Raw genomic sequence first — 57,671 nt, 5'->3', positions numbered from 1 at the left:
AGCTTCCCCCGGTCGTACGGTGGGCCCGGAGGCTCCCCTGCCAGGCAGCGCCAGGCCAGCGCCCCCAGCTGGTAGACGTCCGACTCCGGCGTCGGGGCGAAACCCTCCACCACCTCGGGCGCGACCATGCCCTCGGCCGCCCCGGTGCCGTGGTGCTGGCCCGGCTCCTCGCCCGTGATCCGGGCCGCGCCAAGGTCGCCCAGGACGGGCATCCCGTCCCGCAGGAACAGGACGTTGCCCGTGGACAGGTCTCCGTGGACCACCCCGGTGCCGTGCAGGTCGGCCAGCGCCCCCGCCACCGGCTGCAGGGCGGTGACCAGCTCACCCGCGGAGAGGATCCTGCGGCGGGCCAGCACCTGGGCCAGCGACCCGCCTCCGGCCAGCTGGGTCGCCAGGGCCACGGCGGCCGGGCGTCCGGTCAGCGGGTCCGGCAGCGGCAGGACGTCGTAGAGGTGCACCACGTGCCGGTGCCGTACCCGCGCCAGCAACCCCGCCTCGTGCAACCCGGCCGTCACGTCACCTCCGGCAGGACGCAGCACCTTCACCGCCACGACGAGACCGTCCACCCGCCGGCGTGCCCGCCACACCGACGAGGTGGCCCCGGCGCCCAGGGGCGCGAGCACCTCATACCCCGGCAGGGTCGGCGGGAGCGCGGGGTCCGCGCCGGCACCCTCCCGGCTGCTCACCTCCCCCGGTGGTCGACCTCCACCGACGTCCTCGGGCTGCTCCCAGCTGTCCTCTCCCACGCCGCCACCGTGCCAGAACCTGTCGGACCGCCGTCGCGTTCGTCCACAGGCCGACCCGGCTACAGTGGCGACCATGCGCTTCGAGCACCTCGGGTTCGCTCCGGACCTCGTCGACTACCAGCAGGCGTGGGACCACCAGCGGGACGTCCACCGCCGCGTGGTCGTCGGCGAGCTGCCCGACACGGTGCTGCTGCTGGAGCACGCTGCGGTCTACACGGCCGGAAAGCGGACGGAGGCCCACGAGCGGCCGCTGGACGGCACGCCGGTCATCGACGTCGACCGCGGCGGCAAGATCACCTGGCACGGGCCGGGGCAGCTCGTCGGGTACCCGATCGTGCACCTGCCGGGCCCGGTCGACGTCGTCGCCCACGTGCGCCGGCTCGAGGACGTCATGATCGCCGTCTGCGCCGAGCTGGGGGTCGAGGTCGGGCGCGTCGAGGGCCGCTCGGGGGTGTGGCTGCCGGCCGACGGCACCCGCCCGGAGCGCAAGATCGGCCAGATCGGCATCCGGGTCAGCCAGGACGTGACGATGCACGGCTTCGCGCTCAACTGCGACTGCGACCTGCGGTGGGCCGACACGATCATCCCCTGCGGGATCGCGGACGCGGGCGTGACCTCCCTGACGCTGGAGCTGGGCCGTCCGGTGACCGTCGCCGAGGTCGTTCCGGTCGCCGAGCGGCACCTGGAGCGCGTCCTGGACCCGGTGCCCGCCCGGAACGGCTGAGCGGACACGCTGCAACACCCTGCCCCCTCCCGACACAGACGCGGTGTTGGATGGAAGACGCAGGGGTCGGACGTCCGGCCCGGAGGGGAGCCGGATGGGAACCGCGACCGTGGAGCACGCCGACGGCATGGCCGTCGTCACGCGTGGGCTGCGCAAGACCTACCCGGGGGTCCGCGGTCGTCGCGTCGCCGTCCAGGGGCTGGACCTGGACGTGCCCGCCGGCGGCGTGCACGGCTTCCTCGGGCCCAACGGCTCGGGCAAGACGACGACGATCCGGATGCTGCTGGGACTGGCCCGCGCCGACTCGGGCACCATGCATATCTTCGGGACACCGGTCCCTGACCAGCTGCCCGCGGTGGTCTCCCGGGTCGGGGCGATCGTCGAGTCGCCGACGTTCTTCCCCACCTTCAGCGGGGAGCGGAGCCTGACCCTGCTAGCCGACGCGATCGGCACCCCGCGCACGCGCGTCGGGGAGGTCCTGGAGCAGGTCGGGCTGGGCGGACGCGCCAAGGACCCCTTCCGCGCCTACAGCCTGGGTATGAAGCAGCGACTCGCCATTGCGGCCACCCTGCTGAAGTCCCCCGACCTGCTGATCTTCGACGAGCCGACGAACGGGCTCGACCCCGCCGGGATCTCCGACGTACGCGGCACCATGCGCTCGCTGGCCGATGAGGGCCGCACGGTGCTGGTGAGCAGCCACATCCTGTCCGAGATCGAGCAGATCGCCGACACCGTCTCGATCATCGGGCGCGGTCGGGTGCTGGCCCAGGGGTCGGTGGCCGGGCTGATCGGCGGGGGTGGCCAGACCGTCGAGGTGGGTGTGGCCTCCCCCGGCAACGCGATCCGTCTGCTGCGCGAGGCCGGGTTCAGCGTCGAGTGGGTGGCCCGGCGCCACGGGCACGACGCCGCCGAGGAGCTGCGCGACTACGACCCGACCACAGACGCCGGGACGATCCTCGTCACCGGGGCCGAGCCGGCCGAGATCTCCCGGCTGCTCGGCGAGCAGGGGCTGTGGGTCGAGCGGCTCGTGCCGAGCCGTCGGGGGCTGGAGCAGGTGTTCCTCGAGCTCACCCAGGACGAGGGCCTGCCCGCGCAGCCCGCCGCCGGGACCGGCGGGGACGGACCGCCCACGAACGAAGGGGAGGGGGCACGATGAGGCTCCTGGTCGTCGAGCTGCGGCGCCTGCTGGCCCGCAAGGTCGTCCTGCTGACGGTGCTGGGCGCGGTCGCCGTGGCCGTCGTCAGCCTCGTCGGCGTGGCCAACCAGGCCCGGCAGCTGGAGGCGGCCAGGGCCGGCGCGGACACCGAGTACCAACGGATGGTCGACGACAACGAGCGGATGCAGGAGGAGTGCCGCCTCGCGGAGGCCGACGAGCGGCGCCGGTCCGGCGATGCCTCGGTCGACTTCGGGTGCGACGACTTCCAGGTCCCCACGATCGAGGAGTTCTTCGGCCAGCTGCCCTCGATGTCCGAGCAGCTGCAGTTCCTGCTGCAGGGGGCGTCCTACCCGCTGATGTTCCTCGCGCTGGCGATCGGCTCCACCGCCGTCGCCGCGGAGTTCGCCCACCGGACGATGGCCACCTGGCTGACGTTCGTGCCGCGGCGCACCCCCGTGTTCGTCTCCAAGGTGGTCGCCCCCGCGCTCGCCGCGGCACCGGTGGTGCTCACCGGCCTGGTCCTCCTGCTCGTCGGGACCCCGCTCGTCTACGCCGTCTTCGGCCTGGACCGCTCCGTGCCGGACGGGTGGGGAGAGCCGGTGTGGATGTCGCTGCGGATCCTCCTCCTGGGCCTGGCCGCTGCCGCGCTCGGGGCCGGTGCCGCCTTCCTGGTGCGGCACACCGGGGTCGTGCTCGGGCTGGTCATCGGCTGGATGTTCATCGTCGAGGGCATCCTCGGGTCGTCGTTCGCGTGGGTGGCCCGGCTCGGCCTGGTCCGCAACGTCGCGGCGTTCGTGGAGAACGGGACCTCGTGGTCCACGTTCGTGGACTGCAACCGGGCCGAGGGATGCCGTGAGGTCGTGCAGACCCTGAGCTTCGCCCACGGCGCCACGGTGCTGGGCGTCGTCGTCCTCGGCGTGGTCCTCCTCGCCGCCTGGGCGCGCTTCCGTCGCGCCGACATCAGCTGAGGCCGGGCGGGTTCGGCATACCGACCTTTGGCGGCTTAGGCTGGACGGTGCACGCACGTGCCCGGCGGGCCCGTGCCGACCTCGACGCAAGGAGCACCTGTGACGATCGCACCGGAGGGACGCCGCCTGCTGCGGGTGGAGGCCCGCAACGCCGAGACGCCCATCGAGCGCAAGCCGTCGTGGATCCGCACCACCGCCAAGATGGGTCCGGAGTACCGCGAGCTGCAGTCGATGGTCAAGGGCGGGGGTCTGCACACGGTCTGCCAGGAGGCCGGCTGCCCCAACATCTTCGAGTGCTGGGAGGACCGCGAGGCCACCTTCCTCATCGGCGGCGACATCTGCACCCGGCGCTGCGACTTCTGCGACATCGCCACCGGCAAGCCGCGCGCCCTCGACCTGGAGGAGCCGCGCAAGGTCGCCGAGTCGATCCGGCAGATGGAGCTGCGCTACGCCACGATCACCGGCGTGGCCCGCGACGACCAGCCCGACGGGGCCGCCTGGCTCTACGCCGACGTGATCCGCAAGGTCCACGAGCTCAACCCCACGACCGGCGTGGAGATCCTGCCGCCCGACTTCGGCGCCGTGCCCGAGCTGGTCCAGCAGGTCTTCGACGCCCGCCCCGAGGTCTTCGCGCACAACCTGGAGACCGTGCCGCGGATCTTCAAGAAGATCCGCCCGGCGTTCACCTACGACAAGTCGCTGCGCGTGCTGTCGATGGCCCGCGAGAACGAGCTGGTCACCAAGTCCAACCTCATCCTGGGCATGGGCGAGGAGGACCACGAGATCGAGCAGGCGATGCGCGACCTGCACGAGGCGGGCTGCGACATCCTCACGATCACGCAGTACCTGCGCCCCTCCCCGCTGCACCACCCGATCGACCGGTGGGTCAAGCCCGAGGAGTTCGTGCACTGGTCCGAGCTGGCCGAGGAGATCGGCTTCAAGGGCGTCATGGCCGGACCGCTCGTGCGCAGCTCCTACCGCGCCGGCAAGCTCTACGCGCAGGCGATGCGCCGCTGGGGCCGGGACGTGCCGGAGAACCTCACGCACCTGGCAGAGCAGGCGATCAACGACGTCCCCGCCCGCCAGGAGGCCGCCTCCCTCGTGGCCAACGGCCTGCGTGGCGAGGACACGCCCGCCGCCCACGTATCCTGAACCGCATGTCCACGAGCACCACCGGCGGCGAGCCGACGAAGAAGCGACGGTTCGGTCGTCGGCCCAAGAAGGTCAAGGACCCGAACAAGCCCGGTCGGATCGCGCAGTTCCGCCAGGTCATGACCATGACCCGCAAGGCGGACCCGGCGGCGATCTGGTGGATGCTGCTGGCGGCCCTGGCCGTCATGCTCGTCGCGGTCCTCGTCGGCCTGTGGATCGACCAGGTCGTCTACATGATCATCATCGGGCTGCCGCTGGCCCTGCTCGCGGGGATCGTGGTCCTGGGCAAGAAGGCCGAACGGGCTGCGTTCACCCAGATCGAGGGGCAGCCCGGCGCCACCTCGGCCGTGCTCGGCCAGCTGCGCCGCGGCTGGTTCTACGACCAGGAGCCGGTGGCCGCCGCCGAGGCCGGCGGCAACGTCCGCGGGATGCGCGACCTGCACAACGCGGCGATGGTCTTCCGCGCCGTGGGCCGGCCCGGGGTCGTCCTGCTCGGTGAGGGTCCCCGCGGCGCCGCCCAGCGCCTGCTCGCCTCCGAGCGCCGTCGCGTGGCCCGCGTGGTCGGCGAGACGGTGCCGGTCCACACGATCATGGTGGGCAAGGGCGAGGACGACACCGCCCTGCGCAGCGTGGTCAAGAAGATGCGCTCGCTGCCCAAGCAGCTGACCAACGACGAGGCCATGGTCGTCCAGCAGCGGATGAAGGCCCTCGGCGGCAAGAACCGCCCGCCGATCCCCGGCGGCGTCGACCCCACCCGCACCCCCCGGATGAGCCGGCGCGCCCCTGCGCGGCCGCTGACCGGGCCCCGGCCCTCAGTCCTCCCCCACCTGCACCAGCCCGGTCCGGAACGCCAGCACGGCGATCTGCAGCCGGTCGCGCAGCTGCAGCTTGGTCAGCAGCCGCGACACGTAGGTCTTGACCGTCGCCTCGCTGAGGAACAGCCGGGCGCCGATCTCGGCGTTGGACAGCCCCTTGGCCACCAGCCGCGCCACCTCCAGCTCACGCTCGGTCAGCGAGGACAGCTGCTCCGGCGGGGCGCCGGAGGGCGGGCGGGCGGTGAACCGCTCCAGCAGCCGGGTGATGAGCGCCGGCGCCACCATCGACTCGCCCCGGGCGACCACCCGCACCGCGTGCGCCAGGTCCTCCGGCGTGACGTCCTTGAGGACGAAGCCACCGGCGCCGGCGCGCACGGCCTCGTAGACGTACTCGTCCAGGTCGAACGTCGTCAGGACCAGCACCCGGGGCACCGGCGGGGCCAGGTGGGTGATCCGGCGGGTGGCCTCCACCCCGTCCAGCCGCGGCATCCGGATGTCCATGAGCACCACGTCGGGCCGCAGCCTCCCCACGACCTCGACCGCCTCGACCCCGTCGCCGGCCTCCCCCACGACGTCGAACCCGGCCCGTTCCAGGATCAGCCGGAACCCCATCCGCACGAGCTCCTGGTCGTCGACGACCACGACCGTGGTCGGGGAGGCCCCCTCGGTGGGCGACCCGGGGCCGGCGGGCGACGTCATACCCGCTCCAGCGGCAGCACCGCACGCACGGTGAACCCGCGCTCCCCCGCGTCGGTCTCGACCTGGCCGCCGAAGAGGGCGGCACGCTCGCGCATCCCCAGCAGCCCGTGCCCCGGCTCACCCTCGCCGTCGCGACGGGGGCCGGCGTCGCTGACGCGGATCTCCAGCGCGCCCGGCCCGAAGTCCATCGCGACCTGCGCGCGGGTGGCCTCGGAGTGGCGGCGCACGTTGGTGAGGGCCTCCTGAACGATCCGGTATGCGGTGAGGTCCAGCCCCGCGGGCAGGCTCGGCGGGTCGCCGCTCACCTCCAGGTCGACCTGCAGCCCGGCACCGCGGGCGGCCTCCACGAGGTCGGGCAGCGCGGCGATCCCCGGCTGCGGCGACAGGTCGTGCTCGACCTCGGTGTCGCGCAGCATCGCGACCAGCCGGCGCATCTCGGTCAGCGCACCGGACCCGGTCGAGCGGATCGTGCCCAGCGCCCGCCGGGCGAACTCCGGGTCCTCCTCCACGACCTGCTCGGCCGCCCCGGCCTGGACGACGATGACGCCGACCGAGTGGGCCACGATGTCGTGCAGCTCGCGGGCGATCCGGGCGCGCTCCTCGGAGATCGCGCGCTGGGCGCGCTCGCGCGAGCGGCTCTCCGCCTCGTGCGCGCGCACCGCCTCGGCGGCGACCCGGTCGCTGGAGACGCGCAGGGCGTGGCCGAGCAGGTAGGACAGCGTGATGACGCCCCAGTGGAAGATGAGCTCGTTGGGGGTCTGCAGCAGGGGGACGAACAGGTCGGCGACGGAGACGAAGACGATGCCGCAGACCGCCGCGACCCAGCGCAGCCGGTTCGGCGCGTGCCGGGCCAGGGAGTAGACGAGCACGGCCACCGGCACCAGCTGGCCGAAGAAGAGCAGCTGCAGGCTCCCCTGGGCGAAACCCAGCACAGGCCAGACGAGGAAGGCCCCCAGCGCCACCCACGGACGCGCCCGCCGCAGCGACAGCAGCACGGCGAAGGCGAGCACCCCGACGGTGCTGACGACCGGTGAGCCCTCGCCCATGACCGACTCCATGGGCAGCCAGATCTCCAGCAGCCCGATCCCGGCGACGAGGGCGGCCAGGCCGACGTCGACGACCCAGCGGGCGCGCGTCATCGGAGCCATGAGGTCAATCTAGGACCGGGCCGGGCGCCGTGTCGTCATCCTGGAGTCGACCGCCGGCACGACCCGAGGGGTATGCCGCCGCGCCCCGGGGCGGGGTCGTCCACCTCGGGCGGGGGCCCGGGGTCGTCGGGGGCGACGACCCGCCGCCGATCCCGGACGACCCGCGCGGCTCCTAGCGTCGGAGCAGGCCGACCGGACGGGTCGGCCCCGCCCGAAGGAGATCGATCGCCATGGCCGCACCCGCACTCACCCCGTCCCGGGCCGAGGTCCCGGGCAGCCCGCCCCGACGCAGCGTGGCAGGGCTGGTCCGCCTCGTCGTGGCGGCCTGCCTGGCCGTCGGTGCCGTGCTGACCGTCGTCAGCATCTGGACCATGCCGGACTTCTCCGGCGACCAGGTCGACCGGCTGGAGGCGGTCGCGGCCGCCGGCCGGGCCGGTACGGTCTCGGCGCTCACCTGGGTGGGCGCCCAGCTCCTCGTCGGGACCGGCCTGGTCGGCGTGGCCCACCTGCTGCGCTCGCGTGCCCCGGTGCTGGGTGTCGTCGCGGGCCTGCTCCTCGGGCTGCAGGCCTTCGGCCACGCCGTCCACGGCGGGGTCAACCTGGTCATGCTGTCGATGTCTCGCGACCTCGAGGCCGTCGACGTCCACGCGGCGGTGCTGGCCGACGTGGAGAGCGGGGTCGGCATCCCGTTCATGGCGCTAGGCCTGCTGGGCACGGTCCTGGGGATGCTGGTGCTGGCGGTCGCGCTGTGGCGCGGCCGGCTCGGGCCGCGGTGGTTGGGCCCGGCGGTCGCCGTCTGGGTCGTGGTCGAGTTCGCCGGCGGAGCCGTCTCGAGCTGGTCGGGCTACGCCTCCGCGCTGCTCTACCTCGCCGTCCTCGGGACGCTCGCGCTCGTGGTGCACCGTTCCTCGGTCGGGCACTGGCAGACGGCGGTCGAGGCCTCGGCCTGATCAGGGCCGCAGGAACCAGTCGCCGGAGACGGCCAGGTCGGCGACCTCGTAGGCCTCCTGCAGCAGTGCGGCCCCGTCGGCCCCCGGCAGCACCTCGCCGTCAGGAGTGACGGCCGAGCCGGTGTGCTCCCCGAGCAGGCTGCGGCCCATCACCGACCCGGCCCACCGCTGCGCCGGGATCCCCAGGAGCTGCGCCAGCGTGGGCAGCACGTCGACCTGGCCGCCCGGGGTGGAGACGGTCCGTCCGCTCATCCCGGGCACGTGCACGAGGAACGGCACCCGGCCGTCGTTCCCGGTCAGCCACCGCTCGTCGACGGGCGCGTACTTCTGCGGCCCCTCGTGGTCCCCGACCACGACGAACGCCGACCGCTCCAGCAGCCCCCGGTCGGCGAGCGCCCGCTCGAAGTCGGCCAGCGCCCCGTCGGTGTAGTGCAGCGTCTGCAGGTAGGGGCTGGTCGCGTCCTCCCCCGGCAGGTCCAGCCCCCGCAGGTTCGCGGGCAGCTCCCAGGGGGTGTGCGAGGTGGTCGTGATCAGGTGCATGAACCGCGGCTGCGGCACCCGGTCGAGCTCGCGCAGCGCCTGGTCGAACAGGTCGGCGTCGGCCAGCCCCAGCCCCAGCGGCGTCCCGGCCGCGAAGTCGTCCTCGGCGACGTAGCGCTCGTACCCCAGGTGGGGGAACACGCGGTCGCGGTTCCAGAACGAGGCGGCGTCCCCGTGCAGCGCCACCGCACGGTAGCCGTCCTGGGACAGCAGGCGCGGCAGCGTCGTGTAGCCCTGGTTGTCCGGGAACCGCAGCACGGTCGCCCCGGACTCCAGCGGATAGACCCCGGCGAGCATGAGCAGCTCGCCGTCGGAGCTGCTGCCGTCCCGCGTCTGGGCGAGCACCTGGTCGAAGACCACGCTCTGCGCACGCCAGCGGTTCAGCGTCGGCGTGACCTCCTGCCCGAACGGTGCCGCGCCCAGCACGACCTGCTCCAGGGACTCGACCTGGACGAGGTAGACGTCCCGTCCCGCCAGCAGGCCCACGAGGTCCTCGTGCTCGGGCGCGACACCCTGGTAGGCGGCGTTGCGGGCGAACCAGACCCCGACCCGTCTCCGCTCGGCAGGCGTCAGCTCCTGGTGGGTGTCGACGAGCTCGTCGTAGACCTGGTGCAGGTGGGTGCCCAGCGGCGACAGCGTCACGACCCGCATCCCGGGGTCCGACGTCTGGGTCACGACCTGGGTGCCGAACGAGACGGCCGCGACGGCGGCGACGACGGCCGCGGTGCGGTGCCGGGTCCAGCGACGGCGCAGACCGGGCAGACGCCTGCCGGACCGCCGACCGCCCCGGGTCGGAGCTTGCCGCGCCGCCGCGTCGTCGGCGGGCCAGGACCACCAGGACGCCCGCGGCGAGCAGGTCGACGTACAGCAGCACGTCGTGCCAGCGCACCATCGCCAGCACCGAGGAGCCGAGGCCGTCGAAGCTGCCCGCCGCGGCCATCATGTGCACGCTGAGCAGCCGGCCGAACGCGCGGGCGTTGACCAGGTCGGCCAGCAGCAGGGTGGTGACGAGCAGGTCGGCCCCGACGAGGTATGCCGTGCGCGGGCGCCCGCGCATGAGCAGCGCGGGGCTGACGACCAGGGCCACGAGGGGCAGCGCGCTCAGGGCGACGAGGGCGGCATACCGGTCGGGCTCGAGGACGGCGACGGCGACGAGGACGGACTTGGCCACGAGGGCGACGACGACGAGCGGCAGCACGGGTGACCGGCGCGGCTCAGCGGGCGTTCACGACGACGCTGCGGGCGGCCCGGTCGTGCAGGCCACGGCTGTCGGCGTCCAGGATGATCGCCGGGACCGCCAGGCACAGCAGGACCGCGCGCACCGCGGCCCGGGCCGGCGGCGGGGGCTGGTCGCCGTCGCCGTCGAGGGAGACCACGCGGATGCCGAGCAGGCGGTGGCCCGGCGTGGTGCCGATCGTGGGGACGAGCACGAGGTTGAGCAGCAGGAGCAGGCCCAGCGGGGCGAAGGCCTGCAGGCCGGCCACCTCGCCCCAGGTGAGGTCGAACAGGCCGGTCGCCACGACCTGGCACAGCGTCCAGTCGACAAGGATGGCCAGCAGCCGGCGCAGCAGGGAGGCGACGGAGCCCGGCCCCTGCGGCGGCAGGCCGAGGCGCTGGCCGGAGTAGGCGGGGACGGTCACCGGCCCAGCCTAACGAGGCGCGGGGCCGGCTCCCCGCAAGCGCACGTCTGCGGCGCATGCGCGCGACGCACGCGCGAGCCATACCTGCGGCGGTGCCGGACGAAACACTCCCGAAACAGGAGGGTGACGGTGCCGAAACGGCCACCGCGTAATGTCGTGCCCGACCCCGTTGGTCCACCCAGGAGGCATCCTATGTTCACAAACGCCGAGGAGGTCCTCGCCTTCATCAAGGACGAGGACGTCAAGTTCATCGACATCAGGTTCTGCGACCTGCCCGGTGTCATGCAGCACTTCAACGTGCCGGCAGCGTCCTTCGACGAGGACGCGTTCAACACCGGCCAGATGTTCGACGGCTCCTCGATCCGTGGCTTCAAGTCGATCCACGAGTCGGACATGAAGCTCATCCCCGACCCGCAGACCGCCTACCTGGACCCCTTCCGGGTCGAGAAGACGCTCATCATGAACTTCTCCATCGTCGACCCCTTCACCGACGAGCCCTACGAGCGCGACCCGCGGCAGATCGCCCGGCGCGCCGAGGAGTACCTGCGCTCCACCGGTATCGCGGACACCGCCTACTTCGGGGCCGAGGCGGAGTTCTACGTCTTCGACGACATCCGGTTCGCCTCCGAGCCGCAGGGCAGCTACTACCACATCGACTCCATCGAGGCGGCGTGGAACACGGGGCGTGCGGAGGAGGGCGGCAACCGGGGGTACAAGACCCGGTTCAAGGGTGGTTACTTCCCGGTGCCGCCGGTGGACCACTTCGCCGACATCCGCGACCGGATGTGCATCGAGCTGGCCTCCGTCGGCCTCGACGTCGAGCGCTCGCACCACGAGGTGGGCACGGCCGGCCAGCAGGAGATCAACTACCGGTTCAACACGCTGCTGCACTCCGGCGACGACCTGATGAAGTTCAAGTACGTCATCAAGAACAGCGCCTGGGCCTTCGGCAAGACCGCGACCTTCATGCCCAAGCCGCTCTTCGGCGACAACGGCTCGGGCATGCACACCCACCAGAGCCTGTGGAAGGACGGCGAGCCGCTGTTCTACGACGAGAACGGCTACGGCGGTCTCTCGGACGTGGCGCGGTGGTACATCGGCGGGCTGCTCTCGCACGGGCCGTCGCTGCTGGCGTTCACGAACCCCTCGATGAACAGCTACCACCGGCTGGTGCCGGGCTTCGAGGCACCGATCAACCTGGTCTACTCGGCGCGCAACCGCTCGGCCTGCGTGCGCATCCCGATCACCGGGAACTCGCCCAAGGCCAAGCGCATCGAGTACCGCGTGCCGGACCCCTCGGCCAACCCCTACCTGGCGTTCGCCGCGCAGCTGATGGCCGGCCTGGACGGCATCCGAAACCGGATCGAGCCGCCGGAGCCGGTCGACAAGGACCTCTACGAGCTGCCGCCGGAGGACCTGGAGGACATCGAGCAGCTGCCGACCTCCCTGCCCGAGGTGCTCGACGCCCTGGAGGCGGACCACGACTACCTCACCGAGGGCGACGTGTTCACCGAGGACCTGCTGCAGACGTGGGTGGACTACAAGCGCACCCGGGAGATCGACCCGATCCGCCTGCGGCCGCACCCGCACGAGTTCGAGATGTACTTCGACATCTGACCCCTCGCTGACCGCAGTAGCCCTGAGGGTTCGCAGGCGACCTTCCAGGAGGGCCCGACGGACGCGTCCGGACCGATGTACCTCGCAGTCGTGTCACGCCGGTCGTCCTGACGACCGGCGTGACACGACTGCCGTGCACGGTGGTCTGCAGCAGGGCCCGGGGAAGGATCCAGCGCCTGGTGGGTGACCGCCGGGCCCAGGGTGGCCCCAGGCACCCCTGCGGATGTCAGCCTGCGGACGGCCCGCCCTGGTCCGGCCGTGAGGGAACCACGCGGACCTTGGGCCTGGGTCCCTCCAGGCCGACGGCGACCACCGCACGAAGCCGGCGCAGGAAGCGTTCGGGCCGTGAGTAGAGGGTCCAGGGCGAGACGCCCCACCCGCACTCCTGCTGCGGTCATGTCGTTGTCCCGCTCGACCGTGCGCGACCACTGGTCCCCGCCGCGGTCGTCGATGCCCTGGTGGTACTGCCGGGAGTGGACCTGGATAGCCACCCCGGCCGCCTCCATGTAGCCGTCGGGCGTCCCCACGAGAGACCCCCCACCGTCCATACCGAGGAGCCGACAGTTCGTGAGCAACGGTGGGAAGCCACCGTCCCCCTCGACCACGTCACGCAGGACCGCCTCCGGGCGCGACCACGCCCCACCCGTGAAGGCGACCAGTCCCTTCCAGAGCGGCTCGACACGGGCACGGGGGCGCAGGTAGAGCTCCCGCTCCAGCGCTTCAGGGGTGGCGCGACCACGCTGGAGGGCACTGATGGTCAGGTGTTCCAGGTCCTGGGGCGAATGGTGCTCGTAGACCGCAGCGTCGGCCAGCGCTCGGGAGGGCCCCGCCACGCGCACGACGCCGACGGTGCCGGCGACCGACGGCTTCCGGGCGGAGCGGTGCAGACGCACCGCCCCGTGGGACCGGGCACGGGACCCTTCCCCCACCACGAAGGTGACCTCGTCGGTGCGTCGTGGACGGACCCCCAGCCGCACGAGGGCGGAGGCACCGGTCAGCACCGCCGAGGTCGGTCCCGCCCAGAGTCCCTGCGCCACCAACCGCGTGGTCGCATCGATCGGTCCACGGTGCGGCACGACCACCCGGGGGAGCGGCTCCTGCCACGAGGTTCCTCGCTGCACACGGAGGGCGGAGGCGCTCCATCCGGCCTCGAGCAGCTGGGCCACGGTGGCCATGCCCTTCTGCCCAGGTATCGAGGGGAACGTGCGGTCGGTGCGGTCCGGCATGGACGACAGCATCCACCGATCGGACGTCTTCGTGCCGGGACGTCACCCTCGACCTGTGGACGGCGATGGGCACACGCGCCACAGCAGCGCAGGGGCGGAACCACCCAGCCTCAGTACCTCAGGATCGCCGCCACCGGGGCCTGCTTGGGCAGCTCGTCCACCATCCGGACCGACCCGCCGTTGCGCAGGGTCGCCCGGGCGGCGGCGTCGGCCAGCCCGCAGACGTCCTCGGGGCTGCGCAGCGGCAGCACGACCTGGGGCGACCCGTTGCTGGCGTAGCAGCCTTCGGAGGTCATCAGCAGCGTGTCGACCCGCCCCTCGTTCGCGGCCGTCAGCGTCCTGTCCACCCCGAGCGCGCCGGAACCGTGGCCCTGCTGCTCGTTGAAGCGGTCCAGGAGCCGGGCGTTCTCCCGCTGCAGCCGGGACTCGACCAGCTCCCACGCCGCGGAGCGCAGGTCGTCGGCGGACATGTCGTCGGGGTTGCGCTCGATCGCCCCGTCCACGAGGTGGGGGTAGGAGCTGAGCTCGCGGTAGGCCGCCACCCATTCCGGCAGACCCGCCAGGATCATCGGGATGGACCGGCCGGCCAGGTGCTCGTCCACCCCGCGGGCGACCTCGCGGAAGAACTCGACGACCTCCTCCTTGTGCGCGTTGTCCAAGGAGCTGGCACCGTAGTAGACGGCTCCACCGGGGCCGGAGCGCCCGGACGCGTTGGGTCGCGGGACGGAGTCGGACTGCGGGCCGTCGGGCACGAAGACGTCGTCGAAGGCTCCGGGGACCGAGGGCAGGTCGAGCTCACCGATGCGGTCCCGGCTGCCGCGCAGGACCCGCACGTCCTTCTGGCTGAGGGTCAGCACGACGTAGTTCTGGTCGCTGAGCAGGGGCAGCACCGGTCCCAGCGTGTAGCCGGACCCGACCGCGGCCAGCTCGGGCAGGTCCAGAGGGACGCGGTATGACGCGGACCACCCCTTGGTGAGGTACATCGCCAGGCCGTCGGCCATGTGGCTCCAGGCCATGCCGTCGTGGTGCAGCTCCCACGCGGGGGCGAGCAGCTCGTCGACGTCCCGACGCTCGTGCCCCTCCTCCAGGAGCGTGTCCTCGACGGCACCGAGCAGGTTCTTCCACCGCAGCCGGTCCTCGTCGCTCTCTCCTTGGTGGTCCCCACCCGGTGCGTCGGGACGAACAGCGACAGCCTCGTCCCGTCCCCGTCACCCACCAGCTCCTCGAACTCGGCCCGGGTCATCAGATCCATGAAGTCCTCCTTGAGGTCGGGTGCTGGGCCTTCCGGCCACGTCCTGCGAGCCTACGCCGACCACCGCCTCCGTCGCAGGGGGTACGGCCGCATCGGTCGGCAGGTCGGCCCGGTCCCTCGCTACGACGCTGGTCAGGTGCCCAGCGCCTCCCGCAGGCGCGCGGCGTACTCCTCCGCCTCCCCCGCGGCATACCTCGTCCTGGGCCAGAAGAAGCCCCGGAGCCCGTCCCCCTTGGTGCGCGGCACCACGTGCACGTGCAGGTGAGCCACCGACTGGCTCACCTGGTTGTTCATCGCCACGAACGAACCCTGGGCCCCAAGGCCGTCCTTGACCGCCTGGGCCAGGGCGCGGGCGGCCGCGAACAGCGGGACGACGAGGTCGTCGGGGAGGTCGGGGAGGGTATGCACGTGCTGCCGGGGTACGAGGAGGACGTGCCCCTTGAAGACGGGCCGGGTGTCGAGGAAGCCGACGACCTCCTCCGTGGACAGCACGACGTCGGCGGGTGCGTCGCCGGTGGTGATCAGACAGAAGGTGCAGGCCACCCGGCGATCATGGCACGGGCGGGGAAACGCCTGCGCCGTCTCCCGACGCGGCGGACCCGGGGACGCAGGCGCTCACGAGGGAGCTCTCCGGACGCTCCACGCCGCGATCTCGGCCCGGTTGCGCAGGCCGAGGCGCGTGAGGATGTTCTGCACGTGCGACTCGGCCGTGCGGGGAGAGATGACCAGGTGGGCGGCGATCTGCCGGTCGGTCATCCCCTGGGCGACGAGGGTCGCCACCTCCAGCTGCCGGTCGGTGAGGTGACTACCGCCCGCCGGGTCGCCGGGCGGACCGCTGCCGGGCTCAGGGACGGCCTCGGACGGGAGAGGCTGACCGAGCGCCAGAGCGACCGCGGCGGTCCGGCCGAGCGCGCTGCCCCGGTCCCGGTGCTCGGTCCAGCGGCCAGCACCCAGGGCCTGCGCCGTGGCCGCCCTGAAGTCCTGGTGGAGCGCGACGACAGGGGCGGGAACGGCGGCGGGGATCGAGGCCCACAGCATCCGCTCGGCCCCGGCGAGCAGGGCAGCCCGCTCCCACTGCTCCTGCCCGGCGGCGACGCACGCCAGTGCGCCGACGCACAGCGCGCTGCCGCTGGTGTCCCCGACGGCCTGCATGAGGGTGAGGGACTCCTGCTCCATCTCGCGGGCACGCGCGGTGTCGTGCCACCCCAGGTGGACCAGCCCCAGGCCCCAGAGGGCGTGGGCGCGGCTCCACGGGTTTCCCTCCGCGTTCAGCTCCAGGCTGAGCGAGAAGGCCTCGGCCGCCTCGTGCGGACGGTGCTGAAGAAGCCGGACGACCCCGACGTCGGCCCAGCAGAAGGCGGACATCCGCCGGTCGACGCCCAGGTGCTGGGCCGCCGCGTCCCGCAGGAGGGTCTCCGCGGTGTCCAGGTCGCCGTCGAAGAGGGCGGCCTGGCCGAGATACTGCGTGGCCGTCGCCGCGACGGCGGCGTCCCCCGTCGTCCGGGCCAGGGAGCGTGCCTCCGCGAGGAGGGGCCGGGCCGTGGCCGGTTCGGTCGCGGCGAGCTCGAGGTAGCCCGCGACCGCGAGGGCCCTCGGCCGCTCCTCGTCGTGCGGGCAAAGCGCGAGCAGCTCCTGCACCCGGCGCCGCCCCTCGCCCAACCGGCCACGGGCCTCCCAGTAGAGCCACAGGTCGGCCGCGATGGCGAGGCCGGCCGACTCCTCCCCCGGCGTGGTCAGGCAGTGCTCGAGGGCGGCGCTGATCTCGGAGTGGTGTCTGCCCAGCAGGTCGAAGGCCGCCACCTGCTCCGGTCCCAGGAACTGCGCGCTCGCCTCGACCGCTGTCGAGGAGATCCACCGGCGGTGGCGCTGCCGGAGCACCGTGACCTCCCCCGCCGCCACGAGCATGGTCTGGCCGAAGGCCCGGACGGTCTCCAACATCCGGAAGGAGGAGACGCCGTCGACGGTGCTCACCCCGACGACCGAGGCGTCCACCAGAGCGGTCAGCGCGTCGAGCACCGCGCCGACCGGCAGCTGCGCGTCCGCGCAGACCGACTCGGCCGCCGTCGCGTCGAAACCGCCGACGAAGACGGACGCGCGCCGCCACAGCAGGCGCTCGTGCTCGTCGAGCAGGTCGTGGCTCCACTGCATGGTGGCGAGCAGCGTGCGGTGCCGCTCCGGGATGGTCGTCCCCGAGCGCTGCAGCAGCCGGAACCGGTCGTCGAGCCGGGCCAGCAGCTCCACCGGGCCCAGCGTGCGCAACCGCACCGCGGCCAGCTCGATCGCGAGCGGCAGCCCGTCCAGCCGACGGCAGATGTCGAGCAGGTGGGCACCGGCGTCCGGGGACAGGACCAGCGTCGGCGCGACCGCCCGGGCACGCTCCCGGAGCAGCTGGACGGCCTCGCAGGCCTCGACGTCCTCCGATGCCGCACCTCGGGGTGCCAGCGGTAGCGGCGGAACGACCAGCAGGGACTCGCCGTCCCCGTCCAGCGGCAGCCGGCTGGTGCAGAGGACGGACAGCTGGGGGCAGGCGTCCAGCAGACGGTGGACGACCGTGGCGACCCCGTCCCGGACGTGCTCGCAGTTGTCCAGGACGAGGAGCACGGTCCGGTCGCCCACGACCTGGGCGAGGTGGTCCGTGACCGGTTCCGACGGCTCCCGCACGTGCAGGGCCGCGGCGACCTGCTGCGCCACCAGGCCGGAGGAGCTCACCGCCGCGAGGTCGACCGTGAACGTCCCGTCCGGGAACTGCCGGGCAAGGTCATCGTGAGCTGCCCGCACCGCCAGCCGGGTCTTGCCCACGCCACCCGGACCGACCAGCGTCAGCAGCCGCGCGTCGCAGAGCCGCTGACGGATGTCGGCCAGCTCCTGGCGTCTGCCGACGAAGGAGTTGCGCTCCGACCCCGGACGCGACGGCGGCTGTGCTGCCCCCATCGTGCGACGGTACCGCCGACGGGGCAGACCCGTACAGACATCCGCAGAACTACGGATGCCTCCACGGCATGTGGCCGCCCACGCTGGAGGGGTGACCACCCACCAGGGTCCCAGGACCACAACCCAGGCCCCGCGCTCCCTCTACGTCGTCGAGCTGACGTCGACGACCGGCCCTCCCACGCAGCTGCACCGCATGACCGCCGACCTGGCGGCCACCGCGGTGCGGCTCTCGCAGCGAGGGGTCGACGTCGCGCTCCTCGAGTCCGTGGTCCTCCCCGAGGACGGACGGTGTCTGTGCCTGGTCCTGAGCACGGACAGGTCCACGGTCGCGCTCGTCTGCGACACCGCAGGACTCACCTCGGCGCCCGTCCACGAGGCGTACCGCTACCCCCGGACCACCCCGACCACCCCGACCACCCCGACCACCCCGACCACCCGGACCACCCGGACCGACCGTCCACCCGCACGACAGGAGAAGACCTCATGACCTCGACCCAGCACCACCCCCGCACGCACACCGCCGGGCCGTCCGGCAGCACGGCGCCGCCGCGGGACGACCCCTCGCTGCGGCCCCTCCTGCTCTTCGCGGCGGTCGCCGTCCCGCTCGGCTGGCTCCTGCTCTCCCTCTACCAGGTCCTGGGTCTGCCCCAGGAGCCCTTCGTCCTGGGGACCCTCCTCCTCGGGCTCGTCGTCCCCGCCCTCGTGCTGACCCACCGCCAGCACGGCCGGGCCGGGGTGCGCGCCCTCCTCCGGGACGTCGTCCGACCTCCGCGCCCCCTGTGGTGGGCACCGCTGGCGGTCCTGGGACTACCGGTGCTCGTCTGGGGCACCGCCGCTCTACTGGGCGGGGCTCAGCCGCTGACCTCGACCCTGCTGCTCGAGGCGACCGTGCTGTTCGTCTCGGCCGCCCTCATCGTCAACATCTGGGAGGAGATGGCCTGGACCGGCTTCTTCCAGCGCCGCGCCATGGCGCGGGTGGGGCACGGTCGCCGGCAGCCTGACCACGGGTCTGCTCTTCGCCGCGATCCACCTGCCGCTGGCCTTCGACGGAGCGTCCGGCGCCACCGACGTCGGCCTGGGCATCGCGATCCTGGTCGGCACCGGCGTGGGTCTGCGCCTCCTCATCGCCCGGCTGGACGCCTGGAGCGGCCGGAGTCTGCTGACCATCGGCCTGCTGCACGCGTCGTTCAACACCACGGGCGCGCTCATCGACCCGGCCTACGACTGGATCCGCCTGGGCCTGACGGTCCTGCTCGGCGTGGCCGCCGTCGCGGTGCCCGCCCGGGTCAGAGGACCTCTGTCGCGCCCAGCTGGTCGAGCATGAACGCGATCTCGAACGCCGCCTCCTTCCAGGCGTCGTAGCGACCGGTCTTGCCGCCGTGCCCGGCCACCATCTCGGTCCGCAGCAGGATCGGGCGGGTGGCCGGGTCGTTGGTGACGGTCTCGCGCAGGCGGGCCACCCACTTCGCCGGCTCGACGAAGAAGACGCGGGTGTCGTTCAGACCGGTCGTTGCCAGGATCGCGGGGTACTGCACCGGCCGGATGTTCTCGTACGGCGTGTAGGTGCGCATGAGCTCGTAGATCTCGGCCGAGTCCACCGGGTTGCCCCACTCCTCCCACTCCCCCACCGTCAGCGGCAGCGAGGGGTCCAGGATCGTGGTCAGCGCGTCGACGAACGGCACCCCGGCGTGCACCACCCGGAACCGCTCCGGGGCCAGGTTCAGCACCGCACCCATGAGCAGACCCCCGGCGGAGCGCCCCTCGGCCGCGAGCCGGTCCGGGGAGACCCAGCCGGTGCCGACGAGGTGGTCGGCGCAGGCCAGGAAGTCGGTGAAGGTGTTCTTCTTGTGCTCCATCCGTCCCAGCTCGTACCAGCTGCGGCCCATCTCACCGCCGCCCCGCACGTGCGCGATCGCGTAGACGACCCCCCGGTCCAGGTAGGACAGCCGGGACACCGAGAAGTAGGGGTCGATGGAGATCTCGTAGGACCCATAGCCGTAGAGCAGCCCCGGGTTGGTCCCGTCCGGGGAGAGCTCCTTGCGGGCCACGAGCGAGATCGGGATGCGCGTGCCGTCCTCGGCCGTGGCCCAGAGGCGGTGCTGCACGTAGTCATCGGGGTCGTAGCCCCCGAGCACGGGCTTGCGCTTGACGAGGGTCAGGTCGCCGCTGTCCAGGGCCAGGTCGTAGATGCTCGGCGGCGTGACGAGCGACTCGATGACCACCTGCAGGGTGTCGGTCTCGTAGGAGGGGTTGGCCCCCGTGTCGATGGACCAGACCTCCTCCTGCACGGGCACGTCGTACCCGTCGTCGACCGGGAGTCCGTCGGAACCCAGGGGCAGGATCCGCACCTGGGTCAGGCCGTCGCGCCGCAGCGAGACCGCCAGGTGTCCGGAGAACGCCTCGACGCCGGCGACCCGCATGCCCTTGCGCCCCGGCAGCACCGCCCGCCAGTCGTGGGCGGAGGTGGACCCGATCGGCGCCACCGCCAGCTCGAAGTCGCGGTGGTCGGCGTTGTGCACGATCCAGAGGCGCTCGCCCGCGGGCGCCACGTCATACTCCACCCCCTCGCGCCGCGGCGCGACGATCCGGAACTCACCGGTCGGGTCGTGCGCGGACAGCAGGCGGTACTCCGAGGTGTTCTTGCTGCCGAGCGCGATGACGAGGTGCTCGTCGTCGCGCGAGCTGCCGACGCCCATCCAGTAGCGCTCGTCGTCCTCCTGGTGCACGAGCACGTCCTGCTCGGCGGGGGTGCCGACCTCGTGCCGCCAGACCTGGAAGGGGCGCCACGCGTCGTCGACGCGGACGTAGAAGAGGTATGCCGCGTCCGCGGACCAGGCGGTCCCGTAGCCGATGCCGGTGACCGAGTCGTCGACGATCTCGCCGGTGGTCAGGTCCTTGATCCGCAGGTCGAAGCGCTCATCGCCGGTGCTGTCGACCGCGTAGGCCAGCAGGTCGCCGGCCGGGCTCGTGTCGAAGGTGCCCAGGGAGAAGAACTCCAGGCCCTGCGCCTCGGCGTTGCCGTCGAGCAGCACCTCCTCCCCCGCGGGCACCTCCCCGGGGTCCAGGACGGGGCGCTGCGGGGAGTCGCCGACGGCGATGCGGCCGTGGACGGCGTACTGCTGGCCCTCGACGGTGCGCGAGTAGTACCACCAGTCGCGGTGACGCACGGGGACGGAGAGGTCGGTCTCCTGGGTGCGGCTCCTGATCTCGCCGAAGATCGTGGACCGCAGGCCCTCCAGGTGGGCGGTCCTCGCCTCGGTGTAGGCGTTCTCCGCCTCGAGGTGCGCGATGACCTTGTGGTCCTTCTTGTCTCGCAGCCACTCGTAGGCGTCGGTCACGTCCTCGCCGTGGTGGCGGCGGACGACCGGGATCTGCTCGGCGACGGGCGGGGTGGGCAGGGTGGTCTCGGCGGTCACCCGGGTCACGCTACCCGCGGGAGGTCACCGCGTCGTCATCCGCCGGACCTGGTCCGCACGACCGAACTGACGTCACCGGGCGGGTTCCCGCTGCAGGACGAGCAGCCGCTATGTTGCTCCAGTGCAACCGCCCGCCTGCCAACTAAGTCGGTGGAACTTTCATCAGCCTCTCCGTAGCTGGTCGACCTGGCTGGGCGCACTGGTCTGCTTCACGGTGGGCACGGGTCTGGGTGCCGCGATCTTTCGACAGGTTGCACGCCCCCACATGGGTTCAGACCTGCCCCTCCACATTCTTCTAGTGCAGAAGGGACGCACAGAAGATACACAACTCAACTACACCATCTACTACCGACTTCTCGAGGCGCTCTCCGGTCGCGGAGACGCCGACGCACTCCATGTAGCCACGATCGTCGTGCTGGCCGGTTCGTACGGACTGCGAGTGGCAGTCACCTGGTTCATCATGTCGCTGGCGGGCCTCGGGGTCGGCCTACGCGTCGTTGGAACCTTGGCGACTTCAATTGCCGCACCACTCACCAGAGATCCCCTCGGATACATGCACGTCGGCAAACTGTCCCCCGTGATCTGGCACAACTCGACAACCATCCTTGCGGCGCCCTTCGCGCTGCTCCTCTTCGCGTCAACGTGCTGGGTGATATTGCGCAAGGACTTCACGTGGGCTCCCCAGGTCGTTCAACTCGCGCTGGTGGTCGTGAGTGGGTGGACCAAACCGAACTACCTGTTGACGCTCATCCCCGCGCTTGTCGTGGTGTGCGTGGTCGACGTGGCCACCACGGCGACAGGGCTGCGTTTACAGTCAGCAAAGAGTCTTTGGTGGCGCGCGGCGCCATCAGGAGCCGCCGCCTCTGTCGTTCTGGTGAGTCAGTTCCTACTCACATACGGCGGGGAAGGGATCCAGGTGAATGGCCAAAGTGTGGGAAATGTGGTCGCCCCCTTTGCTGTCTGGAGCGAATGGAAGACTCAAGCGGGGGTGCAGCCACTCATTTCGGTCTACCTCTCACTGGCGCCTTCGTTCATAGCCAGCATCCTGATCTGGCGCAACTCAAGTCTTCGTCTGCCGTTAGGACTGGCGTGGACCAGTGTCATCGTCGGACTCGTCGAGTTCACCATCCTGGCGGAGGTACTTGACGATGGAACAGTCCTGCCTCACGGAAATTGGGTTTGGGGGGGGCAGTTGTCGATGGCCGTGCTTTTTGTCGTTAGTGTGACCGCGGCACTGCGAGACTTTCGGACATTGGGACGGATCAAATGGTTCTTTGTTGCAGTTCTCACCTACCAAGTGGCCATGGGCATCACGTGGATGGTGATGCTGCTCTCAGGAAGAGCCTGATTGCTCAGCAGTTTCACCGGTATTATCCGGCCCCCCACTCACTTGGACGGTGAGGACGACCCTGTCCGCGGGCTCCTCGTCGGGCAGGCTGATGGTCAGGGTGCCGGGCCCGGCGGGCAGCGAGCGGGTGGCCACGTAGGGCCGGACGCCCTCCTCGACCTGGGGCATCCAGCCCTGAGCCACCGACTGCTGGACGAGCCGGTCGAACCCCTCGTCGGTCGTCCCCTCGAGGGGACGGAGGTGACGGGTGATCCGGGCGCTGACCAGCTGCCCGTCCGGCCCCGGCTCGGCGCGTCGGCTCACCGCGTGGGTCTCGACCTCGAAGCCCTCGATGTCGTCCGTGGCCAGCGGGACCCCGCGCAGCACCTCCTCGGTCGTCACCTCGTGAGTGCAGGCGACAAGCGTCGCCCCGGCCAGGAGCAGCACGACCATGGCACGCAGGGCGCGGACCAGGGCGTGGACCAGGGGGCGCAGCGGCATCAGGACGGCGGGCTCCCGGGGACGAACGCGTCGGGTCGCAGGGCGGCGTGCACCCGGTCGAGCCGCTCGGACTGGGCGGCCGCCTGGGCGTCCAGCTCGTGCCACTCCGTCGGGTCCATCTGGAGCCTGGGGGCGAGCTCCTCCATCACCTGCCACAGGCCCCTCTTGGCGTTGACCGCCCCCCGCATGAGCTCGGTCTCCAGCAGCGGCGTCATAGGCGAGCGCCGGGTCAGGCGGCGGTTGAGCTTGAGCCGGCCCAGCTTCTCCCCCAGCGAGGCCGCGAGCTGGCGATAGCGCAGGGTGTCCAGGCCGAGCTCCTTGATGAGCCGGTCGACCCGCTCCCACTCCTCGTCGAGCTCCCGGGCGAACTCGGCGAGGTCGGCGGTGATGGGCAGGTCGGCGTGGTCCTCGACCATCCGGTGGGCCCGGTCCCGACCGCCGGAGGCTCCCGCCAGGTGGTCGTTGATGTAGAGCTCCAGCACGGACGTGTCCAGCCCTGCCTGTTCGGCGGTCAGCGGCACAGCAACCTCCTGGGTTCGGCGACTCGTCGTGCCATCGTGCCAAGAACCCGTGCACTCGGCAGCCCGGGACCCACCTGCGCAGCCGGGAGGGTCTTTCAACCGGCGATGCAGGAGGGGCCCAGCAGCGCCTTGAGGTCGCCGAACAGCTCGGGCGAGGCGGTCACCCGCAAGGTCTCGTCCAGGCGCAGCAGCACGGTGCGACCCGGCTGGGTCAGCCGGATCTGGACCTCGGTGTTGCCCGGGTGGTCGGCGAGCACCGTCTTGAGCTTGTGGGCCAGGCCGTCGGTCGCCCGCGTCAGCGGGAGGCTGAGGATGACCGGGCCGCGCGGGCCCTGCTTGATGTCCGGCAGGAGGAGCTCGTTGGCGAGCAGCTCGGCACCGTCGTCACCCTTCTTCAGCCGCCCCTTGACCACGGCCACGGTGTCCTCGGCGAGCATCGTGGAGATGGTCATGTAGATCTTCGGCCAGAAGACCACCTCCAGGGACCCGGCCATGTCCTCGATCGAGAGGCGGGCGTAGGGGTCGCCGTTCTTGGTCCGCTTCAGCTGCAGGTTGGTCAGCAGTCCGGCGACGGTGACGAAGTCGCCGTCCTTGGCGCCGTCCTCGCCGACGATCTCCAGTATCGAGGCGTTGGCGTGCTGGGCCAGGATGTGCTCGATCCCGTTCAGCGGGTGGTCGGAGACGTAGAGGCCGAGCATCTCCCGCTCGAAGGCGAGCAGGACCGACTTGTCCCACTCGATGTCCGGCACCGGTGGGAGGGTGACGATCTGCATACCCTCCTGCTCCTGCTCGTCGTCGCCGAGGCCGAACCCGGAGAAGAGGGAGTCCTGCCCGATCGCCTCCTGCTTCTTCTCGTCGACGAGCGCGTCCACGTAGCGCTCGTGCACGGTGACCAGGCCCTGCCGGGAGTGACCCAGGCTGTCGAAGGCGCCGGCCTTGCACAGCGACTCGATGGTGCGCTTGTTGCAGACCACGGCCGGCGACTTGCGCAGGAAGTCCTCGAAGGAGGTGAAGGCCCCCTTCTCCTCGCGGGCCCGCACGACCGCCCCCACGACGTTGTGCCCGACGTTGCGCACCGCCGAGAGCCCGAAGCGGATGTCGTCCCCCACGGCGGCGAAGTTGGCCACCGAGGCGTTGACGTCCGGCGGCAGGACCGCGATGCCCATGCGCCGGCACTCGGCCAGGTAGAGGGCCGTCTTGTCCTTGTCGTCCCCGACGCTGGTCAGCAGGGCGGCCATGTACTCGGCCGGGTAGTTGGCCTTGAGGTAGCCGGTCCAGTAGGAGATGACCCCGTAGGCGGCGGTGTGCGCCTTGTTGAACGCGTAGTCGGAGAACGGCACGAGGACGCCCCACAGCGAGGCGATCGACTCCTCGTTGTAGCCCTGGGCCTTCATCCCGTCGGAGAAGGGGATGTACTCGGCGTCGAGCACCTCCTTCTTCTTCTTGCCCATCGCCCGGCGGAGCAGGTCGGCGTTGCCCAGGGTGTAGCCCGCCAGCTTCTGGGCGATCTCCATCACCTGCTCCTGGTAGATGCAGTTCGAGAGCACCAGGCCGCCGGAGACGAAGTTGTGGACGTCGTCGACGGTGATGTCGTAAACGGGCTCGGGTGCACCCGCCGTGACGTCCACGACGGGGGCCCAGTCCAGCTCCGGGCATGCCGTCGCGCGCCCATCAGGCGCACACCCGGTCCACGTTCCTCCCGCAGTCCGGGCGGCCGCCAACGCAGACTCGGGGGCCGCGACGCGCTCGTCCGAGCTGCGGGCGATCGCATCCACCCCCGCCACGAGCTCGCCCGCCGGGACCCAGCCCCGGGTGGTGAGCACCTTGTGGTCCGCAGACAGGCGGATCTGATTACCGGCGGCCGTCGTCACCGTCAACACCGGCTTGGCCGGCATCTCCCACCAGTGGGTGACCCGACGCCGGACGACCTTGCCAGCATCGTCGACGCCGAAGGTGAAGAACCCGTCAGTGACCCGGTCGGCAAGTTCATCGATTCGGACACGTTCGCCGGTGTCCGCGTCGATGATCGGCGTGTCCCCCGCGACGCACAGACCGTAGGTGTTTCCCAGGATCGGCGCCAACGCCTCCACCATCTGCGGCTGCAGCTTGCCCTTCAGCTGCGGGTCGAGCGGCACGACCTCCTGCTGCCCGTTCTTGCGCAGGGCGAAGTTGGTGTGCGCGTTCACGCCCATCGGGCCGGGGCGGTAGAGAGCGAGCGCCGCCGAGATGTCCTCGAAGTTGTCGGGCTTCATCAGCCGCAGGAGCTGGCGCATGCCGTTGCCGTCGAGCTGGAAGACGCCCAGGGTGTCGCCGCGACCGAGCAGCTCGTAGGTCTTGGCGTCGGTCATGTCCTTGGACAGGACGTCCAGGTCGATCTCCTCGCCGCGGTTGTCGCGGATGTTGTCGATCGCGTCGTCCAGGACGGTGAGGTTGCGCAGGCCCAGGAAGTCCATCTTGACCAGCCCGAGCGTCTCGCACGTCGGGTAGTCGAACTGGGTGATGATTTGGCCGTCCTGCTCGCGGCGCATGATCGGGATGAGGTCGAGCAGCGGCTCGCTGGACATGATGACGCCGGCGGCGTGCACGCCCCACTGACGCTTCAGCCCCTCGATGCCCTTGGCCGTCTCGAAGATGTCCGCCGCGTGCTGGTCCTCGTCCAGCATCTGGCGGAACTCGCCAGCCTCGCCGTACCTCTTGTGCTCGGGGTCCTGGATGCCGGAGAGGGTGATGTCCTTGCCCATCACCGACGGCGGCATGGCCTTGGTGAGCTTCTCCCCCATGGCGAAGGGGTAGCCCATGACCCGGGAGGAGTCCTTGAGCGCCTGCTTGGCCTTGATCGTGCCGTAGGTGACGATCATCGCCACCCGGTCGTCGCCGTACTTCTCGGTCACGTAGCGGATGACCTCGGCACGGCGCCGGTCGTCGAAGTCGACGTCGAAGTCGGGCATCGACCGACGCTCGGGGTTGAGGAAGCGCTCGAAGATCAGGCCGTGCGGGATCGGGTCGAGGTCGGTGATCCCCATCGCGTAGGCGCACATCGACCCGGCACCGGAGCCACGGCCCGGACCGACCCGGATGCGGTTCTGCTTGGCCCAGTTGATGAAGTCGGCGACGACGAGGAAGTAGCCCGGGTAACCCTTGCCGATGATGACCTCGGCCTCGTAGGCCGCCTGCGTGCGCGCGTAGTCCGGGACCCCCTCCGGGAAGCGCCGGTGCAGCCCGGTCTCGACCTCCTTGAGGAACCAGCTGGTCTCGTCCTCCCCCTCGGGGCAGGGGAAGCGGGGCATGTAGCGCCCCTCCCCCTCGGTGAAGGAGATGTCGCAGCGCTCGGCGACGACGAGCGTGTTGTCGCACGCCTCGGGCAGCTCGCGCCACACGTGCCGCATCTCCTCGGCGGTCTTGAGGTAGTAGCCGTCGCCGTCGAACTTGAAGCGGTTGGGGTCCTGCATCGTCGAGCCGGACTGCACGCACAGCAGCGCCGCGTGCGCCAGCGCGTCCTCCTGCCGGGTGTAGTGCAGGTCGTTGGTGGCCAGCAGCGGCAGGTCCAGCTCGCGGGCCAGCTTGAGCAGGTCCTGGCGCACCACCCGCTCGATCTGGATGCCGTGGTCCATGAGCTCGCAGTAGACGTTCTCGTGGCCGAAGATGTCGCGCAGGTCGCTGGCGTGCTGGACGGCCTCGCGGTACTGCCCCAGCCGCAGCCGGGTCTGGATCTCCCCCGAGGGGCAGCCGGTGGTGACGATCATCCCCTGGCCGTAGGTCTCCAGCAGCTCCTTGTCCATGCGGGGCTTGAAGTAGTAGCCCTCCATCGACGCCAGCGAGGCCATCCGGAACAGGTTGTGCATGCCGTTGTTGTTGCGCGCCAGCATCGTCATGTGCGTGTACGCGCCGCCGCCGGAGACGTCGTCGCGCCCGCCGTCGCCGTACTTCACCCGGGTCTTGTCGGTGCGGTGGGTGCCCGGCGTGATGTAGGCCTCGAGCCCGATGATCGGCTTGATGTCGTACTTCTGCGCGGTCTTCCAGAACTCGTAGGCCCCGAAGATGAAGCCGTGGTCGGTGGTGGCGACGGCCGGCATGCCCAGCTCGGCCGCCGTCGAGATCAGGTCGTCGATCCGCGCCGCACCGTCGAGCATCGAGTACTCGGTGTGATTGTGCAGGTGGACGAAGTTCCCGGAGCTGGCTGGCGCTGACATCGCCCCCGATCTTAGGTCCCCCCACCGACAGGTATGACGCGCCGCTCCCCTCCCGCAGGTGGGAGGCTTGGACGGTCAGCGGTCGTGCGGCAGCCGCACGTCCACCCACACCAGCCTGTGGTCGCTGGTCGGGAACGGGAAGGTGCCCAAGAGCCGGAACAGCGGGTCGTCCGAGCTCGGCCAGAAGACACCGGCGTCCTCGATCTTCAGCGACCGGCTCGGCAGCACGTAGTCGACCCTCAGGTTTCCCGGCGGCTCGTTGAAGTCGGCCGTGTCGAACGCCGGGTCACCCCGGTGCTCGGCGTTGACCCCACCCTGGAGCAGCGCCTGCTCCACGCCTCCCGGGCTCGAGGGCGTGATCGAGGTGTTAACTCGCCGGTGGTCCAGCAGCTGGTCGATGGCACCGTCGACGGAGTCCCCGTCGTAGGGGTCGGCGTTGTAGTCGCCCACGATGACGAACCGCTCCCCTGGCTTCAGACCTCCCGAGACCCCCTCGTCGTCGTAGATGTAGGCCGACTCCTTCGGCGAGCCCACGTAATCGGCCCAGAACCGGATCTCGTCGTGGTTGCGGCGGCCGTTGCGGTCCTCGGGCCCGTCGAAGATCGGCGGTGTCGGGTGCGCCGCGAGCACGTGCACGGTCTTGTTGCCGACCTCCACCGGTACGTCCCAGTGCGACTTGCTGGAGAGGCGGAGCACCTCCTGCTCCTCCGCGGAGTAGAACTCCTCCGGCAGCAGGTTGCCCGGCATGTCGCTCCACCGGAAGAGCTGGAAGGTGCGCACCTCGTCGGTGTCGATCGGATACCTCGAGTAGACGACCATGCCGTACTGCCCGGGGAAGAAGCCGAAGCCGTAGGCGTCGTCCGGACCACCCACGGTGCCGTCGTTGTTCAGGTCGAACCCGCTGGGGACGCCCGTGTTCGACGGCGCGATGTAGGCGTAGGGGTAGTCGACCGGGTCCGCGCCGTTCTGCGACACCTCGAGGTAGTTGTCGCGGAACAGGTCCTCGTTGCCAGAGGCGTAGTCGAACTCGTTGACGAGCACGACGTCGGGCCGGGTGCGCTGGATCGTCTCGGCGACGTTCTGCGCCTGCGCGTTGTCACCGGTCGCCAGGTCACGGGCCAGGTCCCCCTCGTTGAAGCGGTTCAGCGAGGCGTTGAAGGTGGCGAACCGCACGTCCAGGTCCGGGCGGCCGGGCCCCCGGTCGGGCGCTCCGGCGGCGGGAAGTGCGGCGGCGCCCAGTCCGAGGAGCAGGGCGAGGGTCGAGGTGGTCGCGATCGAACGGCGGGCAGCAGACGTCATACCGCGCAAACTAGACCCGTATGCCGCCTCCCGCACCCGGACGCGAACGCCGACCCTCCGGGGTCACCCGTGGTTCTCGGGCGAGGGCCGCTCCTCACGCCGGTGCTCCTCGGCGACGCTGCGCAGGGCCTCGAGGTCCAGCGCGGACGCCGGCACCCGGGCCAGTCGCACGGGGGTGCGCGCGGTGACCGTTGCCGATCGCCGGCCCCCCTCCAGGACGGCCCGCTCGCCCACGACGGCGCCGGGACCCAGCTCGGCGACCGGGTCGCCGTCGACGCTGACGTCCAGGACCCCGTCGAGGACGAGGTGGACGTCCGTCCCCTCCGTGCCCTGGCGGACCACCTCGGTGCCCTCGGGCAGCCGTAGCAGCTCAGGCTTCTGCCCGCCCCGCATGATGGCCGAGGAGAGCTCACGCTCGGCCGCGGACTCCGCCGCCACCGTCATCGCCGGGGAGTCCTGGTCCCCCCAGGGGGTCCGGTCGCCGAAGCTGTGGTCCATCCAGTCCTGGATCCGGGTCACACCGGACTTGGCCATCAGGTGCCCGTCGCTGTCGTAGACCCAGTGCCTCGGGAAGGCCGAGGCGCCGACCAGCTCGACCTGCCGCCCGCCGTCACGGGTGAGCGTGAGCTGCAGCGTCGTCCAGACGATGGGTGCGTGCCACACGACGTAGGGCGGGTGCTTCACCGGACGGGGCAGGGGCACGCCCGTGCGCCCGCCGACGGTCTGCCGCAGCACGACCCGCTCCTGCCCGATCTCCGGCTCGGCGCGCAGGTCGGGCATCGAGAAGCCGAGGAAGGTGGCCGTGCCCGCCCCCAGCCGCAGCCGGGTGTTGCCCTGGAAGGCGCCGGAGTCCTCGCCGTAGCCGGCCGTCACCTCGTCGCCGTCGAAGTCCGCCCAGCCGGTCAGCAAGTTGGCGAACCGGAAGCGGTCGTCCAGCCACAGGGCCCGCAGCTCCTCGGTGCCGGACACGACGTCCCGTGGAGGATCGTCGTAGTGCGCCACCCTCAGGTCGAACCCGCCCCGCAGCCAGTTGCGCACCGACTCCGTGGGGATCCAGGACACCGTCGTCGCCCGCCCCGTGACTCTCATGCCACCTCAGTCAAGCACCGCCCACCGTCACGGACAAGGGGTGCGCCGGTCGGCAGCGGGCGTTCAGCAGCCCTGCCGTTCCAGCCCCTCGACCTCCACGGGCAACCGCCCGGGTGCCTCCGCCTCCCCAGTGAGGACGGCGACGAGCGCGTCCATCGCACCGGGGGTATCGCCGTACAGCGCCACCTTCGTGGCCGCGCCGGTGGAGGCCAGGAGGTATGGCGTCTCGAGGGCCACCGAGACCTGTGCCCCGTGGGGGCCCTGGCCCGGTCGGAGGAGCTCGACGGTGGTGCCGGCGCCCAGGGGCAGACCGGCCCGCTCCGCGGCCCGCTCGAACCGCTGCACGGCGAGGCGGTCCCCCATGGGCACGACGCCTCCGTCGACGAGGGGACCGTCGCACGGACCCTGGACCACGGTGACCGCGGCGGCGGACACCTCGCGCGCGACGTCCGCCGCGCCACCGGGCTCCATCGGGTCGACCGACCCCTCGTCCGCGACCTCGAGCAGGGCGGCGATCTGCCGGGCCACGGCTTCGTTCAGCCGGTCCTCGTCGAGCGTGCCGTCACCGACCGCGGCGACGATCGCGTTTCGGGCCGCCAGCGGGTCGGCGGGCATCAGCACGACGTCGGCACCGGCGCGCAGGGCCTCGACGGACGCCTGGCCCGGGCCGTAGCGGTCGGCCACCGCGGCCATGTTGAGCGCGTCGGTGACGACGAGCCCGTCGAAGCCGAGGTCGTCCCGCAGCATCCCCTCGACCACCTCTGGCTCGAGCGAGGAGGGCAGCTGGGAGTCCAGCGCGGTCAGCTGCAGGTGGCCCACCATGACGGCCGGGAGCCCGGCCTCCACGGCGGAGACGAAGGGCACGAGGTCGCTCTCGCCCAGGTCGTCGAGGGTCCGGTCCTGGACGGGCAGCTCGACGTGGCTGTCGGCCGGCACCGAGCCGTGCCCCGGGAAGTGCTTCACTACCGGGAGGATCCCCGCGTCGAGGTAACCGAGACCTGCCGCCGTGGCGTGCTCGGCCACCAGCTCCGGGGCGCTGCCCGGCGACCTCGACCCGATGGTCGGGTCCGTCGGCCCCATGGTGACGTCGGCCGTCGGGGCGAAGACGGCGGTGAACCCAGCCCCGCGGAGCTCGGCTCCCGAGCCGGCGGCGGCCCTCCGGGTCAGGTCCGGGTCGTCGGCCGCTCCCAGGCTCATGAAGGTGGGGAACCGGGTCAGGTCGCCCTTCGCGCGCTCCACCAGGCCACCCTCCTGGTCGACGCCGATGAACACGGGCCATTCCCGACCCGCCTCGTCGGCAGCGTCGGCGACCGCGTCGTTGAGGGCGACCAGCTGGTCGGTCGACAGGTCCGGGTCCATGACGATGATGCCGCCGAGGTGGTGGTCGACCACCAGACCGACCGGCGCGGTCGGTCCCAGGTGGGACGCCACGATGACCTGACCCGCCTTCTCCTCGAGGCTGAGATTCTGGGCCAGGGCGCGTGCATGCGCGACGCCAGGGGGCTCCGGGTCCGTTGGACGGACAGTTGCTGGTGTGTCCGGCATCTCCGCCGTTGAGGTAGCCCCTTCCGACGGATCGGCGACGACCGTCCGACCCGCTGCAGAGCGCTGCGACTCGACGGGCTGCTCCACCGCGCAGGCAGGCAGCAACACGACAGCACCTGCCACCGCCGCGCAGGTCTTGGGCCCTCTACGCATCGGTGATGCCTACGGGCCGGTCGGGATCACCCGAGAAGTCGCTTCCGGTCCGATTACACTCGGCCCGAATGCCTGACGGCCCACCACGAAGGATCATCAGAAACATATGACGGGGTCAACGTTGCACACCGAGCCCACAGTTTCATCAGCGTCCCCCTGGGGCGACGGAGCCTTGGCCCCTCTGGTCCGTCTGTGGATCCCGCTGCTGGTGCTCGTCGCCCTCATCGTGGGCACCCTACGCATGGCCGCCAAGCCGATTAGCGATCCGGACTCCTGGTGGCACCTGCGCGTGGGCGAGCTGTTGTGGAGCGGGGAGATCACCTTACGACGCACCGGGCCATTGTCCTCCTTCGCGACCGAGCCGTGGACCCCTCGGGACTGGATCCCTCAATTGGTGGCCAGCGCCCTGGAACGCTCCTTCGGACTGCCGGGGTGGCCTGGCTCTTCGGCGTCGGGCTTGTGGCCTTCATCGTCACCGCGTACCTGGTCGCGCGACGCCAGGCAGATCCCCTCCCAGCAGCTCTGGTGACAGGCCTTGGCTTTCTCGGCGCGGCAGGCAGTCTGTCCCCCCGTCCCCAGATCGTCAGTTTCGTTCTTCTGCTCGTCTTCGTCGGTGCGTGGCTCCAAAGTGCTCAGGACCTACGGCCGCGATGGTGGCTGATTCCGATGACCTGGGTGTGGGCCAGTTCACACGGAATGTGGTATCTCGGCGTGGCGATCGGGATTCTCTCGGTGATCGGCATCGTCCTGGACCGTCGCCTGGCCATTCGCAGGGTCGGCCGTCTCTTCCTCGTGCCCGCGCTCAGTCTCGTGGCGGCGGCTGTGACCCCGCCCGGCCCGACCCTTCTCCTGGCCGTCGTCCAGACGGGTGACAAGTGGGAATTCGTCACCGAGTGGGCACCACCCAACTTCCTCAGTCTGACGCCTGCGGCTTCCATGTTGATGGTGGCGCTCGTGGCCTTGATCTGGGCGCGACGAGGCACGAGGTTGTCCTGGCACCACCTTCTGCTCCTGCTGCTCGCGACCGCCATGGTGCTGATGTCCGGTCGGACGGTCGCTGCTGGCGCCGCCATCCTGATCCCCCTGCTGGCCATGACCCTCCAGCAGGTGCTCTACGACCGGCCCCCTCACCGCCTCGTCCCACAGGAGACGCAATCTCTCTGGGCCGCTTCCGCGCTCGCGGTGGCCACGCTGGCCCTGCTCGTCCCCCGTACGTCTGCGGTTGCCGGCAGCGTGCCCAACGACTTGAACAATGAGCTCGCGTCCCTGCCGCAGGGTAGTGCGCTCCTCAACGACTACGCGCTCGGGGGCTGGCTCCACTGGCGACACCCCGACCTCGACACGGTGATCGACGGATTCACCGACGGTTACACCGTCGAAGCCATTGAGGAGTACATCTCCGCGGTGGGCGCTGGACCAGGCTGGGACGAGTACGTCGACGAAACGGGTGCTCGGTACGCGCTCCTCCAGGAGGAGTCCCCCCTTGCCTACGCTCTGACGCAACAGCTCTCCTGGGTCGAGGTTGGAGAGGACGAGGGCTACGTCCTGCTCCGGCACCCGTCGCGCTGACGCTCTCAGCCCCGGATGACGCCCAGCGCGTGCTGCAGGTCGTCGGGGTAGGGCGACTCGAACTCCACCGGCTCGCCGCTGCCGGGGTGGTCGAAGCCCAGCTTCACCGCGTGCAGCCACTGCCGCTGCAGACCGAGGCGCTTGGACAGCGTCGGGTCGGCGCCGTAGGTCAGGTCCCCCGCGCACGGGTGGTGCATCGCGGAGAAGTGCACCCGGATCTGGTGGGTGCGACCGGTCTCCAGGTGCACCTCCAGCAGGCTGGCCATCCGGTGCGCCTCGAGCAGCTCGTAGTGGGTGATGCTCGGCCGACCCTCGCGGCGGACGGCGAACCGGTAGTCGTGCCCGGGGTGCCGCCCGATGGGGGCGTCGATGGTGCCCTCGTGCGGGTCGGGCAGGCCCTGGACGAGCGCGTGGTAGGTCTTGTCGACGACCCGGTCGCGGAAGGCCTGCTTGAGCACCGTGTAGGCCCGCTCGGACTTGGCGACGACCATCAGCCCGGACGTGCCCACGTCGAGCCGCTGCACGATCCCCTGCCGCTCCGGAGCGCCGGAGGTGGAGATCCGGTAGCCGGCCGCTGCCAGGCCCCCGACGACGGTCGGTCCGGACCAGCCGACGCTGGGGTGGGCCGCGACGAACGCCGGCTTGTCGACGACGACCATCTCGGTGTCGTCGTGCACGATCCGCATCCCCTCGACCGGCTCGGCGACGACCTCCAGCCCGGGGGGTGGCCCCACCGGCGGCAGCGTCACGTCCAGCCACGCCCCGGCCATCACCCGGTCCGACTTGCCGGCCACCCTGCCGTCCATCGTCACGTGCCCGGCGGCGGCCAGGTCGGCAGCCTTGGACCGGGACAGCCCGAGCAGCCTCGCCAGGGCCGCGTCGACCCGTTCCCCCTCCAGCCCCTCCGGGACGGAGAACGCCCTCGAACCGCTCACTTCTCGTCCCCCTCGCGGGTGCCGTCGAGCCGGTGGCCACGCAGCGCGAGCACGGCGATGAGCACGGCCGCGCTGGTCACCCCGACGTCGGCGACGTTGAAGATCGCGAAGTTGGGCAGCCGGATGAAGTCCACGACGTGACCGAAAGCGGGCCCCGGGTCGCGGAAGTACCGGTCGATCAGGTTGCCCACCGCCCCGCCGAGCAGCAGCCCCAGCGCCAAGGCCCACGGCAGGCTGCGCACCCTGAACGCCTGCCAGACGATGACCACCGAGATGGCCGTCGCCAGGGCCGTCAGCACCGGCGTGATCGAGGTCCCCATCGAGAACGCGGCACCCGAGTTGTAGATCAGGTGCCAGCGCAGCAGGTCGCCCACCACCTGGACGGGTTCCCCCTGCACAAGGGTCTGCTCGGCCCACACCTTGGTGACCTGGTCCAGGACGACCCACCCCGCGGCCAGGCCCAGCACGACGAGGGTCCGCCGGCGCGGGCGGACCTCGAGGGGGGCGCGGGCGTCGGTCAGCGGCGTTCCTGCTTCTGCTTGCATGTCATGTCATGCATAGGGTCGCACGCGGGAACGCCTGCAGCCGCATCTTGCCGACGGGGTTGCCGCACGCCTCGCAGTCGCCGTAGGAGCCCTGGTTGATCCGCTCCAGCGCCCGCAGCGTCTGCATGAGCAGGTCGCGCGCGTTGTTGGCCAGCGACAGCTCGTGCTCGCGCTCCCAGGTCGCCGCGCCCGCGTCGGCCTGGTCGTCCCCCGCCCCGTCGCTGTAGCTGCGCATCAGCTCGACCAGGTCCTGCTCGGCCTCGTGCACCTCGGTGCCGAGCCGGGTGGCGTCCGACTCCAGCTCGGTGCGCACCTCGGCCAGCTCCTCGGCGGTCCAGGCGTCCTCGTCGTGCCGGACGCTCAGGGACTCGTGGGCGGTGTCCCCACCCTTCTTCGCAGTTCTGGCCACGAGGTGCCCTCCTGTGTGCAAGAACCCACGTCGGCCGGCGGCCGGTCGTGGGCAACGGTGGGCAGAGGATATGCCACGCAGCCCCCTGGGACAACGCCGTTCCCAACCGCCACGCCGGTCCCAGCCGCACAACACCCGCACGGGTGGAGGTATGACGCACGCGCGCAGGGCGCCCCGGAGGTTCCGGGGCGCCCTGCGTCGGCGTGCGGTGGCGGGTCGGCACGACCCACCGGTCGGGTCAGCCCTGCTCGTTGCCCTCGACCCTGGAGAGCTGCTCGGACAGGAAGGTCCGCAGCCGGTCGCGCAGGTCGTGCTCCTGGGTCTGCAGCTCGCCGATCCGCCCTGTCAGGCTGGTCTGCCTGCTGTTCAGGTCCTCCAGGATGGAGCTGCGCTTCTGCTCGGCCTCCCCGACCATCTGGTCGCGCGAGGACTGGCCCTCGCCCACGAGCCGGTCGTGCGTCTGCTGACCGGTGCTGACGAGCTCGTCGTGGCGGGACTGGCCCTCGCCGATCAGCTGCTCGCGCTGCTGCTGGCCCTCGGTGATGAGACGGTCGTGCGTCTCCTGACCGGTGGTCACCAGCTCGTCGTGCTTGGTCTTGCCCTCCTGGACCAGGCGGTCGTGCGTCTCCTGTCCGGTGCTGACCAGCTCGTCGTGCCGGGTCTGACCCTCGTTGACCAGACGGTCATGCGTCTGCTGCCCGGTGGTCACCAGCTCGTCCCGACGCTGGTCGGCCTCGGCGACGGTGCGGTCGCGGTAGCCCTCGGCCTCCTCGATGAGCTGCTGCTTGGTCGTCTGGCCCTCGGCCACGTGCTGGTCGTGCAGGCGCTGGGCCAGCGAGATGATCTTCGAGGGGTCCTCCGCCGCGGACGGCATCGCGGCAGCGGCGGCGACGGGCGCGGCCTGTCCCTGCTCGGCGGCCTCGGCGGCGGCGCGCTCGGCCTCCTGCTGGGCCTGGCGGGCCTGCTCGGCCTCGGTCGTGGCCTGCTGGGCCTGCTCCTCGGCGGACCGGGCCCGGTCCTGGGCCTCGGACAGCTGACCCTCGAGCTCCCGCACCCGCTGGTCGGAGGCGGCCACCCGGCCACGCAGGTCCTCCAGCTCGGCGGAGGCGCCCTCGGCACCCTCCACCCGCGAGCCCTCGGCGGCCTGGGCGCGCTCCTCGGCCTGGGCGCGGGCCTGCTGGCACTCCTGCAGCTCGCGACGGGCCTGCTCCAGCTCGGCGACGAGCTCGGCGGAGCGGTCATCGGACTCGCCCGACGCCATACCCGGCACGGCAGCGGCGGGCGCGAAGCGCTCGGTGTCGTCGCCGCCCATCCCCCGGCTGGCACGGCAGTCCTCGAGGTCGGTGCGCAGGGAGTCGTTCTCCGCAAGAAGACGCCTCAGCTCGACGACCACCTCGTCGAGGAAGTCGTCCACCTGGGTCTCGTCGTAGCCGCGACGCAGGTGGGTCGCACTGAAGCTCTTCTTGATGACGTCCTCGGGGGTCAGCGCCATGTTTCACCTCGTGTCGGGGAGTCACCGCCAGGCCCGGCGCACGGGTCGTCAGGGCATGGTCGATGACGCGCGGTCTGCACGTGCAGGGGTCACTCTAACGCACAGGGACGCCTCAGAACGGCAGGCCCAGGACCAGCCCGCGGCCCAGGCTCACCGCGAGGATCAGGACGAGGAATCCCAGGTCCAGGGCGATGCCGCCCAGCCGCAGCGGAGGGATGACCTTGCGCAGGGCCTTCAGGGGCGGGTCCGTGAGAGCGTAGATCCCGTTGGCCAGCACGAGGACCGGGCCCTTGGGCCGGAAATCGCGCGAGAAGACCATGATCCAGTCGAAGACCAGCCGGCCGATGAGGACGAACAGGTAGAGGCTCAGGACTGCGTAGAGGATCTGTCCGACCATGGGGACAGACTACGTTGCTGGCTCAGCTCTGGTTGAACGGCCCGGAGCCCTGTCGCTGCCGCTCGGCGGTGCCGCCCTCGACCTCGATGTGCTCGGGCGAGAGCAGGAAGACCTTGCTGGTGACCCGCTCGATCGACCCGCGCAGGCCGAAGGCCAGGCCGGCGGAGAAGTCGACGAGGCGCTTGGCGTCGGCGTCGTCCATGTCGGTGAGGTTGATGATCACCGGGATGCCGCTGCGGAAGGACTCCCCGATGTCCTTGGCCTCGTTGTAGGTGCGCGGGTGGATCGTGGTGATGCGGTTCAGATCGCTCATCTTCGGCTCCCGGACGACCTGGGCGACCGGCGTGCGGCGCGGCAGGGTGGTGACCTCGGCGTCCTGCTCGGGACGCTCGTCGTCCTCGTCGCGGACGGCCCGCACGGCACCGCCGCGGGGACCCTCGTGGCGGGGCTCCTCCTCGGGGTAGGCGTCGTAGTCGTCGTACCGCTCGTCGGACTCGGCGAGTCCGAGGTACTCCATCGTCTTGCGCAGCGCCCCGGCCATGTCGCGAGCTCCTTGGTGCGTACGGGCGTTGCTACCCGTGGTGGATCGGTCGCTGCCGACGCTACCGCCGAGTTCCCAGGATTCCGGTCCCGACACGCAGGTGTGTCGCACCGTGCGTCACAGCAGTTTCCAGGTCCCCGCTCATGCCCGCGGAGATCCACGTGGCGTCGGGGTGGTCGGCGCGCAGGCGGGCGGAGAGGTCGGCGAACCGCTGGAACGCGGCGGCGGTGCCGTCCTCGTCGACTCCGAGGGGGGCCACCGCCATGACCCCTCGGAGCCGCAGGTGCTCGGTGGCGGCGACCGCGTCCGCGAGGGCGGGGACGTCGGCGGGTGCAGCTCCGCCCCGTCCGGCGTCGGCCCCCTCCCCCAGGTCGACCTGGATCGTCACCTCGAGGGGGGTATGCCGCCCGCCCTCGCCCAGGGCGGTGCCCGTCCCGCGGTCAAGGGCCTTGACGATCTTGGTCCGGTCCACGGACTGGACGACGTCGGCGTAGCGGGCCACGTGGGCGGCCTTGTTGCTCTGCAGCTGACCGACGAAGTGGACGGTGAGCAGCTCCCGGACCTCAGCCGGGAGCTCGGCGACCTTGGCGCCGGCCTCCTGGTCCTTGTTCTCCCCCACGTGGCGCACGCCGAGGTCGACGAGGTGGACGATGTCCGAGGCGGGAAAAAACTTGGTGATCGCGACCAGGGTGATCTCCGCCGGGTCACGGACGGCGTCGCCGCAGGCGGTGGCGATGCGTTCGTGGACGGCCGCGAGGTTGGCCTGCAGCTCGGCTCCGCGGTCGGCCATCAAGCGACCTCCTCCGGGGGCAGCAGCCGGACGATCCCGGCGAACCGGCCGGTGGTGCCGTCGCGTCGGTACGAGTAGAGGTCCGGGTCCTCGCGGGTGCAGCCGGGCAGCCATCGCACGCTGACGCCGTCGCGTACGAGCTGGTCGACGACGGCACCGGCGACGTCGATGGCCGGGGTGCCGGTCCAGGACACCGAAGCCGCAACGGGGCTCACCTGGGCAGCCTCGTCGCGCATACGCTCAGGCACCTCGTAGCAGCGGGGGCAGACCGACGGCCCGATGACCGCCTCGATACTTCTCGCTCCGAGCGTGCACATCCACGCGATGGTGGCGGGGACGACACCGGACATCATCCCGGGCCGCCCGACGTGGACCGCAGCGACCAGACCCTCGTGACGGTCGAACAGGAGCACCGGCGTGCAGTCGGCGACCAGGACGACAAGCGCCTCGTCGGTGCGTCCGGAGACCAGTCCGTCGACCGCTGGAGCCGGGGCGTCGGGGTTACCCACCTCGGGCACGACGTCGTCGCGGGTGCCGAGGGTGACCGCCACGTCGCACCCGTGACGCTGGTCCATGAAGCGCAGGTCGGACGCCCTCAGCCCGAGCTCGTGGGCCACCCGGTGCCGGTTGGTCTCGACGGCGTCGTCGTGGTCACCGACGTGGTTCGCCAGGTTGAGCTCACCGTACGGCCCCTGGCTGGAGCCCTCGTGGCGGTCGGTAAGGGCCCACTCGACGCCGAAGTCGGTACCGGCCGGGTCGATCCGCTCGCGCCAGAAGAACACGCGGTCAGCGTACCGGCGGGTTCAGCACCGTCCCGTGGGGTGGCAGCTGGTCGTGCCCGGCCTCGAGCAGGTGCAGGTGCTCGCGCACGGACTCGATCAGGTGCTCGCTGAATTCGTGGTGGTGCTGATGGAGCCGGTCCAGCTCGGCGCGCAGCTCGGCAACCTGCCGCTGCAGGTCGTCCCGCTGCGGCTCGAGGCTTTCGCCCCCGGGCGCGCCCTGCGGCCCGGCCTCAACCTGCGCCTGGAGACTGCGCAATTCCTCGACGAGCTCGGCCCGCTCTCGACGGACGAGCTCAAGCTGCTGCTTCTCCATGCGGAGACGTTCGGACTCGTGACCGGTCTCGTCCGTGTGATGGCGGCGGATAGCCTCGGCCTCCAGCTCGTCAACCCGTCCGTGAAGTCGACGCAGCTCCTGGACGACTTCTTCCAGAAAGGCGTCGACCTCGTCTGCGTCATAGCCGCGGCGAAGCACCACCGTGTTGAAGGTCTTGCGGACGACGTCCTCGGGGCTCAGCAGCATGGTGTTCTTTCCGGTCAGAGGCCCGAGAAGGCCTCGATGATGTTGATGGCACCCGGTCCCATCACAACGATGAAGAGGGCAGGGAGGATAAACAGGATCAAGGGAAAGACGACCTTAACCGGGATCTGCATGGCCTTCTCCTCGGCGCGCTGCCGACGCTTAATCCGCATCTCGGAAGCCTGGGTGGACAGCACTTTGGCAATGGAGATGCCATGCTCCTCACCCTGCATGATCGCACGTACGAACCGGCGGAGGTCCTCCACCAGTACTCGATCGGTCAAACCCTTGTAGGCCACCCGGCGTGGGACACCAACCTGGATCTCCTGGAGGGTGCGGACGAACTCGTCAGCGAGCGGGCCACTGCTCCCTCTGGCGACGTGAGCGATGGCCGACTCGAATCCCAGACCGGCCTCGACGGCGATGGTCAACTGGTCGAGCGTGTCGGGCAAGGCTTCCTGCTTCCTGCACGGCCTGACGCCTCTTCAACCCGGTGTTGTAAAGAAAGATTTCCGGCAGGAACCAGACGAAGGCGGTGGTCAGTAAGGCGAGAACGATCATTCGGGTGCTGAATTCTCCGGAGAGGAGGAGAGCGAACAAACCGACCGTTGCCGAGGTCGCCACAAGCTTGGTCACGATCACGCGGTGAAGGGGCCAACGAGCAGGACGACCGGCACCTGCCAGCAGTCGGTCGATCAGCCTCACGGTCCCGGCCGGGGTCAGGCCGTACGCCATACGGTAGAGAGGGCCCGAGGGTGCCGCGTACGGGTCTTCCTCCCGCGCGGCATGGACGTCACGCAGAAGGTTAGCTAGGGCTCGTCGGCGGACCGCATCCTCGCTCGTGGAGAAGGCATAGACCAGAAGCAACAGCGCCAGTCCGACGAGACCCGCCCCCAACAACAGGATCATGCGCGGCTCCATCAGAACTTCACCTCGATGACCTTGCGCAGCCAAAGTCCACCCAGGGTGAGCATGATGATCCCAGCGAGAATCATCGCCCAACCCAAAGGGGACTGGGTGAGGACGCCAATATACGTGGGGTTGACCAGGACAAGCAGTCCCGTCATGACGAAGGGCAGCGCCATAAGGATGATCGCAGAAAGTTTTCCCTCGGCAGCCAGCGCCCGGACCTGCCTACGGATCTGCCCCCGCTCTCTCACGGTCTCACCCACGGTGTCGAGGACCTCGGCGAGGTTGCCACCCACCTGTCTGTGGATCGTGATCGCCTGCCCGATCCAGCGAAAGTCGTCGCTGTCCATGCGCTCGGCGGTTTCCGCCAGTGAGTTGTTGAGGTCTCGCCCGACCCTGGCCTCGTTGACGATGCGGGCCAGCTCCCCAGCGGCCGGGTCCTCGACTTCCCGGGAAACATAGTGCAGGCCTTGGACTAGTGAGTGACCCGCCCGCATGTTGCTAGCGAGAAGCGTGACGACGTCGTCGATCTGGTCCGCGAAACGGGTCCGGCGCTGATCGGCCCGGATTGACACCCAGAACAGGATGCCGATGAGGGTAACCACGGCGAGCAGTACAGCCACGATCAGCCCCTGCAACGCCAGACCGAGGGCGAAAGCGACTAGTAGGGCGGCCCCAACCACCAGAACGAAGTCGGCGACGTCCATGCGGATGCCGGCCAGATTGAGGGCGTCAGCCCATCGGCGGCCCCTTCCGCTGCGGTCTAGTCGCCTCCCGATCCACCCAGTGGCGGCAACCGTTACACGCGTCACCGTGGAGGTGTCTTCCACCCCGTGTCGACGGCGTTCCTGCGACAGCCTCCGGTTGGGCAGGGCCACCAGGAGAGCGGTAGTACCGCCGGCCAGACCCAGGAGCGCCACCCCGACCGTCAGCGGGGTCAGGCCCATCCTTGTCTCCTCACCGTCGGCCTCGAGCGATGAAGGTGTCCTCGAAGATGCCCGGTGGCAATTGAACTCCCTGCTCGGCGAACCGATCAGTAAAGAGGGGACGCACACACGGTCGGGATCGCGTGGCCCAAGAAGCGACCGTTGGCATCCACGCCTGCTGCGTAGTCGAAGGTGAACGCGTCTTGGAGAGTAACGATGTCACCCTCCATGCCCTGCACCTCGGTAATAGCGGTTACTCGTCTGGTGCCGTCCCGTAGCCGGTTAAGGTGGACGATAACGTCGACAGCCGAGGCGATCTGCTCGCGGATAGCGCGCAGCGGCAGATCCATGCCGGCCATCAGCACCATCGTCTCGAGCCGGGCGACGGCGTCCCGAGGGGTGTTCGCGTGCAACGTGGACAGGGACCCCTCGTGCCCGGTGTTCATGGCCTGGAGCATGTCAAGGCTCTCGCCGCCGCGCACCTCACCGACGATGATGCGGTCGGGGCGCATTCGAAGTGAGTTGCGGACAAGGTCGCGGATGGTGACCTCACCCTGGCCCTCGATGTTGGAGGGCCTGCTCTCGAGTCGGACCACGTGTTCCTGCTGCAGTTGGAGCTCGACCGCGTCCTCGATGGTTACGATGCGCTCGCTGGTAGGGATGAAAGACGACAGTACGTTGAGCATGGTGGTCTTACCGGTGCCAGTGCCACCGGAAACAAGGACGTTGAGCTTCGCCTCCACGCAGCCCCGAAGGAGTTGGACCATCTGGGAAGACATACTGCCTCTGGCGACAAGGTCCTCAGCCCGCAGCGGAACCTGCCCGAACTTGCGGATCGTGAGGGTCGCCCCGGAGACAGCGAGCGGCGCGATGACCGCGTTGACCCGGGAGCCGTCCTCCAGTCGTGCGTCCACCATGGGGGACGACTCGTCGATCCGGCGCCCGACCCGACCAACGATTCGCTCGATCACGCGCCGCAGGTGTTCGTCAGAGGAGAATTGCACGTCGACCTGCTGTAGGAGACCGTCCTGTTCCACATAGACGCTCTCATGACCATTGACCATGATCTCGGTGACAGAATCATCGTCGAGGAGTTTCTGCAGCGGCCCGTAGCCGAGGACATCGTCCGCGATCTCCGCGACCAGGCGACGTCGCTCCTCGATCCTCAAGGGCACGCTGCTGCTGTTGACCAGACCCGTCACCTCGCGCATGACCAGGGCGCGTAGGGCCTTCTCGTCCATGGAGGTGTCCGTAAGTCGGTTTCCCAACCGGGCAAACAATTGGTCCCGGGCTTCTGCCTTCAACCCTGCCAGGGCGTCCGACTGCCGGGGGAGAGCCTCGGGCTCCTTCGGACCCACGGGGCTCTTGGCTTCGGACTCAACCGCCGCCCCCTGCGGTGGTGCGGATGGCCTGTCGGGGCGAGGTGATGGGGCATTGGTCGGCGGCGGATGGTTCGTCGCTGTACCTGTCGCCTGGGCTTGACGCAGCCGCTCACTGAGGTTCATCGGCTTCGACGTCCTCGCTGCTGCCGGCCGGCACGTCCCACGCCGAGGGGGGCAAAGCGACCCGCCAAGGCGCTGAGATCCTTCGAGACTGGGTCACGCGGGTTGCTGAGGACCAGTGGCTCGCCGGCATTCGTCGCCCGGAGCAACTTGCCACTGCGCGGCAGCACCACATCGACCTTGCGCCCCAGGGTCGCAGCAACGTCGGCCACGCTGAGCCCTCCGGTCTTGTCGGCCATGTTCACGACGACATGGATGTTAAGCGGTTCAAGATCCAGCTCTTCCAGCACTTCCAGCTCTTTGCGCATACCCCGCAGGCTGGGCACGTCCAGACCGCAGACGAGGACGACGTCGGTGGCCTGGTCGAGCGCTGCGAGCGTCTGCTCGTGCAGTCCAGGGGCCGTGTCGAGGACGACGTAGCGGAACTCGCGCTTGAGCGTGCCCAGCAAGCGGGAGATGTTGCCGGTGCCGATGTTGTCCGCCTCCGCCGGGTTGCGGACGCCCGGCAGAACGTAGAGACCGGACGCGTGCTGAGTCAAGAGGCTTTTCAGGGCGATGGCGTCCGTGGAGACCGGACCAGAGAGCACGTCTCCCAGGGTGTAGGTCGGCTCGAGGTCGAGAGCGGCAGCGACATCACCGAACTGCACGTCGAGATCCACCAGCACCGTCCCGGTCGGCGAGTGCTGGGCCAGGACGGCGGCCAGGTGGGTGGCGATTGTTGTCTTGCCCACACCGCCCTTGGGCGAAGCCACGGCGATGACCCGGCCAGTGAAGGTGTCGCCGAGGGCGTGGCCCGTGGCAAAGGCCTGGGCTGACTCCGCGGCTCGACGGAGAACCCAGCGGACGTCTTCGACGGGAGCCTCGGTGGGGAGCACATCACGCACACCGCTGCGGAGGGCCCGGAGGGCGATCTCCTCTCCCCGAGGAGTCACCAAGACGATGCTCACCTGAGGGTGGGACTGCTGCATCCGGGAAGACAGCTGCAGCACACGCGCCTCCGTCTCTGGATCGCCACCACCGTCCAGGATGACTGTGCGCACTTCCTCTGGAGCGTTGGCCAGCGCCAGCAGCTGCGCTGCGCCAGCGGGGATTTGGTCGCGGGCGATGACCATAAGTTCGTCATCGGACCCGGCAAGGCGAATAGAACGGGACAAACTCCGGGAGTCTGTGGCGAGGATGATGGTGCTCATTCGATGACTCCAATCACCTGGGTGGGTAGCGCCGGGACCACGGCGTCCACCTCTGCACCGTCAGCGTCCTCCGGCGCGAAAGTGAGCCAGAGGCTCCCGGTCTCCATGGCGAAGATGATTCTGGCGGCCTCTTGTGGTTGCACGGCCAGCGTCACGTGCACGGAGTCCGCGGCACCGGCGTCCTGGTCCTCTTCTTGCGCCGCGACGAAGCCGCCTTCGACACGCACGACGAGCACCTTGTCCAGCAGCAAGTCGGTGTAGGTGATGGTGTCGTCGGACGTCGTCGATCCCTGCTGCGTCTCATCACCGTCAGTGTTCGTATCGTTCGGGTTGCTCGCCTGATCGTCGTCCCAGATGAGCGCCCCACTCTCATCAACGGTCCAACCACTGGGTGGTTCCACCTCGAAGGTGCTGAAGACCCCGACCAGATCACGGGCCGCGATGCTCCCTCCCAGGGCCCTTGGGTTGGGGATATTGATGGTCAGTTGGTGCAAGGACTCTGCCTCCTCCGGGAGGACGAATACACCCTGCCGTCGTAGCTCGTCAGCAGGCACAAAACAGGCCGTTACTGATCTGCTCATCTAACCGAATCTCCCTCTGCGCCACCCGGTCCTCAAGATCCTCTACCGCAGCGACGGCGTCTTCGACCACGTAGGCACGAGGGATCTGGCGCACTTCCACCGTCTCCCCCATCTCGTCCGCCGGTGTCCCCTGGGGGATGGCCTCTGTCGCCATCAGGACGTCCACAGTCTCCTGATCGCCTAGTGCACGCTCGTCAGCCCGGTTGGCGTAACTGATGACGAGGAGGATGCCGACCACCGCGAGGGACAGAGCGAGCACGGCAGCGACGACACGACGAATCATATGGAGTTTCCTTATTAGAAGAATGGTCTGTTAGTTAAGGAGTAGCAGCCTCGTGGTCCGGATCAATCAGGCGCACGGACTGAACGCCATAGTCCGGAGCCGGTCCCCACTCCACGGCGTCGGAAAGGTCGACCCAGTCAACAAAACGGCCTCGGATGCATCGATCATTGCCCGGGCAGTAAGTATTGATGTTGTCTGGGCCGCTCTGCGGGTAAGTGAGGCCGTGGCCTCCGCCACCAAACTTTATGCCGTGTAGCTCGATGGCGGCAAAGCCTTTGATGTGATACCCGTTCAGGGGACTTGCGCCTATATCCGCCACGCTGCATCGATTGTCGTCTGGCTGGGGATTGGGTCGCATGCGACACTCGTCAAATACTGGCACAACAATGGGCGACCGAGAATCTACCATCCCCTGCAGTTGCCCGTGGTCGCATCCCGGCGGCTCACCGCCAGGGTCCATCGGGTACCATCCATCGTTCGCATTTAGGTCGACCAGATTGTCCTGGCAGTCCCCCGTACCTATGTACCCAAAACCTCCTGGCAGCACGTTGCCACTCGTCGGAGTTCCGCACTCTTCCTGCGAGGTCTTGGTGAGGTTGATGACGGTGACTGCCTCGGTCGATGCGACAAAAGCGTTGAATTCACACTCGCCGATCGTCAAGGGGAGAAGGGTCGTCATCTGGGTCGGCGAGCCCCAGGCGGCGGTGGCTTCACGCACCACGGTGAAGGAGTTGAACCCTAATGCTCCAGCGAAATAGTTCTGATGCTCACCGGTCACTTCCACCGTGACCCAGTTGGGGTAACCCGCCGGGTACGTATCCTTTGCGAGAACCGTGTCCGACTGGAGTCGAACATTTTCCCGCGCCAGGCCCGTAGCGCGCGCCGCCTCGGAACCATCCGAACAGGGCACAGCCGACTGTGCGCAGTGCTGGGCGGTTCCGAGTGCGGCCGCGTCCGCACCGTTTTGTATTTCCTGCGACTTGGCATAAGCCGAAGTGACATCGACACCAAAGCCCGCGAACCCGATGAGCACCAACATCACGAGCGCAACGATGATGGCCGTAGCTCCCCGCTCTGGCTCCGAAAGCAGGCGTGCCGTTAACCGTTGCATCTCATGGCCCCCTGAGCGCGTATTGGTATGTCACCGGGCCAGAAACCAGTCATAGACCGGGTGGTGTACGTGGCGGTCACGGTCCAACGGCAGGCTTCGTCTCCCACGGTGCCATTACGCACCGGCGTTGAACCTGACAAGGTGTCCGAGAGTGACGGAGCCAAAGCCCAGAAAACTTCGGTGAACTTGCTCTCCCCTGCACTGGCACTGTCCGTGATCGCTGCCGTTCGCGCTGCGTCCCGCGATGCCTGAGCCAAGCTGCCTTGGATAGCCCACAGCCTTCCAAACTCAAGAATACCCATGAGTAACGTGACCAGGAGGATTGCGACCAATGCGAACTCAACGGCTGAGGCGCCACGATCACTTGAACTCCCCTTGACCACCTTAAACCCACCTTGCTTTCGGCCCTGAGGACCCGGGACCCGGCCAACCGCTACGGTTGACCGGGTCCGTCGAGCTGGGTCTCTCAGCCACCGAGGGCGGTGAGGACCGTCTGGAAGGCATTCTGCAGCCGCCCGCCGATGCTGAACACGATGGCCACGATGACGGCCGCAATGGCCGCGACCATGATGCCGTACTCGACGGCCGTCGCACCGCGCTCCTTGCCGGACTCGACGATTCGGGCCTTGAGCGTGGCGAGGGTGTAGAAGAAAGCAGCCATGGGAGGACTCCTAGGGTGACGCAGGCCTACCCCCCAGGGGACGTCCTGCTGATGGTGAAATGGTCAACCGCGGTGGGGACCCCTCGCGGTCACCACCGATCATGCACCATAGGGGCCCCCGTGACAAGGGCCGGTTTGACGTTCAAGCGCTCAGAAGGCTACGCGCCCTCCTCCAAATCCTGAGCCAGATGACTTTAAGCAGGCTTTACTCAGTCTGGACGAACCCTGAACGTCGCAGGTGGGAGGTTGACACCGTATGCATCAAGCCCCGCCGGAGGGTCTCAGGCGGGGCTCGATGTGCTGTCAGTCACTTCAAGAAGTCAGGCACGTCCAGGTCGTCGCCCTCGTCCTCAAAGGTCACCTGCCGCGGCGGCTGCTGCACCGGTCGCTGGTCCTGCTGAGAGGCCTGTGCGGGTTGTGCTTGCTGCGGCTGACCGCCCTCCTGCCCCCGGCCTCCCTGCCCGTCGCCGGCACCGGACTGGTCCTGCTGGCTCGGCCCCCCGAACTGCCCACCCTGCTGCGGGGCGGCCTGAGGGGCACCCTGCCCCTGGTGGCCGCCCTGCTGCACCCCAGGTGCGCCGACCGGGCGCTGCTGCGCCTGCTGGGCCGCGGGCTGCTGCGCCGACCGCTGCTGCTGCGGCTGACGACCCGGCTGCACCTGACCCAGCGCGCGCTCGTCGCTGCGGGTCTGGGGCGAGCCGCCGTCGAAGCCGGCGGCGATGACGGTCACGCGCACCTCGTCGCCGAGGGAGTCGTCGATGACCGCACCGAAGATGATGTTGGCCTCCGGGTGGGCGGCCTCCTGCACGAGGCGGGCGGCCTCGTTGATCTCGAAGAGGCCCAGGTCCGAACCACCCTGCACCGACAGCAGGACGCCGTGCGCGCCCTCGATGCTCGCCTCCAGCAGGGGTGAGCTGATCGCCAGCTCGGCCGCCTGCACGGCCCGGTCCTCCCCGCGCGCAGATCCGATCCCCATGAGCGCCGAGCCGGCCCCCTGCATGACTGACTTCACGTCGGCGAAGTCCAGGTTGATCAGGCCCGGCGTGGTGATGAGGTCGGTGATCCCCTGGACACCCGAGAGCAGCACCTGGTCGGCCGAGCGGAAGGCGTCGAGCATGCTGACCGTGCGGTCAGAGATCGACAGCAGCCGGTCGTTGGGGATGACGATGAGGGTGTCGACCTCCTCGCGCAGCGAGGCGATACCGGTCTCGGCCTGGTTCGCGCGCCGCCGGCCCTCGAACGTGAACGGACGGGTGACGACACCGATGGTCAGCGCGCCCAGCGACTTGGCGATCTTGGCGACGACCGGTGCGCCACCGGTGCCGGTGCCACCACCCTCTCCCGCGGTGACGAAGACCATGTCGGCTCCGCGCAGGGCTTCCTCGATTTCCTCGGTGTGGTCCTCGGCGGCGCGGCGGCCCACCTCGGGGTCGGCGCCGGCCCCCAGGCCACGCGTCAGTTCGCGGCCGATGTCGAGCTTGACGTCGGCGTCGCTCATCAGCAGCGCCTGGGCGTCGGTGTTGACGGCGATGAACTCGACACCCTTCAGGCCGACCTCGATCATCCGGTTGATGGCATTGACGCCACCACCTCCGATGCCGACGACCTTGATGACGGCCAGGTAGTTCTGCGCAGCGGACACAAGTGGACCTTTCGGGTGCTTCGTTCAGGTGCTGGGGGTGCGTTGTGCGTGTCCCGCGATCATAGGTGCGCACCCCCGCCCGGGGGCGACACCGTGAACCTCGACCTCAGGTTCAACCTTGGGCGGGCGGCGGCGCCGCCGGGATGCCCTGCACGGACGGTGCGTCCGGCACCCGCACGTCGATCGTCTGCGCGATCCCGCCCTGGGGGTCGATGCTGTCCTGCTCGACGAGGGCCTGCACGACCTGCCACTTCTTCTCGATGTCCGTTGGCTCGCCCCACAGGACCGTCACCTGGTCGATCGTCAGGCTCACGGCCCCGTTCCGGTCCATCTCCGGCGTGTCCAGCTCCCCCTCGAGCTCGGAGGGGTCGGGCCGGGTGCGCCACAGCTCGACCAGTCCGCGCACGGTCTCCTGGTCCAGGTCGGCCGGCTCCTCCGACACCGCCACGGCGGGCAGCTTGTTGGAGGCCTCCTCGACCTCCTCATAGACGACGCCGCCCTCGTCGGCCAGCCACGTGGTCTTCCCCCGCCGCAGCGCCAGCGCGGGCTCGCGCAGCTCCACGGTGTAGGTGATCGAGGAGGGGTAGTCGCGGTCCAGGCTCACCGACCGCACCCGCCGCTCCCCCTCGACCACCCGCTCGGCGAGGTTGTGCTCGGACACCCGCGCCAGCGGACGGCCCACGGGGATGTCGGCGTGGTGGACGACGCTGTCGGCCAGCTCGCCGTCGGCGCCCTCGACGCTGATCTCCTCGACGACGAACGCCGCCGAGTAGAAGAACAGGAACACCAGTCCGCCCGCGAACAGCGCCACGAGCATGCCCCACAGCAGCAGCGCCCGGCGCACCGCTCCCGGTCGGGGCGGACGCTCGAGCCGGTCGCCCTGCGTCCTCCGTCGTCCCGGCAGACGGTCGGCGACGGTGTCCGGCACCCACCTCACGTCCGGCTCACCCCGCCCCCGTCAGCGGCAGCCTCACCTGCGTCAACCCCGGCACCTACGCTCCCGACCCGGTCGCCCAGCAGCTCCAGCAGCAGCGGGCCCACCGTCGTCACGTCACCGGCGCCCACCGTCACTACCAGGTCACCGGTACGCACGATCTCGGCGAGCACCCCCGGCGTCGCCTCCAAGCTCCCGGCCGTCACCACCCGCTCCGGACCTCCGAGCGCCTCCACCCGGTCGGCGAGCAGCTGGGCCGTGACCTGCGGGTACTGCTCCTGCTTCTCCCTCGCCCCGTAGATCGGCACGAGCACGAGCACGTCGGCCCCGGCCAGCCCGGCGGCGAACCCGTCGGCGAAGTCCTGAGTCCGGGAGAACAGGTGCGGCTGGAACGCCACGACGACCCGCCGCCCGTCCGCCGCCGACCGCGCCGCGGCCACCACGGCGGCGACCTTCGGAGCGTTGTGCGCGTAGTCGTCCACGACCTCCACCCCGCCGGCGGCACCGACCCGCTCGAACCGTCGGTGCGCCCCCGGGAACGCCGCCAGCCCCGCCAGCACCCGTTCCGGGTCGGCGCCCAGGCCGACGGTCGCCGCGAGCAGCGCGGCGGTCGCGTTGTGCGCGTTGTGCTCCCCCGGCACCGGCACGACGACCTCGAGCTCCTGCCCCTCGCCGAACGGTCCGACCGTCGACCGCATCCACAGCGTGGCCCGCGCCGTCATCCCCCGCGAGGTCACGTCGCGCATCAGCACGTCGGGATCCGCCCCGGCACCCTCGTCGTCTCCCCCGGTCACGCCCGTGCCGGTCCCCCAGGTGAGCACCTGCAGGTCCGGACGGGTATGCCGTGCGTGTGCGGCCAGGCGCGCGGCGCCGGGGTCGTCGGCGTTGGTGACGAGGAGGCCGCCGGGCTGCACCGTGTCGACGAACTCGGCGTAGGCGCGCTCGACCTCCTCGACGGTCCCGTAGAAGTCGAGGTGGTCGGCCTGGACGTTGGTCACGACCGCCACCTGCGGCCGGTAGACGACGAAGGTGCCGTCGCTCTCGTCGGCCTCCACGACCACCGGCGCTCCGGGCGCCCCGGGCGCGGCGTTGGTGGGGATGGTGGTGGCGTCCGCCGGGGTGCCGTCCGGGGGAACGGTCACGGCCGCAGAGGCGGCGCCTGTCTGCGGTGACGCCACTGACAGCGGCGCCCCGATGACGTACCCCGGCTCCAGGCCGGCCGCCTGCAGGGCCACCGTCGTCATCGCGCTCGTCGTGGTCTTGCCGTTCGCCCCGGCCACCGCCACGGCCGGGCGGCCGTGCAGGAGCGCGGCGATGCCCTGGGCGCGGTGCAGCACCCGCAGGCCCAGCTCCCGGGCGGCGGCCAGCTCGGGGTTGTCCTCGGGGATGGCCGACGACACGACGACGGTGCTGACCCCCTCGAGGTGGGCGGCGTCGTGGCCGACGAACACCCGTGCGCCCTCGGCCTCCAGCGCCCGCAGCGTCGGCGAGTCGGTGCGGTCACTGCCGGACACCGGCACCCCCGCGGCCAGGAGCATCCGGGCGACCCCGGACATGCCGGACCCGCCGATCGCGACCAGGTGCACCCGGCCCAGCTCGGCCGCCGGCGGGACGTCCGCGGACAGGTCGAAGCGGAAGGTGGTGCGCCCGCTCACCGGACGCCCGCCGTGGCCAGGACCAGGTCGACGAGGGCGTCGTCGGCGTGCCGCTCGCCGTGCCCGGCCGCGGCGGCACCCATCGCAGCCAGCCGGTCGGGATCCGTCACCAGCGGCAGCACGGTCGAGCGGACCCGGTCGGGGTCCAGCTCGGCGTCGTCGACGAGGATCCCGCCGCCGGCCTCGACGACCTCGGCGGCGTTGAGCCGCTGCTCGCCGTTGCCGATCGGCAGGGGGACGTAGACCGCCGGCAGCCCCAGCGCGGCCAGCTCGCTGACCGTCCCGGCCCCGGACCGGCCCAGGGCCAGGTCGGCGACGGCGTAGGCCAGCTCCATCCGGTCGGTGTAGGGCAGCGCGACGTAGCGCGCCCCGGTCGTCGCGTCGGCCTCCGGCACCTCGACGTCCTTGCCCGCGCCCGTGAGGTGCAGCACCTGCACCCCGGCGGCGAGCAGGTCGGCCGCGGCCCCCGCGACCGCCTCGTTGATCCGCTGGGCTCCCAGCGACCCGCCGAAGACGAGCAGGGTCGGACGCCCCTCGTCCAGGCCGAAGTGCGCCAGCCCCTCCGCCCGGGCCGACCCCCGGTCCAGGTCGCGGATCTCGGCGCGCAGCGGCAGCCCGACCAGCCGGGCGTTCGGCAGGGCGGTCATGGCGAACGTGGTGGCCACCGCCGAGGTGAACCGGGCGCCGAGCCGGTTGGCCAGGCCCGCGCGGGCGTTCTGCTCGTGGATGACGATCGGCACGCCGGCGCGGCGGGCCGCCAGGTAGGCGGGCGTGGCCACGTAGCCGCCGAAGCCCACGACGACGTCGGCCTCCTTGTCGCGCAGCACCGCCAGCGCCGTGCCGACGGCCCGCTGCAGCGAGCTGGGGAAGCGCACCGCCGCCATGCCCGGCCGGCGCGGGAAGGGCACCTTGGGCACGGTGGTCAGCTCGTAGCCCCGCTCGGGCACGAGCCGGGCCTCCAGGCCCTCGGCGGTGCCGAGCACGCTGATCGTGGCGTCGGGCACCCGGCGGCGCAGCGCGTCCGCGGTGGCGAGCAGGGGGTTGACGTGGCCGGCGGACCCGCGCCGGCGAGGACGACGGACAACGGGCTCATCGACGACCCTTCGGGCCGCGCCGGGCGGCCGTCGGGGCGCTGCGCGTGGTCGGCGGCGCCGGCCGGGGCGCCCGCGGCGTGCCGTGGGTGGAGACCCGCGGCGCGGTGCGCCCGGTCGACCGCGTTCCCGTCGAGGTGCGGCCCGCCCCGGCGGCCCCCCGCGAACCCGCACCGGCGCGCCCGCTGGTGACGGCGGCATACGTGCGGTCCAGGCTCGAGGAGCGCTGGGCCAGCGCCTCGCGCGCCCCCGGCAGGGAGCGGGCGAGCGAGAGCAGCAGGCCGATCCCCAGCAGCGCGGCGACCAGCGCCGACCCGCCGGAGGAGACCAGCGGCAGCGGCACGCCGATGATCGGCAGCATCCCGATGACCGACCCGATGTTGAGCAGCGCCTGGCCGAGCAGCCAGATCATCAGGCCCGCGGTCGCCAGCCGGGTGAACATGTCGTCGGCCTGCGAGACGATCCGGAAGCAGCGTAGGCCAGCACGGCGAAGAGGACGAGCACGCCCATCGACCCGGGCAGGCCCAGCTCCTCGCCGATGATCGCCAGGATGAAGTCGTTGTGCGGCTCGGGCAGCAGGCCCCACTTCTCGCGGGACTCCCCCAGGCCCAGGCCCCACCAGCCGCCGTCGGCGAGGGCGTACTCCGCGTGCACCTTCTGGAAGCAGCCGTCGACCTGCGGGCTCTCGCAGACGTCGCCGAGCCAGACCTGGATGCGCTGCATGCGGTTGGCGCTGCCCGCGGCGAGGTAGGCCACGCCGACGCCGGCGACCGCGCCGACCCCGATGAACCACCGCGCCGGCAGCCCGGCGGCCCACAGCAGACCGACGAGGATCGCCAGCATGATCATGCCGGTGCCCAGGTCCTTGCCCTGCAGCACCAGCCCGACGAGCACGAGCCCGACGGGGAAAACGAGCGGCACCGTGGCCTGGAAGACCCGGTGGACGACCTTGCGCTTGGCCGCCAGCATGGGGCGCCGAAGACGACGAGGGCGAGCTTGCCGAACTCCGAGGGCTGCACGCTGCGCCCGGCGATCTCGATCCAGTTGCGGTTGCCCTGAAACTCCACGCCCATGCTGGTGAACACCGCTGCCTGCATGCCCAGAGCGAGGATGATCGCCGGCCAGGCCATGCGCTTCCACAGCGACACCGGCATCCGCGCCCCGACGGCGGCCAGCACGATCCCGACCCCGGCGAAGGCGACCTGCTCGAGGAAGACGGTGTAGCTGTTGCCGCTCTCGACGTAGGAGCGCACGCTGCTCGCCGAGAGCACCATGACCAGGCCCAGCCCGGTCAGCAACCCCGCGGAGACGAGCACGAGGTAGTAGGGCGCCACGGGCGAGCGCAGCCAGGCGCCCACGGACTGCATCGTCCAGCCCTCGCGGGCACCACCGGGGTATGCCGTCGCGCCCCCGGGCGAGGTGCCCCCGCCCCGGGCGGAGGAGGACGCGGACGGGCCGCCGGCCGACCGGGGACGGGTCGTGGTCGTCATACCCCCTCCTGCCCGCCCAGGCCCAGGTGCCGGCGCACGGCGGCGGCGAAGACGTCGCCGCGGGAGCCGTAGCTGGGGAACATGTCCAGGGAGGCGGCGGCCGGCGAGAGCAGCACGACGTCGCCCGGGGAGGCCAGCGCCGCGCACCGGGCGACCACCCGGTCCATGAGCGCGTGCAGGCCGTCCATGTCCCCATGGTCGGCGACCCCGGCGTCGTGGACGGGGACATCCGGCGCGTGTCGGGCGAGCGCCTGCGCGACGAGGGCACGGTCGGCCCCGAGCAGCACGGCACCGCTGAGCCGGTCGGCGACCCGGCGCACCAGCTCGTCGACGTCGGCGCCCTTGAGCTGACCGCCGGCGACCCAGACGATGCGCTCGTGCGCGGCCAGGGCGGCCTGGGCGGCGTGCGGGTTGGTCGCCTTGGAGTCGTCGATCCAGGTGATGCCGTCGACGTCGGCGACGATCGTGGTGCGGTGGGCGTCGGTGCGGAAGGCGCGCAGGCCGTCGCGGACGGCGACCGGGGCGATGCCGGCGGCGCGGGCCAGCGCGGCGGCGGCCAGGGCGTCGGCGACCAGGTGCGGCGGGGCGGGGGTGGACCCGTCGCCGCCGGAGGCCTGGGCCAGGTCCGCGAGGGTGCCCAGCTCGGCGGCGGAGGTGGCACGCTCCTCGACGAAGGCCCGGTCGGCGAGCACGTCCTCGACGACGCCGACCATCGACAGACCGGGCACGCCGAGGGTGAAGCCGACGGCCCGGCAGCCCTCGACGACCTCGGCCTGCTCGACCATGGCCTCGGTGCGCGGGTCCTGCACGTTGTAGACGCAGGCGACCTGGGTGCGGTCGTAGATGCGGGCCTTGTCGGCGGCGTAGGCCTCCAGCCCCCCGTGCCAGTCGAGGTGGTCGGGGGCCAGGTTGAGCACCGTGGAGGCCAGCGGGCTCATCGTGTGCGTGAAGTGCAGCTGGAAGCTGGACAGCTCGACGGCGAGCACGTCGTAGGGCTCGGGGTGCTGCACGGCGTCCAGGACCGGCGTGCCGACGTTGCCGACGGCCGTCGCGCGCAGGCCGGCGGCCTGCAGGATCGAGGCGAGGAGCTGGACGGTCGTGGTCTTGCCGTTGGTGCCGGTGACGACCAGCCAGGGCGCCGCGCCGACGCGGGGGCGCAGGCGCCAGGCGAGCTCGACCTCGGACCAGACGGGGACCCCGCGGTCGGCGGCACCGGTCAGGACGGGGTGGTCGGGGCGCCAGCCGGGCGAGGTGACGACGAGGTCGACCTGCAGGTCGGTCGGCCACCCCGCCACCTGGTCCGGGCCCCGCCGCACGTCCGCACCGAGGATGCCGAGGATCCCGGCCTGGGTCTCCTGCTTCTCCCCCGGCGACCCGGCGTCGACGACCGTGACCTGGGCCCCGTGCTGGATCAGCGCGTCGGCGGCGGCGAAGCCGGTGACGCCGAGGCCGGTGACGAGCACGCGCAGGTCAGCCCAGGCTGCGTCGCGGTGGGTGAGCTCGGAGAGGGGGTCGCTCACAGGTTCGCCACCCACTCGCCGTAGAACAGCCCCAGCCCGATGGCCACGCAGATGCCGGCGATGATCCAGAACCGGATGACGATCGTCACCTCGGCCCCAGCCGAGCAGCTCGAAGTGGTGCTGCAGCGGCGCCATCCGGAAGACCCGTTTCCCGGTCATCTTGAACGAGGCGACCTGGATGATGACCGAGAGGGTGATGATGACGAACAGCCCGCCGAGGACGGCCAGCAGCAGCTCGGTGTGCGTGGTGATCGCCAGCCCGGCGAGCCCGCCGCCCAGGGCCAGCGAGCCGGTGTCGCCCATGAAGATCTTGGCCGGGGAGGCGTTCCACCACAGGAAGCCGAAGCTCGCCCCGGCCACCGAGGCCGCCACGACCGCCACGTCGAGCGCGTCGGAGACGTCGTAGCAGTTGGGGCCGGGGGCCAGCTGGCAGTTCTGGTTGTACTGCCAGATCCCCATGATCGAGTAGGCCCCGAAGACCATGACCGAGGCGCCGGTCGCCAGGCCGTCGAGCCCGTCGGTGAGGTTGACCCCGTTGGACGCGCCGGCGATGAGGATGTTGGCCCAGACGATGAACAGGATCGTGCCCATGACCGGACCGGCCACGGCCAGGTCGAAGGAGGTGTCGCGCACGAACGAGATCGCCGTCGAGGCCGGGCTGCGGGTGGAGTCCCCGGGCTTCTGCAGGGCCAGGATCGCGAAGATCACCGCCACGAGCGTCTGCCCGGCGAGCTTCTCCAGCGAGGTCAGCCCCAGGCTGCGCTGCTTGGCGATCTTGGTGTAGTCGTCCAGGAAGCCGATGAAGCCCAGCCCGGTGATGAGGAAGAGCACGAGCAGCGCGCTGATCGTGAACCGGCTGTGGGTGACCTCCACGACGCCGGACAGGTCGAGCAGGATGAGCAGCAGGTGGGAGATCCCGTAGCCGAACACCGTCGCGCCGATGATCACCGCGCCACCCATCGTCGGCGTGCCACGCTTGGTGTGGTGGCTGGTCGGGCCGTCGTCGCGGATGAACTGGCCGTAGCCGCGCCGCACGAGGAAGCGGATGAACAGCGGGGTCCCGAAGAGCGCGAGGAACATCGCGACCGCCCCGGCCAGCAGCACGTTGACCATCAGGCGTTCTCCTCGCGGGCGGAGGCGGCGTGGCCACCCACCGCGGCGAGCTCGTCCCCGAGCAGGCGCAGCCCCGAGTCGCGGCTGGACTTCAGCAGCACCACGTCCCCGGGTCCCAGCAGCTGCCCGAGCAGCAGCGCCGCGACGTGCCGGTCCTCGACGTGGGTGGTGGCGGCTCCGCCGCCGGAGGTGTATGCCGCGCCCGCGGGCCGCGCGAGGTCGCCCACCGTGACCAGGTGGTCGGTGCCGAGCTCGGCGGCCAGGGCTCCCACCCGGGCGTGCTCCGCGTCGCTGTCCGGCCCGAGCTCGAGCATCCCGCCCACGACGGCGACGGTCCGGCCCTCCGGGCGGCGCATCGACGCCAGGGTCCGCAGGGCGGCGCGCATCGACTCCGGGTTGGCGTTGTAGGCGTCGTTGACGACGGTGACCCCGTCGGGGCGCCGGGTCACCTCCATGCGGCCGCGCGACCGGGGCTGCGCCGCCCCGAGCGCGTCGGCGACGTCGGCCCACGGCATACCCCACTCGGCCGCGACGGCCGCGACGGCGAGGGCGTTGCCGACCTGGTGCTCCCCCACGACCTGCAGGCTCACGGGCAGCCCCTCGGGGCCGGTGGCCTCAGGACCGCCCTCGACCGGGCGGGCGTGCAGCCGGAAGGAGGCCCGCCCCTGCCGGTCCAGCGCGACGTCGGTCGCGCGGACGTCGGCGTCCGGGGACAGCCCGACGAGCACCGTCCGCGCCCCGGCCGCGTCGGCGTGCCGGCGCATCTCCGACACGACCGTGTCGTCGGCGTTGAGCACGGCCAGACCGCCCGGCGACAGCCCCTGGACCAGCTCGGACTTGGCCTCGCCGATCGCCTCGCGGGAGCCGAACTCGCCGAGGTGGGCGCTGCCGACGTTGAGCACGACCGCGACCTGGGGCGGGGCGACCGCGGTGAGGTGGGCGATGTGCCCCCGGCCGGAGGCTCCCATCTCCGCGACGAGGAAGTCGGTCTCCTCGGTGAGCCGGCACACGGTCAGCGGCACCCCGACCTCGGAGTTGTAGGACGCCTCCGGGGCCAGGGTCCGACCCAGGCGCTGCAGGACCTGGGCCATGAGGTCCTTGGTGGAGGTCTTGCCCGAGGAGCCGGTGATCCCGACGGTGCGCAGGCCGCCCGCGGCGGTGCACCGGTCCACGACCTCGCGGCCCAGCGCGGCGAACGCGCGGGTCACGGCGTCGTAGGGCGGCCGGTCGGGCCGCTCGGACAGCCGGGCGGGGTCCTCCTCGACGACGACGCACGGCAGCGCGTCCACCGGGCGGTTGGTCAGCGCGGCGGCGGCACCCTGCCGGGCGGCCGCCTCGACATAGTCGTGCCCGTCGGCGCTCTCGCCCCGCCGGGCGACGTACAGGCCTCCCGGTCCGGCCTCCCGGGAGTCGGTGACGACGGCGCCGGTGATGGTCACCAGCGCCGTCTCGTCGGTGGAGGGGACGATCCGCCCACCGGT

General features: G+C 70.8%; 49 protein-coding genes and 3 pseudogenes (2 of these 52 cut by a window edge). 12 read left to right on the top strand and 40 right to left on the bottom strand.

From position 1 onward, the window contains the following. Positions 1-746, bottom strand: partial view of a protein kinase domain-containing protein gene (locus tag ACQ95T_RS06840; RefSeq protein ID WP_431473684.1) — the beginning only. Its footprint begins 1,141 nt before the window's first position; the window shows 746 of its 1,887 coding nt (coding positions 1-746); its start codon is at positions 744-746; the stop codon falls past the left edge of the window. A 73-nt stretch (positions 747-819) separates the two neighbouring features. Between ACQ95T_RS06840 and lipB the strand changes: the two genes are divergently transcribed. The 5 genes and pseudogenes from lipB to ACQ95T_RS06815 form a co-directional block, all read left to right on the top strand. Further along, entirely contained in the window at positions 820-1,470 is a 651-nt protein-coding gene (gene lipB, locus ACQ95T_RS06835) for a lipoyl(octanoyl) transferase LipB (RefSeq protein ID WP_425940497.1), read from the top strand. 94 nt (positions 1,471-1,564) lie between these two features. Next, positions 1,565-2,626 carry an ABC transporter ATP-binding protein gene (locus ACQ95T_RS06830; RefSeq protein ID WP_425940495.1) on the top strand — a complete coding sequence of 354 codons (1,062 nt, stop codon included), beginning with the start codon at positions 1,565-1,567 and terminating at the stop codon, positions 2,624-2,626. Beyond that, positions 2,623-3,594 (top strand): ABC transporter permease subunit, encoded by a 972-nt coding sequence (locus tag ACQ95T_RS06825; protein ID WP_431473683.1) that lies wholly within the window; start codon positions 2,623-2,625, stop codon positions 3,592-3,594. Before ACQ95T_RS06830 ends, ACQ95T_RS06825 begins: the two co-directional genes overlap by 4 nt. Positions 3,595-3,693: 99 nt before the next feature. Next, positions 3,694-4,746: a lipoyl synthase gene (gene lipA, locus ACQ95T_RS06820; RefSeq protein WP_425940491.1), complete on the top strand. Its 1,053-nt coding sequence runs from the start codon at positions 3,694-3,696 to the stop codon at positions 4,744-4,746. A 5-nt stretch (positions 4,747-4,751) separates the two neighbouring features. Beyond that, positions 4,752-5,462: pseudogene (locus tag ACQ95T_RS06815) on the top strand (DUF4191 domain-containing protein); the annotation flags it as partial. Between the two features lie 96 nt (positions 5,463-5,558). Here ACQ95T_RS06815 and ACQ95T_RS06810 read toward each other — a convergent pair. Both ACQ95T_RS06810 and ACQ95T_RS06805 read right to left on the bottom strand, forming a co-directional pair. Then, on the bottom strand, positions 5,559-6,260 hold the full coding sequence (locus tag ACQ95T_RS06810) for a response regulator transcription factor (protein WP_425940487.1): 702 nt from the start codon (positions 6,258-6,260) through the stop codon (positions 5,559-5,561). Then, positions 6,257-7,408 carry a sensor histidine kinase gene (locus tag ACQ95T_RS06805; RefSeq protein ID WP_425940485.1) on the bottom strand — a complete coding sequence of 384 codons (1,152 nt, stop codon included), beginning with the start codon at positions 7,406-7,408 and terminating at the stop codon, positions 6,257-6,259. The genes ACQ95T_RS06810 and ACQ95T_RS06805 overlap by 4 nt, the downstream gene beginning before the upstream one ends. 230 nt (positions 7,409-7,638) lie before the next feature. Here ACQ95T_RS06805 and ACQ95T_RS06800 point away from each other — a divergent pair, with 230 nt between their 5' ends. After that, positions 7,639-8,358, top strand: a complete 720-nt coding sequence (locus tag ACQ95T_RS06800) for a hypothetical protein (protein WP_425940483.1) — start codon at positions 7,639-7,641, stop codon at positions 8,356-8,358. Here ACQ95T_RS06800 and ACQ95T_RS06795 read toward each other — a convergent pair whose 3' ends face one another. Then, complete coding sequence (locus ACQ95T_RS06795) at positions 8,359-9,573, bottom strand: LTA synthase family protein (RefSeq protein ID WP_431473682.1); 1,215 nt, start codon at positions 9,571-9,573, stop codon at positions 8,359-8,361. Between the two features lie 268 nt (positions 9,574-9,841). Here ACQ95T_RS06795 and ACQ95T_RS06790 point away from each other — a divergent pair, with 268 nt between their 5' ends. Further along, complete coding sequence (locus tag ACQ95T_RS06790) at positions 9,842-10,102, top strand: hypothetical protein (protein WP_425940479.1); 261 nt, start codon at positions 9,842-9,844, stop codon at positions 10,100-10,102. A gap of 10 nt (positions 10,103-10,112) precedes the next feature. On the opposite strand, the gene ACQ95T_RS06785 is transcribed toward ACQ95T_RS06790, so the two are convergent. Beyond that, a complete protein-coding gene (locus ACQ95T_RS06785) occupies positions 10,113-10,538 on the bottom strand; it encodes an RDD family protein (protein WP_425940477.1) in 426 nt (141 codons plus the stop codon). A 192-nt stretch (positions 10,539-10,730) separates the two neighbouring features. On the opposite strand from ACQ95T_RS06785, the gene glnA reads away from it, so the two are divergent. Continuing rightward, the gene (glnA, locus tag ACQ95T_RS06780; protein WP_425940475.1) at positions 10,731-12,155 is read left to right on the top strand and encodes a type I glutamate--ammonia ligase; all 1,425 of its coding nucleotides are present in this window, start codon (positions 10,731-10,733) and stop codon (positions 12,153-12,155) included. Positions 12,156-13,491: 1,336 nt separating this feature from the next. Here glnA and ACQ95T_RS06775 read toward each other — a convergent pair. The 3 genes from ACQ95T_RS06775 to ACQ95T_RS06765 form a co-directional block, all read right to left on the bottom strand. Beyond that, positions 13,492-14,397 carry a hypothetical protein gene (locus ACQ95T_RS06775; protein WP_431473681.1) on the bottom strand — a complete coding sequence of 302 codons (906 nt, stop codon included), beginning with the start codon at positions 14,395-14,397 and terminating at the stop codon, positions 13,492-13,494. Positions 14,398-14,765: 368 nt separating this feature from the next. Next, positions 14,766-15,176, bottom strand: coding sequence for an HIT family protein (locus ACQ95T_RS06770; RefSeq protein ID WP_425940469.1), 411 nt, complete (start codon positions 15,174-15,176; stop codon positions 14,766-14,768). Positions 15,177-15,248: 72 nt separating this feature from the next. After that, positions 15,249-17,564: an ATP-binding protein gene (locus ACQ95T_RS06765; protein WP_425940467.1), complete on the bottom strand. Its 2,316-nt coding sequence runs from the start codon at positions 17,562-17,564 to the stop codon at positions 15,249-15,251. Positions 17,565-17,655: 91 nt separating this feature from the next. On the opposite strand from ACQ95T_RS06765, the gene ACQ95T_RS06760 reads away from it, so the two are divergent. Together ACQ95T_RS06760 and ACQ95T_RS06755 are read left to right on the top strand one after the other, a co-directional pair. Next, entirely contained in the window at positions 17,656-18,051 is a 396-nt protein-coding gene (locus tag ACQ95T_RS06760; protein WP_425940465.1) for a hypothetical protein, read from the top strand. A 618-nt stretch (positions 18,052-18,669) separates the two neighbouring features. Continuing rightward, a complete protein-coding gene (locus tag ACQ95T_RS06755; protein WP_431473680.1) occupies positions 18,670-18,888 on the top strand; it encodes a hypothetical protein in 219 nt (72 codons plus the stop codon). Here ACQ95T_RS06755 and ACQ95T_RS06750 read toward each other — a convergent pair. Beyond that, positions 18,851-20,980 carry a S9 family peptidase gene (locus ACQ95T_RS06750; protein ID WP_425940461.1) on the bottom strand — a complete coding sequence of 710 codons (2,130 nt, stop codon included), beginning with the start codon at positions 20,978-20,980 and terminating at the stop codon, positions 18,851-18,853. The two genes, ACQ95T_RS06755 and ACQ95T_RS06750, sit on opposite strands and share 38 nt — an antisense overlap. A 298-nt stretch (positions 20,981-21,278) precedes the next feature. Between ACQ95T_RS06750 and ACQ95T_RS06745 the strand changes: the two genes are divergently transcribed. After that, complete coding sequence (locus ACQ95T_RS06745; protein WP_425940459.1) at positions 21,279-22,328, top strand: hypothetical protein; 1,050 nt, start codon at positions 21,279-21,281, stop codon at positions 22,326-22,328. On the opposite strand, the gene ACQ95T_RS06740 is transcribed toward ACQ95T_RS06745, so the two are convergent. From ACQ95T_RS06740 to ACQ95T_RS06715, 6 genes are all read right to left on the bottom strand, one after another. After that, entirely contained in the window at positions 22,314-22,808 is a 495-nt protein-coding gene (locus ACQ95T_RS06740) for a hypothetical protein (RefSeq protein ID WP_425940458.1), read from the bottom strand. The two genes, ACQ95T_RS06745 and ACQ95T_RS06740, sit on opposite strands and share 15 nt — an antisense overlap. After that, positions 22,808-23,329: a hypothetical protein gene (locus ACQ95T_RS06735; RefSeq protein WP_425940456.1), complete on the bottom strand. Its 522-nt coding sequence runs from the start codon at positions 23,327-23,329 to the stop codon at positions 22,808-22,810. The genes ACQ95T_RS06740 and ACQ95T_RS06735 overlap by 1 nt, the downstream gene beginning before the upstream one ends. Before the next feature lie 95 nt (positions 23,330-23,424). Then, positions 23,425-27,519, bottom strand: coding sequence for a DNA polymerase III subunit alpha (gene dnaE, locus ACQ95T_RS06730; RefSeq protein WP_425940454.1), 4,095 nt, complete (start codon positions 27,517-27,519; stop codon positions 23,425-23,427). Between the two features lie 75 nt (positions 27,520-27,594). Further along, positions 27,595-28,818: an endonuclease/exonuclease/phosphatase family protein gene (locus tag ACQ95T_RS06725; RefSeq protein WP_425940453.1), complete on the bottom strand. Its 1,224-nt coding sequence runs from the start codon at positions 28,816-28,818 to the stop codon at positions 27,595-27,597. Positions 28,819-28,881: 63 nt separating this feature from the next. Beyond that, positions 28,882-29,907 (bottom strand): cyclic nucleotide-binding domain-containing protein, encoded by a 1,026-nt coding sequence (locus tag ACQ95T_RS06720; protein WP_425940451.1) that lies wholly within the window; start codon positions 29,905-29,907, stop codon positions 28,882-28,884. A 63-nt stretch (positions 29,908-29,970) separates the two neighbouring features. After that, positions 29,971-31,338: a glycoside hydrolase family 3 protein gene (locus tag ACQ95T_RS06715; protein ID WP_431473679.1), complete on the bottom strand. Its 1,368-nt coding sequence runs from the start codon at positions 31,336-31,338 to the stop codon at positions 29,971-29,973. 699 nt (positions 31,339-32,037) lie between these two features. Here ACQ95T_RS06715 and ACQ95T_RS06710 point away from each other — a divergent pair. Then, positions 32,038-33,174, top strand: coding sequence for a hypothetical protein (locus ACQ95T_RS06710; RefSeq protein WP_431473678.1), 1,137 nt, complete (start codon positions 32,038-32,040; stop codon positions 33,172-33,174). A 5-nt stretch (positions 33,175-33,179) separates the two neighbouring features. On the opposite strand, the gene ACQ95T_RS06705 is transcribed toward ACQ95T_RS06710, so the two are convergent. The 25 genes and pseudogenes from ACQ95T_RS06705 to ACQ95T_RS06585 all read right to left on the bottom strand — a co-directional run. Continuing rightward, positions 33,180-34,109 carry an RluA family pseudouridine synthase gene (locus tag ACQ95T_RS06705; protein WP_425940446.1) on the bottom strand — a complete coding sequence of 310 codons (930 nt, stop codon included), beginning with the start codon at positions 34,107-34,109 and terminating at the stop codon, positions 33,180-33,182. After that, on the bottom strand, positions 34,106-34,654 hold the full coding sequence (gene lspA / locus ACQ95T_RS06700; RefSeq protein ID WP_425940444.1) for a signal peptidase II: 549 nt from the start codon (positions 34,652-34,654) through the stop codon (positions 34,106-34,108). Before lspA ends, ACQ95T_RS06705 begins: the two co-directional genes overlap by 4 nt. A 1-nt stretch (position 34,655) precedes the next feature. Beyond that, complete coding sequence (locus ACQ95T_RS06695; RefSeq protein WP_431473677.1) at positions 34,656-35,063, bottom strand: TraR/DksA family transcriptional regulator; 408 nt, start codon at positions 35,061-35,063, stop codon at positions 34,656-34,658. A gap of 238 nt (positions 35,064-35,301) precedes the next feature. After that, positions 35,302-36,555 carry a DivIVA domain-containing protein gene (locus tag ACQ95T_RS06690; RefSeq protein WP_425940441.1) on the bottom strand — a complete coding sequence of 418 codons (1,254 nt, stop codon included), beginning with the start codon at positions 36,553-36,555 and terminating at the stop codon, positions 35,302-35,304. A gap of 112 nt (positions 36,556-36,667) precedes the next feature. Beyond that, on the bottom strand, positions 36,668-36,952 hold the full coding sequence (locus ACQ95T_RS06685; protein ID WP_425940440.1) for a YggT family protein: 285 nt from the start codon (positions 36,950-36,952) through the stop codon (positions 36,668-36,670). A 22-nt stretch (positions 36,953-36,974) separates the two neighbouring features. After that, on the bottom strand, positions 36,975-37,493 hold the full coding sequence (locus tag ACQ95T_RS06680; RefSeq protein WP_425940439.1) for a cell division protein SepF: 519 nt from the start codon (positions 37,491-37,493) through the stop codon (positions 36,975-36,977). A 61-nt stretch (positions 37,494-37,554) separates the two neighbouring features. Further along, on the bottom strand, positions 37,555-38,283 hold the full coding sequence (locus tag ACQ95T_RS06675) for a YggS family pyridoxal phosphate-dependent enzyme (protein ID WP_425940437.1): 729 nt from the start codon (positions 38,281-38,283) through the stop codon (positions 37,555-37,557). Beyond that, complete coding sequence (locus tag ACQ95T_RS06670; RefSeq protein ID WP_425940435.1) at positions 38,283-39,065, bottom strand: polyphenol oxidase family protein; 783 nt, start codon at positions 39,063-39,065, stop codon at positions 38,283-38,285. The genes ACQ95T_RS06675 and ACQ95T_RS06670 overlap by 1 nt, the downstream gene beginning before the upstream one ends. 4 nt (positions 39,066-39,069) lie before the next feature. Continuing rightward, positions 39,070-39,585 (bottom strand): DivIVA domain-containing protein, encoded by a 516-nt coding sequence (locus tag ACQ95T_RS06665; RefSeq protein ID WP_425940433.1) that lies wholly within the window; start codon positions 39,583-39,585, stop codon positions 39,070-39,072. Positions 39,586-39,599: 14 nt separating this feature from the next. Further along, positions 39,600-40,034: a type II secretion system F family protein gene (locus tag ACQ95T_RS06660; protein ID WP_431473676.1), complete on the bottom strand. Its 435-nt coding sequence runs from the start codon at positions 40,032-40,034 to the stop codon at positions 39,600-39,602. A 468-nt stretch (positions 40,035-40,502) separates the two neighbouring features. Next, entirely contained in the window at positions 40,503-41,438 is a 936-nt protein-coding gene (locus ACQ95T_RS06655; RefSeq protein WP_425940429.1) for a type II secretion system F family protein, read from the bottom strand. A 10-nt stretch (positions 41,439-41,448) separates the two neighbouring features. Next, positions 41,449-42,922 (bottom strand): annotated as a pseudogene (locus ACQ95T_RS06650) (ATPase, T2SS/T4P/T4SS family). Then, the gene (locus tag ACQ95T_RS06645) at positions 42,919-44,109 is read right to left on the bottom strand and encodes an AAA family ATPase (RefSeq protein WP_425940425.1); all 1,191 of its coding nucleotides are present in this window, start codon (positions 44,107-44,109) and stop codon (positions 42,919-42,921) included. The pseudogene ACQ95T_RS06650 and the gene ACQ95T_RS06645 overlap by 4 nt, the downstream one beginning before the upstream one ends. Then, on the bottom strand, positions 44,106-44,603 hold the full coding sequence (locus ACQ95T_RS06640) for an RcpC/CpaB family pilus assembly protein (protein WP_431473675.1): 498 nt from the start codon (positions 44,601-44,603) through the stop codon (positions 44,106-44,108). The genes ACQ95T_RS06645 and ACQ95T_RS06640 overlap by 4 nt, the downstream gene beginning before the upstream one ends. Before the next feature lie 49 nt (positions 44,604-44,652). Continuing rightward, the gene (locus ACQ95T_RS06635) at positions 44,653-44,973 is read right to left on the bottom strand and encodes a hypothetical protein (protein WP_431473674.1); all 321 of its coding nucleotides are present in this window, start codon (positions 44,971-44,973) and stop codon (positions 44,653-44,655) included. Between the two features lie 34 nt (positions 44,974-45,007). Continuing rightward, a complete protein-coding gene (locus ACQ95T_RS06630) occupies positions 45,008-46,012 on the bottom strand; it encodes a pilus assembly protein TadG-related protein (RefSeq protein WP_431473800.1) in 1,005 nt (334 codons plus the stop codon). A 59-nt stretch (positions 46,013-46,071) separates the two neighbouring features. Beyond that, positions 46,072-46,386 carry a TadE family protein gene (locus tag ACQ95T_RS06625; RefSeq protein WP_431473799.1) on the bottom strand — a complete coding sequence of 105 codons (315 nt, stop codon included), beginning with the start codon at positions 46,384-46,386 and terminating at the stop codon, positions 46,072-46,074. Positions 46,387-46,550: 164 nt separating this feature from the next. Further along, positions 46,551-46,745 (bottom strand): Flp family type IVb pilin, encoded by a 195-nt coding sequence (locus ACQ95T_RS06620; RefSeq protein ID WP_425940418.1) that lies wholly within the window; start codon positions 46,743-46,745, stop codon positions 46,551-46,553. Positions 46,746-47,052: 307 nt separating this feature from the next. Then, positions 47,053-48,387: a cell division protein FtsZ gene (gene ftsZ / locus ACQ95T_RS06615; RefSeq protein ID WP_425940417.1), complete on the bottom strand. Its 1,335-nt coding sequence runs from the start codon at positions 48,385-48,387 to the stop codon at positions 47,053-47,055. 112 nt (positions 48,388-48,499) lie between these two features. Further along, positions 48,500-49,315: a cell division protein FtsQ/DivIB gene (locus ACQ95T_RS06610; protein WP_425940415.1), complete on the bottom strand. Its 816-nt coding sequence runs from the start codon at positions 49,313-49,315 to the stop codon at positions 48,500-48,502. A 5-nt stretch (positions 49,316-49,320) separates the two neighbouring features. Then, on the bottom strand, positions 49,321-50,976 hold the full coding sequence (locus tag ACQ95T_RS06605) for a UDP-N-acetylmuramate--L-alanine ligase (protein ID WP_425940413.1): 1,656 nt from the start codon (positions 50,974-50,976) through the stop codon (positions 49,321-49,323). Next, positions 50,973-51,980 carry a UDP-N-acetylglucosamine--N-acetylmuramyl-(pentapeptide) pyrophosphoryl-undecaprenol N-acetylglucosamine transferase gene (locus ACQ95T_RS06600; protein ID WP_431473673.1) on the bottom strand — a complete coding sequence of 336 codons (1,008 nt, stop codon included), beginning with the start codon at positions 51,978-51,980 and terminating at the stop codon, positions 50,973-50,975. Before ACQ95T_RS06600 ends, ACQ95T_RS06605 begins: the two co-directional genes overlap by 4 nt. 85 nt (positions 51,981-52,065) lie before the next feature. After that, positions 52,066-53,341 (bottom strand): annotated as a pseudogene (locus ACQ95T_RS06595) (peptidoglycan glycosyltransferase FtsW). Positions 53,342-53,553: 212 nt separating this feature from the next. Continuing rightward, positions 53,554-56,190, bottom strand: coding sequence for a UDP-N-acetylmuramoyl-L-alanine--D-glutamate ligase (murD, locus tag ACQ95T_RS06590; protein ID WP_431473672.1), 2,637 nt, complete (start codon positions 56,188-56,190; stop codon positions 53,554-53,556). Then, a protein-coding gene (locus ACQ95T_RS06585) for a UDP-N-acetylmuramoyl-tripeptide--D-alanyl-D-alanine ligase (protein WP_425940403.1) crosses the window boundary here: on the bottom strand, positions 56,190-57,671 show its 3' portion. It continues 36 nt past the right edge of the window; the window shows 1,482 of its 1,518 coding nt (coding positions 37-1,518); its start codon lies off the right edge, out of view; it ends in the stop codon at positions 56,190-56,192. The genes murD and ACQ95T_RS06585 overlap by 1 nt, the downstream gene beginning before the upstream one ends.

The sequence above is a fragment of the Ornithinimicrobium carbonis genome, from assembly GCF_050703245.1.
Taxonomy (GTDB): Bacteria; Actinomycetota; Actinomycetes; order Actinomycetales; family Dermatophilaceae; genus Ornithinicoccus.
Note: the sequence above shows the minus strand (reverse complement) of the source record. Positions and strands in the feature narration are given on the sequence as shown.

Bases quoted from the DNA above. Each gene is read 5' to 3' on its own strand.
- lipB (WP_425940497.1), top strand. From the start codon at position 820: ATGCGCTTCGAGCACCTCGGGTTCGCTCCGGACCTCGTCGACTACCAG.
- ACQ95T_RS06830 (WP_425940495.1), top strand. From the start codon at position 1,565: ATGGGAACCGCGACCGTGGAGCACGCCGACGGCATGGCCGTCGTCACG.
- ACQ95T_RS06825 (WP_431473683.1), top strand. From the start codon at position 2,623: ATGAGGCTCCTGGTCGTCGAGCTGCGGCGCCTGCTGGCCCGCAAGGTC.
- ACQ95T_RS06810 (WP_425940487.1), bottom strand. From the start codon at position 6,260: ATGACGTCGCCCGCCGGCCCCGGGTCGCCCACCGAGGGGGCCTCCCCG.
- ACQ95T_RS06805 (WP_425940485.1), bottom strand. From the start codon at position 7,408: ATGGCTCCGATGACGCGCGCCCGCTGGGTCGTCGACGTCGGCCTGGCC.
- ACQ95T_RS06800 (WP_425940483.1), top strand. From the start codon at position 7,639: ATGGCCGCACCCGCACTCACCCCGTCCCGGGCCGAGGTCCCGGGCAGC.
- glnA (WP_425940475.1), top strand. From the start codon at position 10,731: ATGTTCACAAACGCCGAGGAGGTCCTCGCCTTCATCAAGGACGAGGAC.
- ACQ95T_RS06775 (WP_431473681.1), bottom strand. From the start codon at position 14,397: ATGGCCTGGAGCCACATGGCCGACGGCCTGGCGATGTACCTCACCAAG.
- ACQ95T_RS06765 (WP_425940467.1), bottom strand. From the start codon at position 17,564: ATGGGGGCAGCACAGCCGCCGTCGCGTCCGGGGTCGGAGCGCAACTCC.
- ACQ95T_RS06740 (WP_425940458.1), bottom strand. From the start codon at position 22,808: ATGCCGCTGCGCCCCCTGGTCCACGCCCTGGTCCGCGCCCTGCGTGCC.
- dnaE (WP_425940454.1), bottom strand. From the start codon at position 27,519: ATGTCAGCGCCAGCCAGCTCCGGGAACTTCGTCCACCTGCACAATCAC.
- ACQ95T_RS06725 (WP_425940453.1), bottom strand. From the start codon at position 28,818: ATGACGTCTGCTGCCCGCCGTTCGATCGCGACCACCTCGACCCTCGCC.
- ACQ95T_RS06720 (WP_425940451.1), bottom strand. From the start codon at position 29,907: ATGAGAGTCACGGGGCGGGCGACGACGGTGTCCTGGATCCCCACGGAG.
- lspA (WP_425940444.1), bottom strand. From the start codon at position 34,654: ATGCAAGCAGAAGCAGGAACGCCGCTGACCGACGCCCGCGCCCCCCTC.
- ACQ95T_RS06690 (WP_425940441.1), bottom strand. From the start codon at position 36,555: ATGGCGCTGACCCCCGAGGACGTCATCAAGAAGAGCTTCAGTGCGACC.
- ACQ95T_RS06685 (WP_425940440.1), bottom strand. From the start codon at position 36,952: ATGGTCGGACAGATCCTCTACGCAGTCCTGAGCCTCTACCTGTTCGTC.
- ACQ95T_RS06680 (WP_425940439.1), bottom strand. From the start codon at position 37,493: ATGGCCGGGGCGCTGCGCAAGACGATGGAGTACCTCGGACTCGCCGAG.
- ACQ95T_RS06675 (WP_425940437.1), bottom strand. From the start codon at position 38,283: ATGGCCGACCGCGGAGCCGAGCTGCAGGCCAACCTCGCGGCCGTCCAC.
- ACQ95T_RS06665 (WP_425940433.1), bottom strand. From the start codon at position 39,585: ATGCTGCTGAGCCCCGAGGACGTCGTCCGCAAGACCTTCAACACGGTG.
- ACQ95T_RS06655 (WP_425940429.1), bottom strand. From the start codon at position 41,438: ATGGGCCTGACCCCGCTGACGGTCGGGGTGGCGCTCCTGGGTCTGGCC.
- ACQ95T_RS06645 (WP_425940425.1), bottom strand. From the start codon at position 44,109: ATGAGCACCATCATCCTCGCCACAGACTCCCGGAGTTTGTCCCGTTCT.
- ACQ95T_RS06635 (WP_431473674.1), bottom strand. From the start codon at position 44,973: ATGATTCGTCGTGTCGTCGCTGCCGTGCTCGCTCTGTCCCTCGCGGTG.
- ACQ95T_RS06630 (WP_431473800.1), bottom strand. From the start codon at position 46,012: ATGTTGGTGCTCATCGGGTTCGCGGGCTTTGGTGTCGATGTCACTTCG.
- ACQ95T_RS06625 (WP_431473799.1), bottom strand. From the start codon at position 46,386: ATGGGTATTCTTGAGTTTGGAAGGCTGTGGGCTATCCAAGGCAGCTTG.
- ACQ95T_RS06620 (WP_425940418.1), bottom strand. From the start codon at position 46,745: ATGGCTGCTTTCTTCTACACCCTCGCCACGCTCAAGGCCCGAATCGTC.
- murD (WP_431473672.1), bottom strand. From the start codon at position 56,190: ATGGTCAACGTGCTGCTGGCCGGGGCGGTCGCGATGTTCCTCGCGCTC.